The organism is Actinacidiphila sp. bgisy160 (assembly GCF_965342435.1).
In the GTDB taxonomy this organism is placed as follows: Bacteria; Actinomycetota; Actinomycetes; order Streptomycetales; family Streptomycetaceae; genus Actinacidiphila.
On record NZ_CBDRCM010000003.1, the window covers coordinates 166,398 to 223,554 of the forward strand.

General features: G+C 72.4%; 44 protein-coding genes, 1 tRNA gene and 4 pseudogenes (2 of these 49 only partly in view). 22 read left to right on the forward strand and 27 right to left on the reverse strand.

All coding sequences use genetic code 11. The annotated features are described in order from the left end of the window. The 6 genes from glmS to ACRWNP_RS05280 form a co-directional block, all read right to left on the reverse strand. A protein-coding gene (gene glmS, locus ACRWNP_RS05255) for a glutamine--fructose-6-phosphate transaminase (isomerizing) (protein ID WP_431959751.1) crosses the window boundary here: on the reverse strand, positions 1-163 show its beginning. Its footprint begins 1,652 nt before the window's first position; only the first 163 of its 1,815 coding nucleotides appear in the window; the start codon lies at positions 161-163; the stop codon falls past the left edge of the window. 43 nt (positions 164-206) lie between these two features. Continuing rightward, positions 207-482 carry a hypothetical protein gene (locus ACRWNP_RS05260; protein WP_431959752.1) on the reverse strand — a complete coding sequence of 92 codons (276 nt, stop codon included), beginning with the start codon at positions 480-482 and terminating at the stop codon, positions 207-209. A 73-nt stretch (positions 483-555) separates the two neighbouring features. After that, positions 556-1,722 carry an acyl-CoA dehydrogenase family protein gene (locus ACRWNP_RS05265; RefSeq protein ID WP_431959753.1) on the reverse strand — a complete coding sequence of 389 codons (1,167 nt, stop codon included), beginning with the start codon at positions 1,720-1,722 and terminating at the stop codon, positions 556-558. An 8-nt stretch (positions 1,723-1,730) separates the two neighbouring features. Next, entirely contained in the window at positions 1,731-2,684 is a 954-nt protein-coding gene (locus tag ACRWNP_RS05270; protein ID WP_431959754.1) for a hydroxymethylglutaryl-CoA lyase, read from the reverse strand. After that, a complete protein-coding gene (locus ACRWNP_RS05275) occupies positions 2,684-4,684 on the reverse strand; it encodes an acetyl/propionyl/methylcrotonyl-CoA carboxylase subunit alpha (RefSeq protein WP_431959835.1) in 2,001 nt (666 codons plus the stop codon). Before ACRWNP_RS05275 ends, ACRWNP_RS05270 begins: the two co-directional genes overlap by 1 nt. A gap of 22 nt (positions 4,685-4,706) precedes the next feature. Continuing rightward, entirely contained in the window at positions 4,707-6,335 is a 1,629-nt protein-coding gene (locus ACRWNP_RS05280) for a carboxyl transferase domain-containing protein (protein ID WP_431959755.1), read from the reverse strand. 140 nt (positions 6,336-6,475) lie between these two features. On the opposite strand from ACRWNP_RS05280, the gene ACRWNP_RS05285 reads away from it, so the two are divergent. Genes ACRWNP_RS05285 through ACRWNP_RS05295 form a run of 3 tightly spaced genes read left to right on the forward strand, consistent with a single transcriptional unit; the run spans position 6,476 to position 9,208 of the window. Beyond that, entirely contained in the window at positions 6,476-7,099 is a 624-nt protein-coding gene (locus ACRWNP_RS05285) for an SACE_7040 family transcriptional regulator (protein ID WP_431959756.1), read from the forward strand. Between the two features lie 38 nt (positions 7,100-7,137). After that, the gene (locus ACRWNP_RS05290) at positions 7,138-8,295 is read left to right on the forward strand and encodes an acyl-CoA dehydrogenase family protein (RefSeq protein WP_431959757.1); all 1,158 of its coding nucleotides are present in this window, start codon (positions 7,138-7,140) and stop codon (positions 8,293-8,295) included. 31 nt (positions 8,296-8,326) lie between these two features. Continuing rightward, positions 8,327-9,208, forward strand: a complete 882-nt coding sequence (locus ACRWNP_RS05295; RefSeq protein WP_431959758.1) for an acyl-CoA thioesterase — start codon at positions 8,327-8,329, stop codon at positions 9,206-9,208. A gap of 284 nt (positions 9,209-9,492) precedes the next feature. On the opposite strand, the gene ACRWNP_RS05300 is transcribed toward ACRWNP_RS05295, so the two are convergent. Together ACRWNP_RS05300 and ACRWNP_RS05305 are read right to left on the reverse strand one after the other, a co-directional pair. Next, positions 9,493-10,302, reverse strand: coding sequence for a phosphatase (locus tag ACRWNP_RS05300; protein WP_431959759.1), 810 nt, complete (start codon positions 10,300-10,302; stop codon positions 9,493-9,495). Positions 10,303-10,405: 103 nt separating this feature from the next. Further along, entirely contained in the window at positions 10,406-11,902 is a 1,497-nt protein-coding gene (locus ACRWNP_RS05305; RefSeq protein ID WP_431959760.1) for a PucR family transcriptional regulator, read from the reverse strand. Positions 11,903-12,030: 128 nt separating this feature from the next. Here ACRWNP_RS05305 and ACRWNP_RS05310 point away from each other — a divergent pair, with 128 nt between their 5' ends. From ACRWNP_RS05310 to ACRWNP_RS05330, 5 genes are all read left to right on the forward strand, one after another. Continuing rightward, complete coding sequence (locus ACRWNP_RS05310) at positions 12,031-13,503, forward strand: sodium:solute symporter (RefSeq protein ID WP_431959761.1); 1,473 nt, start codon at positions 12,031-12,033, stop codon at positions 13,501-13,503. A gap of 52 nt (positions 13,504-13,555) precedes the next feature. Further along, complete coding sequence (gene speB, locus ACRWNP_RS05315) at positions 13,556-14,518, forward strand: agmatinase (RefSeq protein WP_431959762.1); 963 nt, start codon at positions 13,556-13,558, stop codon at positions 14,516-14,518. After that, positions 14,515-16,122 (forward strand): thiamine pyrophosphate-binding protein, encoded by a 1,608-nt coding sequence (locus ACRWNP_RS05320; protein WP_431959763.1) that lies wholly within the window; start codon positions 14,515-14,517, stop codon positions 16,120-16,122. Before speB ends, ACRWNP_RS05320 begins: the two co-directional genes overlap by 4 nt. Before the next feature lie 266 nt (positions 16,123-16,388). Beyond that, positions 16,389-20,165: an ABC transporter ATP-binding protein gene (locus ACRWNP_RS05325; RefSeq protein ID WP_431959836.1), complete on the forward strand. Its 3,777-nt coding sequence runs from the start codon at positions 16,389-16,391 to the stop codon at positions 20,163-20,165. A gap of 136 nt (positions 20,166-20,301) precedes the next feature. Then, positions 20,302-21,711, forward strand: a complete 1,410-nt coding sequence (locus ACRWNP_RS05330) for a S28 family serine protease (RefSeq protein WP_431959764.1) — start codon at positions 20,302-20,304, stop codon at positions 21,709-21,711. A 328-nt stretch (positions 21,712-22,039) separates the two neighbouring features. Here ACRWNP_RS05330 and ACRWNP_RS05335 read toward each other — a convergent pair whose 3' ends face one another. From ACRWNP_RS05335 to ACRWNP_RS05345, 3 genes are all read right to left on the reverse strand, one after another. Beyond that, the gene (locus tag ACRWNP_RS05335) at positions 22,040-23,833 is read right to left on the reverse strand and encodes a glycoside hydrolase family 3 protein (RefSeq protein WP_431959765.1); all 1,794 of its coding nucleotides are present in this window, start codon (positions 23,831-23,833) and stop codon (positions 22,040-22,042) included. An 83-nt stretch (positions 23,834-23,916) separates the two neighbouring features. Beyond that, the gene (locus ACRWNP_RS05340) at positions 23,917-24,900 is read right to left on the reverse strand and encodes a hypothetical protein (RefSeq protein WP_431959766.1); all 984 of its coding nucleotides are present in this window, start codon (positions 24,898-24,900) and stop codon (positions 23,917-23,919) included. Positions 24,901-24,970: 70 nt separating this feature from the next. Further along, a complete protein-coding gene (locus ACRWNP_RS05345; protein WP_431959767.1) occupies positions 24,971-25,876 on the reverse strand; it encodes a LysR family transcriptional regulator in 906 nt (301 codons plus the stop codon). 113 nt (positions 25,877-25,989) lie between these two features. On the opposite strand from ACRWNP_RS05345, the gene ACRWNP_RS05350 reads away from it, so the two are divergent. Continuing rightward, a complete protein-coding gene (locus ACRWNP_RS05350; protein WP_431959768.1) occupies positions 25,990-26,991 on the forward strand; it encodes an EamA family transporter in 1,002 nt (333 codons plus the stop codon). On the opposite strand, the pseudogene ACRWNP_RS05355 reads toward ACRWNP_RS05350, so the two are convergent. The 10 genes and pseudogenes from ACRWNP_RS05355 to ACRWNP_RS05400 all read right to left on the reverse strand — a co-directional run. Next, positions 26,978-27,655 (reverse strand): annotated as a pseudogene (locus ACRWNP_RS05355) (sugar phosphate isomerase/epimerase family protein); the annotation flags it as partial. The gene ACRWNP_RS05350 and the pseudogene ACRWNP_RS05355 sit on opposite strands and share 14 nt — an antisense overlap. Positions 27,656-27,665: 10 nt before the next feature. After that, positions 27,666-28,577: a bifunctional helix-turn-helix transcriptional regulator/GNAT family N-acetyltransferase gene (locus ACRWNP_RS05360; RefSeq protein ID WP_431959769.1), complete on the reverse strand. Its 912-nt coding sequence runs from the start codon at positions 28,575-28,577 to the stop codon at positions 27,666-27,668. A 122-nt stretch (positions 28,578-28,699) separates the two neighbouring features. Continuing rightward, a complete protein-coding gene (locus ACRWNP_RS05365; RefSeq protein ID WP_431959770.1) occupies positions 28,700-29,806 on the reverse strand; it encodes a LacI family DNA-binding transcriptional regulator in 1,107 nt (368 codons plus the stop codon). An 878-nt stretch (positions 29,807-30,684) separates the two neighbouring features. After that, positions 30,685-31,128, reverse strand: a complete 444-nt coding sequence (locus ACRWNP_RS05370) for a DUF937 domain-containing protein (protein ID WP_431959771.1) — start codon at positions 31,126-31,128, stop codon at positions 30,685-30,687. Positions 31,129-31,192: 64 nt separating this feature from the next. Beyond that, positions 31,193-31,582, reverse strand: a complete 390-nt coding sequence (gene rbsD / locus ACRWNP_RS05375; protein WP_431959772.1) for a D-ribose pyranase — start codon at positions 31,580-31,582, stop codon at positions 31,193-31,195. Beyond that, entirely contained in the window at positions 31,579-32,481 is a 903-nt protein-coding gene (gene rbsK / locus ACRWNP_RS05380; RefSeq protein WP_431959773.1) for a ribokinase, read from the reverse strand. Before rbsK ends, rbsD begins: the two co-directional genes overlap by 4 nt. Before the next feature lie 44 nt (positions 32,482-32,525). Further along, positions 32,526-33,398: pseudogene (locus ACRWNP_RS05385) on the reverse strand (D-ribose ABC transporter substrate-binding protein); the annotation flags it as partial. A gap of 101 nt (positions 33,399-33,499) precedes the next feature. Further along, positions 33,500-34,501, reverse strand: a pseudogene (locus tag ACRWNP_RS05390) (ABC transporter permease); the annotation flags it as partial. Then, on the reverse strand, positions 34,491-36,011 hold the full coding sequence (locus tag ACRWNP_RS05395) for a sugar ABC transporter ATP-binding protein (RefSeq protein WP_431959837.1): 1,521 nt from the start codon (positions 36,009-36,011) through the stop codon (positions 34,491-34,493). The pseudogene ACRWNP_RS05390 and the gene ACRWNP_RS05395, both read right to left, overlap by 11 nt. A 26-nt stretch (positions 36,012-36,037) precedes the next feature. Then, positions 36,038-37,051 carry a LacI family DNA-binding transcriptional regulator gene (locus ACRWNP_RS05400; RefSeq protein ID WP_326575975.1) on the reverse strand — a complete coding sequence of 338 codons (1,014 nt, stop codon included), beginning with the start codon at positions 37,049-37,051 and terminating at the stop codon, positions 36,038-36,040. A gap of 192 nt (positions 37,052-37,243) precedes the next feature. On the opposite strand from ACRWNP_RS05400, the gene recD2 reads away from it, so the two are divergent. The 5 genes and pseudogenes from recD2 to ACRWNP_RS05425 all read left to right on the forward strand — a co-directional run. Further along, positions 37,244-39,463, forward strand: a complete 2,220-nt coding sequence (recD2, locus tag ACRWNP_RS05405; RefSeq protein WP_431959774.1) for an SF1B family DNA helicase RecD2 — start codon at positions 37,244-37,246, stop codon at positions 39,461-39,463. 131 nt (positions 39,464-39,594) lie between these two features. Beyond that, a complete protein-coding gene (locus ACRWNP_RS05410; protein WP_431959775.1) occupies positions 39,595-40,884 on the forward strand; it encodes a citrate synthase in 1,290 nt (429 codons plus the stop codon). A 425-nt stretch (positions 40,885-41,309) separates the two neighbouring features. Beyond that, entirely contained in the window at positions 41,310-42,056 is a 747-nt protein-coding gene (locus ACRWNP_RS05415; RefSeq protein WP_431959776.1) for an SDR family NAD(P)-dependent oxidoreductase, read from the forward strand. 218 nt (positions 42,057-42,274) lie between these two features. After that, a complete protein-coding gene (locus tag ACRWNP_RS05420; protein ID WP_431959777.1) occupies positions 42,275-43,012 on the forward strand; it encodes a DedA family protein in 738 nt (245 codons plus the stop codon). 61 nt (positions 43,013-43,073) lie between these two features. Continuing rightward, positions 43,074-43,253 (forward strand): annotated as a pseudogene (locus tag ACRWNP_RS05425) (hypothetical protein); the annotation flags it as partial. Positions 43,254-43,271: 18 nt separating this feature from the next. Here ACRWNP_RS05425 and ACRWNP_RS05430 read toward each other — a convergent pair. Together ACRWNP_RS05430 and ACRWNP_RS05435 are read right to left on the reverse strand one after the other, a co-directional pair. Continuing rightward, complete coding sequence (locus ACRWNP_RS05430) at positions 43,272-43,475, reverse strand: MarR family transcriptional regulator (RefSeq protein ID WP_431959778.1); 204 nt, start codon at positions 43,473-43,475, stop codon at positions 43,272-43,274. 194 nt (positions 43,476-43,669) lie between these two features. Further along, complete coding sequence (locus ACRWNP_RS05435; RefSeq protein WP_431959779.1) at positions 43,670-44,095, reverse strand: TetR family transcriptional regulator C-terminal domain-containing protein; 426 nt, start codon at positions 44,093-44,095, stop codon at positions 43,670-43,672. A 255-nt stretch (positions 44,096-44,350) separates the two neighbouring features. On the opposite strand from ACRWNP_RS05435, the gene ACRWNP_RS05440 reads away from it, so the two are divergent. After that, entirely contained in the window at positions 44,351-46,372 is a 2,022-nt protein-coding gene (locus ACRWNP_RS05440) for a M3 family metallopeptidase (RefSeq protein ID WP_431959780.1), read from the forward strand. A 217-nt stretch (positions 46,373-46,589) separates the two neighbouring features. Further along, positions 46,590-47,108, forward strand: a complete 519-nt coding sequence (locus tag ACRWNP_RS05445) for an FxLYD domain-containing protein (protein ID WP_431959781.1) — start codon at positions 46,590-46,592, stop codon at positions 47,106-47,108. 709 nt (positions 47,109-47,817) lie between these two features. Here ACRWNP_RS05445 and ACRWNP_RS05450 read toward each other — a convergent pair. Together ACRWNP_RS05450 and ACRWNP_RS05455 are read right to left on the reverse strand one after the other, a co-directional pair. Beyond that, positions 47,818-49,071: a hypothetical protein gene (locus tag ACRWNP_RS05450; protein WP_431959782.1), complete on the reverse strand. Its 1,254-nt coding sequence runs from the start codon at positions 49,069-49,071 to the stop codon at positions 47,818-47,820. Between the two features lie 118 nt (positions 49,072-49,189). Continuing rightward, positions 49,190-49,519 carry a hypothetical protein gene (locus ACRWNP_RS05455; RefSeq protein ID WP_431959783.1) on the reverse strand — a complete coding sequence of 110 codons (330 nt, stop codon included), beginning with the start codon at positions 49,517-49,519 and terminating at the stop codon, positions 49,190-49,192. 248 nt (positions 49,520-49,767) lie between these two features. Between ACRWNP_RS05455 and ACRWNP_RS05460 the strand changes: the two genes are divergently transcribed. Together ACRWNP_RS05460 and ACRWNP_RS05465 are read left to right on the forward strand one after the other, a co-directional pair. Continuing rightward, the gene (locus ACRWNP_RS05460; protein ID WP_431959784.1) at positions 49,768-49,902 is read left to right on the forward strand and encodes a hypothetical protein; all 135 of its coding nucleotides are present in this window, start codon (positions 49,768-49,770) and stop codon (positions 49,900-49,902) included. Beyond that, positions 49,863-50,321 carry a hypothetical protein gene (locus tag ACRWNP_RS05465; protein WP_431959785.1) on the forward strand — a complete coding sequence of 153 codons (459 nt, stop codon included), beginning with the start codon at positions 49,863-49,865 and terminating at the stop codon, positions 50,319-50,321. Before ACRWNP_RS05460 ends, ACRWNP_RS05465 begins: the two co-directional genes overlap by 40 nt. A gap of 173 nt (positions 50,322-50,494) precedes the next feature. Here the strand turns inward: ACRWNP_RS05465 and ACRWNP_RS05470 are convergent. After that, positions 50,495-50,567 (reverse strand) — tRNA-Arg (locus tag ACRWNP_RS05470). A 303-nt stretch (positions 50,568-50,870) separates the two neighbouring features. Between ACRWNP_RS05470 and ACRWNP_RS05475 the strand changes: the two genes are divergently transcribed. The 4 genes from ACRWNP_RS05475 (at position 50,871) to ACRWNP_RS05490 (ending at position 56,355) form a co-directional block, all read left to right on the forward strand. Continuing rightward, positions 50,871-52,544: a dynamin family protein gene (locus ACRWNP_RS05475; protein WP_431959786.1), complete on the forward strand. Its 1,674-nt coding sequence runs from the start codon at positions 50,871-50,873 to the stop codon at positions 52,542-52,544. Between the two features lie 4 nt (positions 52,545-52,548). Continuing rightward, a complete protein-coding gene (locus tag ACRWNP_RS05480) occupies positions 52,549-54,147 on the forward strand; it encodes a GTPase (protein WP_431959787.1) in 1,599 nt (532 codons plus the stop codon). A 115-nt stretch (positions 54,148-54,262) separates the two neighbouring features. Further along, a complete protein-coding gene (gene ssb / locus ACRWNP_RS05485) occupies positions 54,263-54,709 on the forward strand; it encodes a single-stranded DNA-binding protein (protein WP_431959788.1) in 447 nt (148 codons plus the stop codon). A 233-nt stretch (positions 54,710-54,942) separates the two neighbouring features. Then, positions 54,943-56,355 (forward strand): LAETG motif-containing sortase-dependent surface protein, encoded by a 1,413-nt coding sequence (locus ACRWNP_RS05490; protein WP_431959789.1) that lies wholly within the window; start codon positions 54,943-54,945, stop codon positions 56,353-56,355. A 229-nt stretch (positions 56,356-56,584) separates the two neighbouring features. Here ACRWNP_RS05490 and ACRWNP_RS05495 read toward each other — a convergent pair whose 3' ends face one another. Then, positions 56,585-57,157: the 3' portion of a DNA-directed RNA polymerase subunit alpha gene (locus tag ACRWNP_RS05495; protein ID WP_431959790.1), read on the reverse strand. Its footprint extends 444 nt past the window's final position; only the last 573 of its 1,017 coding nucleotides appear in the window; its start codon lies beyond the right edge, outside the window; it ends in the stop codon at positions 56,585-56,587.

Here is a 57,157-nt window from a genome sequence, read left to right on the forward strand (position 1 = left end):
GCTCACGGACCCGGCCCTTGGCCTTGACGGCCTTGAGCCCGCCGGATTTGCCGGCGACCACGACGCCCGCGGAGTCGTAACCGCGGTACTCCAGTCGCTGCAGCCCCTCCAGCAGCAGCGGGGCGACATCACGCTTCCCGATGTAGCCGACGATTCCACACATGTTTCCGTCCCTCCCGGTCGCACGCGGCGGCCCGGTCTCGCTGTCAGCCGTAGACGATGCGGCGCAGCTGCCGCAGTGAGTACTCGGGCGGGGTGACCGCCCGGCGCGGCAGCTCGGCCGTGATCCGTTCGAAGATCTCCGCGTTCTGCAGTCCCATGGCTTGCAGCTCACGGTGGCGGCGCCGTACGAAGTCCTCGGCTGTCTCGTCGAAGTACGCCAGAACGTCGAGGACCACCCGGGCGGCCTCGCCGCGTTGCAGCGGCGTGGTCCGCATCAGGTGGTCGACGAGGTCGTCATGGGCCGTCCGGCGTTCGAGCACCGGTCGATACTGAGGGAAGGAGGAGGCTGAGTGCAAGATTCCTGCCCGATATCGGGCAGAGGAGTGGCGAAAACTACGCCGGAAGGCCCAGCTCGCGTGCGATCAGCATGCGCTGCACCTCGCTGGTGCCCTCGCCGATCTCCAGGATCTTGGAGTCCCGCCACATGCGGGCGACCGGGTACTCGTTCATGAAGCCGTAGCCGCCGTGCACCTGGGTGGCCTCGCGGGCGTTGGTGACCGCGATCTCCGAGGAGTAGAGCTTGGCCATCGCCGCCTCCTTCTTGAAGGGCTCGCCGGCGAGCAGCCGGGACGCCGCGTCCCGCCAGGCGAGCCGGGCGGTGTGGGCGCGCATCTCCATGTCGGCGAGCTTGAAGGCGATCGCCTGGTTGCCGCCGATCGGGCGCCCGAAGGCCGTGCGCTCCTTGGCGTAGGCGACCGACTCGTCCACGCAGCCCTGCGCCAGTCCGGTGGCCAGCGCCGCGATGGCGATCCGGCCCTCGTCCAGGATGCGCAGGAACTGGGCGTAGCCCCGGCCCCGCTCGCCCAGCAGGTTGGCGGCCGGCACGCGGCAGTCGGCGAAGGACAGCTCCCGGGTGTCGGAGGCGTTCCAGCCGACCTTGCTGTACTTCTTCGAGACCGTGAAGCCCGGGGTGCCGGAGGGCACGATGATCGAGGAGATCTCCGGGCGGCCGTCCTCCTTCCGGCCGGTGACGGCCGTGACCGTGACCAGGGCGGTGATGTCGGTGCCCGAGTTGGTGATGAAGCTCTTGGTGCCGTTGATCACCCACTCGCCGCTCGACTCGTCCAGCCAGGCCGTGGTGCGGGTGCCGCCGGCGTCGGAACCGCAGTCCGGCTCGGTCAGCCCGAACGCGCCCAGCTGCTCGCCGGAGGTCAGCCGGGGCAGCCAGGCGCGCTTCTGCTCCTCGGTGCCGAAGCGGAAGACCGGCATGGCGCCGAGCGAGACCCCCGCCTCCAGGGTGATCGCCACGGAGGAGTCCACCCGGGCGAGCTCCTCCAGGGCGATGCACAGGGCGAAGTAGTCGCCGCCCATGCCGCCGTACTCCTCCGGGAAGGGCAGGCCGAACAGGCCCATGCGGCCCATCTCGCGGATGATCTCGTAGGGGAACTCGTCGTGCTCGTAGAACTCGCCGATCTTCGGCGCGACGACGTCATGCGCGAACTCCTCCACCGTGCGGCGGAGTTCCTCATACTCGGCGGGGAGCCGGTGGGCGGTCGTCATGGCTGTGGTCACTCCTGGTGGGAGAGGGCGCGGACGGTACGGGACGGGCTCGGTCGGCCCAATTGCTCCGCCATCCACACGCTGGTGGCGGTGAGGCGGCTGAGGTCGACCCCGGTCTCGACGCCGAGGCCGTCGAGCATCCAGACCAGGTCCTCGGTGGCGAGGTTCCCGGTGGCGCTCTTGGCGTAGGGGCAGCCGCCGAGGCCGCCGGCGGAGGCGTCGACGACGGTCACGCCCTGCCGGAGGGCGGCCAGCGTGTTGGACAGCGCCTGGCCGTAGGTGTCGTGGAAGTGGACGGCGAGCCGCTCGACGGGCACGTCCAGGCCGGTCAGGGTGTCCAGCAGCGCCACGACGTGGCCGGGGGTGGCGACGCCGATGGTGTCACCGAGGCTGAGCTCGTCGCAGCCGAGGTCGTACAGGCTGCGGGCCACCGCGGCGACCTGCGGGACGGGCACGGGGCCCTCCCAGGGGTCGCCGAAGCACATCGACAGATAGCCCCGCACCCTCGCTCCCGCCTCCTTGGCGGCGGTGACGACCGGCGCGAACATCTCCAGCGACTCGTCGATCGTGCGGTTGAGGTTGGCCTTGGCGAAGGACTCGGTCGCACTGCCGAAGACGGCGACCTCGCGCACCCCCAGGGCCAGCGCCCGCTCCAGCCCGCGCCGGTTGGGCACCAGCACGGGCAGCCGGACCGCGTCGCCCAGGTCGTCCAGCAGCGGCATCAACTGCTCGGCGTCGGCGAGCTGGGGCACCCACGCGGGGTGCACGAAGCTGGTCGCCTCGATGGTGGTCAGCCCGGCGTCGGCCAGGCGGTGCACGAACTCCGCCTTGACCTCGGTCGGCACCGTGGCCTTCTCGTTCTGCAGCCCGTCGCGGGCGCCGACCTCGTGGATGCGCACCCGCCGCGGGAGCCCGGCCAGCGGCACGGACATGGGCAGCCCGGGGATTCGCTCGACGGCCATCACTGGGCCTCCTCCTGGTGCGGGGCGACGACGGCGAGCACCTGGTCCATGGCGACCGTGCTGCCCGGGGTCACGTCGATCTCGGTGACGGTGCCGTCGTGCGGGGCGGTGATGACGTGCTCCATCTTCATCGCCTCCACCACGAGCAGGCTCTGACCCGCGACGACCTCGTCGCCCTTGGCGACCTTGACCACGGTCACCGTGCCCGGCATGGGCGCGGCCAGGGTGTCCACCCCGCCCGCGCCGGTTCCGCCGCGCAGCGCCGCCTCGACCGGGTCGTACGGCTGCAGGTGCCAGCCGTCACCGTCCCTGCCCAGCCAGTCGCCGGCGTGGTCGAAGGCGTGCGTGACGCCGTCCCACTCGACGGTGATCCGCTGCCCGGCGCCGGGGAGCAGCCGGGCCCGCACCGGCGCGGCGTCGTCCACACGCACCTCCGCGTCTTCGGCACGGCCGCGGACGCGGACCAGCACGGCCTGGCACCCGGACACGCGCAGCCAGTGGCCGGTCCAGGCGGGCTCCCCGCCGAGCCGCCACCCGCTCGGCACGGAGAACGGGTCCTGCCAGCCTCCGCCGGCCGCCGCCGGCTCAAGGGCCGCGTGGCGCAGCAGTGCGCTCGCCGCGTACACCTCGACAGGCACCTCGGACGGCACCAGAGCGGCCAGCTCCCGGTCGATGAGCCCGGTGTCCATCTCGCCGGAGACGACGTCGGGGTGGGCCAGGAGACGGCGCAGGAAGCCGGTGTTGGTCTCCAGGCCCAGCACCGTCGTCCCGGCGAGGGCGGCCCGCAGCCGGCGCAGCGCGGTCGGGCGGTCGGGGCCGTGGGCGATGACCTTGGCGAGCATCGGGTCGTAGGACGTGCCGATCTCGCTGCCGGTGCGGAGCCCGGAGTCGACGCGCACGCCTTCGCCGGCGGGCTCGTCCAGCGCCAGCACGGTGCCCGCCGACGGCAGGAAGTTGCGGGAGGGCACTTCGGCGCAGATCCGGGCCTCGACGGCGTGCCCGGTCAGGGCGACCTCGTCCTGGCCGAAGGACAGCCGCTCGCCTGCGGCGATCCGCAGCTGCCACTCCACCAGGTCCAGCCCGGTGACCAGTTCGGTGACGGGGTGCTCGACCTGGAGGCGGGTGTTCATCTCCATGAAGCAGTAGGCGGACGGGTCGGCGCCCGGGACGATGAACTCCACGGTGCCTGCGCCGACGTAACCGCAGGACAGCGCGGCCTGGACGGCGGCGGCGCCCATGGCGGCCCGGGTGGTCTCGTCCAGCAGGACCGAGGGGGCCTCCTCGATCACCTTCTGGTGGCGGCGCTGCAGCGAGCACTCGCGCTCCCCGAGGTGCACCACGTTGCCGTGGCCGTCGGCCAGCACCTGGATCTCGATGTGCCGGGGCCGGTCGATCCATCGCTCGACGAGCAGGGTGTCGTCCCCGAAGGAGCCGCGTGCCTCGCGGCGGGCCGCCGCGATCTCCTCCGCGAGCAGGGCGTCGTCGCGCACCAGGCGCATGCCCTTGCCGCCGCCGCCCGCCGACGGCTTCAGAAGCACGGGGGTGCCGATCTCCAGGGCGGCCGCCGTCAGCTGCTCGTCCGTCAGACCGCTGCCACTGCTGCCCGGCACCACCGGCACGCCGGCCTCGCGGACGGTCTCCTTGGCGCGGATCTTGTCGCCCATGAGCTCGATGGCCCGGGCGGGCGGGCCGATGAAGGCGAGCCCCGCGTCCGCGCAGGCGCGGGCGAAGGCGGCGTTCTCGGCGAGGAACCCGTAACCGGGGTGGACCGCCTGGGCGCCGGTGCGCGCGGCCGCCTCCAGCATCCGCTCGATCGACAGGTAGCTCTCGGCGGCCGCCGCGGGGCCGATGCGCACGGCGGTGTCGGCCTCGCGCACGTGGCGGGCCCCGGCGTCGGCGTCGCTGAAGACGGCGACCGAACGGATCCCGAGCCGTCGCAGGGTGCGGATGACGCGGACGGCGATCTCGCCGCGGTTGGCCACCAGGACGGTGTCGAACATCGCTGACATCACTGTGCTCCCCCTACATCCGGAAGACGCCGAAGCCCGGCGCCTGCGGATCGCGTTGCGGAATCGGCGCGTTGGCGCACGCGGTCAGGGCCAGTCCCAGTGCCTGACGGGTCTGCAGGGGGTCGATGACCCCGTCGTCCCACAGCCGGGCGGTCGCGTAGTAGGCGTTGCCCTGCTCCTCGTACTGGGCGCGGATCGGAGCCTTGAAGCCCTCCTCGTCCTCCGCGGCCCAGGTGTCGCCGGCCGCCTCGATCTGGTCGCGCTTGACGGTGGCCAGCACGGAGGCGGCCTGCTCGCCGCCCATGACGGAGATCTTGGCGTTGGGCCACATCCACAGGAAGCGCGGCGAATAGGCGCGGCCGCACATCGAGTAGTTGCCCGCGCCGTAGGAGCCCCCGATGACCACGGTCAGCTTGGGCACCCGGGTCGTGGCCACCGCGGTGACCATCTTGGCGCCGTGCTTGGCGATGCCGCCCGCCTCGTACTGACGGCCCACCATGAAGCCCGAGATGTTCTGCAGGAAGAGCAGCGGGATGCCGCGCTGGTCGCACAGCTCGATGAAGTGCGCGCCCTTCTGGGCCGATTCGGAGAACAGGATTCCGTTGTTGGCGACGATCCCCACCGGGTGGCCGTGGATCCGGGCGAAGCCGGTGACCAGCGTCGTGCCGTACTCGGCCTTGAACTCCGCGAAGCGGCTGCCGTCGACGAGGCGCGCGATGACCTCGCGGACGTCGTAGGGGGTGCGTGGATCGACCGGGACCGCGCCGTAGAGCCCGGCCGGGTCGACGGCGGGCTCCTCGACGGGCGCGACCGTCCACGGCAGGTCGGCGCGGGCGGGCAGGGTGGCCACGATGTTCCGCACGATGCGCAGGGCGTGCGCGTCGTCCTCGGCCAGGTGGTCGGTGACGCCGGAGGTGCGGGAGTGCACCTCTCCGCCGCCGAGCTCCTCGGCCGTGACCACCTCGCCGGTGGCGGCCTTCACCAGCGGCGGGCCGCCGAGGAAGATCGTGCCCTGGCCGCGGACGATCACCGCCTCGTCGCTCATCGCGGGGACGTAGGCGCCGCCCGCCGTGCAGGAGCCGAGGACGGCGGCGATCTGCGGGATGCCGCGCGCGGACATGGTCGCCTGGTTGAAGAAGATCCGCCCGAAGTGGTCGCGGTCGGGGAAGACCTCGTCCTGCCGGGGCAGGAAGGCGCCGCCGGAGTCGACCAGGTAGACGCACGGCAGCCGGTTGTCCAGGGCGATCTCCTGGGCGCGCAGGTGCTTCTTGACCGTCATCGGGTAGTACGTGCCGCCCTTGACGGTGGCGTCGTTGGCGACGATCACGACCTCGCGGCCGGAGACCCGGCCGATCCCCGCGACGACGCCGGCGGCCGGGGCCTGGCCGTCGTACATGCCGTCGGCGGCCAGCGGGGCGAGCTCCAGGAAGGGCGATCCGGGGTCGAGCAGCCCGTCCACCCGGTCGCGGGGGAGCAGCTTGCCGCGCGCGGTGTGCCGGGCGCGGGCCTTCTCGCCGCCGCCGAGTGCGGCCGCGGCGAGCTTCTCGCGCAGTCGCGCGGACAGCTCGGCGTGCGCCTTCTCGTTGGCGCGGTAGGCCTCGCTCGCCGGATCCGCGGCGCTGGCGAGGACGGGTGCTTCCATGTCACGGGCCCCCGGAGGAGTTAGCGGTCGTTAACGTGTTGTCGACCACGTTAGCGGTCGTTAACACGGCTGTCTAGAATGGTAGGACGATGAGACGGCGGGGGCATCCGCGGACCGGAGGCCTCGCGGAAAGGTGCGGTGTGGAGCCCACGAGGACTGCGGCCAGGGCGGCCGGCGGCAGGCGCGACCAGATCCTGAGGGAGGCCGCGCGGCTTTTCGCCGAGCGCGGGTTCCACGGGGTCGGCGTGGACGAGATAGGGGCGGCCGTCGGCATCAGCGGCCCGGGGCTGTACCGGCACTTCGCCGGCAAGGACGCGATGCTCGCCGAGCTGCTCGTCGGGATCAGTGGCCGGCTGCACGCGGCGGGCCGCATGCGCGTGGCCGAGGCGGACGGCGCCGCCGCCGCGCTGGACGCCCTGGTCCGCGGGCACATCGACTTCGCCCTGGACGACCGGGCGCTGATCATTCTCCACGACCGTGAGCTGGACCGGCTGCGCGACTCCGACCGCAAGCTGGTGCGCCAGCTGCAGCGGCAGTACGTCGAGCAGTGGGTCACGGTCGTCCGCGAGGTCCACCCGGGGGCGGCCGAGTCCGAGGTCCGCGCGGCCGTGCACGCCGTCTTCGGCCTGCTCAACTCCACCCCGCACCTCGGCCCGCACGGGGGGCTGCCCGGCCGCGCGGCGACCGCCGTGCTGCTGCACCGGCTGGCCCTGGGCGCCTTCGCCGCTCTGGACAGCGCGCACAACCGGGAAGTAACTTACTGAGCGCTTGCTTATCGCTCGGTGTGCAGAGGAGGCGCCACGTGCGTCGCACGGTATTCAACGAGGACCACGAGGCCTTCCGGGAGACGATCCGGGACTTCATCGCCAACGAGGTCGTACCCGTCTACCCCGAGTGGGAGGAGGCGGGGTACCCGCCCCGTGACTTCTACCGGCGCCTGGGCGAGCTGGGCATCTTCGGCATCGAGGTGCCCGAGGAGTACGGCGGGGCGGGCATCACGGGCTGGAAGTTCAGCGCCGTGGTGACCGAGGAGTGCGCCCGCGCCGGCGTCAGCTTCGGCAGCAGCGGCGTGCACACCGGCCTGGTGCTCCCGTACCTCCTCGAGTTCGCCAACGAGGAGCAGAAGAAGCGCTGGCTGCCCGACTTCATCAGCGGTGACATGATGACCGCCATCGCCATGACCGAGCCCGGCACCGGCTCGGACCTGGCCGGCATGACCACCAGCGCGAAGCTCTCCGAGGACGGCACCCACTACGTCCTCAACGGCGCCAAGACCTTCATCACCGGCGGCGTGGTCGCCGACCGCGTGCTGGTCGTCTGCCGCACCTCGCCCGCCACCCCGGAGGACCGTCGCCGCGGCCTGTCGATCCTCGCGGTCGACACCACGAGCGAGGGCTACGCCGTCGGCCGCAAGCTGGAGAAGATCGGGCTGCGCACCTCCGACACCGCCGAGCTGTCCTTCACCGACGTCAAGGTCCCGGTCGAGGACCTGCTCGGCGAGGAGGGCAAGGCCTTCTCCTACCTCGCCCACAACCTGCCGGTCGAGCGCCTCGCGATCGCCGTGGGCTCCTACGCCCAGGCCGACGCCGCCGTCCGCTTCGCGACCCAGTACGTGCGCGACCGCAAGGTCTTCGGCAAGGCCGTCGCCGAGTTCCAGAACACCAAGTTCGTGCTCGCCGAGTGCGCCTCCGACGTGGACGCCATGCAGGCCGTCGTCGACCGGGCGCTCGAGGCGCACGAGCACGGAGACCTCACCGCCGCCGACGCCGCCCGCGCCAAGCTCTTCTGCACCGAGACCGCGGCCAAGGTCATCGACCGCTGCCTCCAGCTGCACGGTGGCTACGGCTACATGCTGGAGTACCCGATCGCCCGCTTGTACGCGGACAACCGCGTGCACCGTATCTACGGCGGCACCAGCGAGGTCATGAAGTCGATCATCGCCAAGTCGATGGGGCTGTGACCGCACGGTCCGCCGACCCCGAGAGACACACGTGACCAACCACGCACTGCAGTCGCTGCTCGATCTGCTCGACCTCGAGCGGATCGAGCAGGACATCTTCCGCGGCGCCAGCCGCCCCGCCGTCGTCCCCCGCGTCTTCGGGGGCCAGGTCGCCGCACAGGCGCTGGTCGCGGCGGGGCGCACGGTCCCGGAAGGACGCGACGCCCATTCCCTGCACGCCTACTTCCTGCGCATGGGCGACCCGGGCGCGCCGATCGTCTACCAGGTCGACCGCATCCGGGACGGCCGCTCCTTCACCACCCGCCGGGTGGTCGCGGTACAGCACGGGCAGCCGATCTTCCACCTGTCCGCGTCCTTCCAGACGTACGAGGACGGGCTGGAGCACCAGGAACCGATGCCGCCGGCGCCGGAACCGGAGACCCTGCCCACCGGCGAGGAGCTGCTGCTCCCGCACCGGAACCGGTTCCCCGACCCCTCGGTCGTGGACCGTCTCCTGGAGGCGCGTGCCGCCGTCGACCTGCGCTACGTCGACGCCCCGCCCTTCCTCGCCGCCGGCGCGGGCCCGCGCGAGCCCCGTTCCCAGGTGTGGTTCCGCGCCAACGGCAAGGTCGCCGACGACCCGCTGCTTCACGTCTGCCTCGCCACCTATGTGTCGGACATGACGTTGCTGGACTCCGTGCTGCTGGCCCATGGGCGCGGCGGCTGGGCGGTCGGGGACGTTGTCGGCGCCAGCCTGGACCACGCCATGTGGTTCCACCGGCCGTTCCGCGCCGACGAGTGGCTGCTGTACGACCAGCAGAGCCCCTCCGCCTCCGGCGGGCGCGGGCTCGGCACGGCGCGCATCTACACCCAGGACGGGCGGCTGGCCGTCTCCGTCATCCAGGAGGGCGTGGTCCGCGTACCGCGGGGCTGAGTCACCGCGTCACCGGTCCACCTCCAGCGGCAGTGCCGCCCGCACCAGGAAGCCGCCGTCCGGCTCGGGGCCCGCGTTCAGGGTGCCGCCCAGGCCTCGGTCGCCGCGACGGTGACCAGGCAACCGTCGACGGTGGCCGGGGCAGCCGCACGCGGCGTCCCCGGCGCGAGCCCGGCCCGGTGCGCCAGGATCGCCGGCGACACCCGGTCGGGACGCCGCAAGGACGGCGGCCCGGGGCCCGTCCGGGAAACAGCCGGCCACGCCCGAGGGGGCGTGGCCCGCTGTCAGGCGGGACTGGTCAGGCCCGCCGCGTCCAGGAGGTAGGCCGTCATCGGGTCGTAGTGGCGCGGGTCGGTTACGTGGTCGTCGAGCGGGACGGTCACCGAGACGGTGCCCTCCGCCTCCGCGAGGAAGAGCGCCGGGTCGTTGCAGTCCGCGAAGCCGACGGCGTCGATGCCGCGCTGCCCGGCGCACCCCGCCCAGCCGTGGTCGGCGACGACCAGGCCGGGCAGCGGCCGGCCCTGCGCGGCCAGCGCGTCCAGGACCGCCGCCATCGGGCCGGGGGAGTGGGTGTGCCACAGCGTTGCGCCACGCTCCAGCATGGCCACGTCGCAGAACTGGAAGACGCCGCCCTCGTCGGTGGACAGCCCGTCAGGGATCGCGACGACCTCGGCCCCGGCGGCCCGGCTGGCCGCGGCCAGGGTGCGGTGGACGTCCAGTAGACCGCCGGGGTGGCCGGTGGCGAAGAGCACCCGCTGCCCGCCCTCCACGGCCTTGCAGAGCATCCGGGCGGCCCGGTCCAGGGCACTGATCGTCAGTTCGGGATCGATGGTGTCCTGCCCGCGGAGGTGGCCGGGGTCGGCGACGACCCCGCAGCGCTCGGCCATGACCGCCAGCACCGCCTCCTCGTCCGTCCAGCGGTCGCCGAACTCCAGACCGAACCAGTAGTGGCGGTCGCCCTCGGCGAGTCTGCGGTAGTGGGAGCGGTTGTTCTCGCGGGGGGTGGCGACGTCGCCCGCGATGCGCGTGCGTACGAGGTGGTCGGCGAGGGCCTTGCGGGACGGCACGGTGACATGGGGCAGCATGCCCCCCATTGTCGCCTGCTGTCGGACGTGCGTGCGGGGGGCCGCCGATCGACGCCGGTCCGTTACCTCCTGCCGGGGCGTCAGACAGCACGCCGCGGCGGGGCGGACGGGCTCACAGCCAGCGCAGCGCGAACCACAGCTCCATGCGTACGTCCGGGTCGTCCAGGTCCGCCTCCAGCAGGGCCGCCGCCCGCCCGACGCGCTGGCGCACGGTGTTGCGGTGCACCTCCAGCGCGACGGCCGTCCGGTCCCAGCTGCCGTGCAGACCGATCCAGGTGCGCAGTGTCTCCACCAGGGCGGGCGAGTCCGCCACCGGCGCCAGCAGTTCCCGCGCCCTGGACCTGGCGTCGTCCGGGGTGACCAGTCCGCTCATGCCGGGACCGGCCCCGCGGTGGGTCACCAGGGGCACCCGGGTGGCGACCGCCCGGCGCAGCGCGCCCGCGGCCTGGCCGTCCCCGGTGACGAGGGCGGCCACCGCCACCGGGCCGCTCACCCCGAGGGTCCACCCCGGCTGGGCGGTCACCTCGCGGCCGGCCGGCAGCAGCAGGCGTACGACGGCGTCGCCCGGCTCGATCAGCGCTGTGCCCAGGGCCGCGCCGAGGGCCGCGGCCGCCAGCGGTCCGGCCGGGCCGCCGCGCCTGTGGGCGTGCACGACGGCCCAGCGGGTCTCCGGCCCCAGCAAGGGGGCCGCCTCCTGCGGGTCCGCGCCCAGCAGCAGCCGTACCAGCGCCGCGGACCGGCCCGCCTCCGCGCTGCCCAGGTGCGGCCCGGTGAGCAGCGAGAGGAGCACCGCGGCGACGTTGGCGACCGCGTGGTCGCCCGGATCGGGGTGGCCAGTGGCCAGGACGAGCGCCGGCCGCTCGCTCGGGGCGCCGCCGGCGAGGGCGTACGCCGAAAGGCGCGTCCCGGCGTGGGTGTCGGTCGCCGAGGAGGGCGCGTGCGCGTCCGGCGCCGGGCGCACCACCCGGGCGAGCCGGGCCGCCGCCGCACGCGCTCCCGGGTCCGGGGCGGTTCCCGCGGCGTACACCTCGGCCCCGTCCGGAGCGATCAGCGCGGCCCATGCGCCCAGGCGGCCGGCGAGCCTGCGCAGGACCGAGGGCACGGGGTCGGGGCGCGCGGCGGCCGCGGCGAGGGCCTGCTGCGCCTCGGTGACGTGCCTCAGCTCACGCACGCGGGCCTCGCCCATGGCCTGCCAGACCGCCCGCGCGACCGCGGTGAAGGGGGTCCGCGGCGGCACCTCCACCAGCGGCAGGCCGTGCCGGTCGCAGGCGGCGACCAGCGCCGCCGGGGTCTCGTCGTGCACCGGGGCGAGGCCGAAGCCGAGCGCCGCCGCCCCCGCCTCGCGCGTGCGGGCCACGTAGCGGTCCAGGTAGGCGTCGGCACCCGCCGCCGACGCGAAGTGCACCCCCGCGGTCAGCAGCAGCTCCCCACCGAGCAGGTAGGGGAAGGGGTCCTCCATCTCACTGGTGTGCACCCACTGGACGCGGATGTCCCTGTCGGCCGCGGACGGGCCCGCGACCTGGCGCAGCCCGAGGTCGGGCAGGGCGAGCAGAGTGGCGAGCGGGATCGGCGGGGTGGGCGGCGCCAGGTCCTGACGCGGGGGAGCCATGTGTGTTTCCTCCATGCGGACCGGTTGCGGTGGATGAAACGTACACTTCAGCGCTTCTTCCCGGCCACCTATCGTCACCGCAGAGGAAAGCCCGCGGCTCCGCCCGCGCAACCGATGGAGGAGGGCTCATGGCCGTCGACTACGCCGTGATCATCGGCTATCTGGCCGGCATGCTCGCCGTGGGCTGGTGGGGCATGCGCCGCGCCAGGTCCAAGAGCGAGTTCCTGGTCGCCGGCCGCCGGCTGGGCCCGTCGATGTACTCCGGCACCATGGCCGCGATCGTCCTCGGCGGCGCCTCCACCATCGGTGGCGTCGGCCTCGGGTACCAGTACGGCCTGTCCGGCGCCTGGATGGTCTTCACCATCGGCCTCGGCCTGCTGGCGCTGAGCGTCTTCTTCTCCGCCCGCATCGCCCGCCTGAGGGTGTACACCGTCTCCGAGATGCTCGACCTGCGCTACGGCGGCTCGGCCGGCGTCATCTCCGGTGTCGTCATGTGGGCGTACACGCTGATGCTCGCGGTGACCTCGACCATCGCGTACGCGACGATCTTCGACGTCCTGTTCGGCCTGGACCGCACCCTGGCGATCATCCTGGGCGGTGCGGTCGTGGTCGCCTACTCCACGCTGGGCGGCATGTGGTCGATCACGCTCACCGACATGGTGCAGTTCGTGGTCAAGACCCTCGGCGTGCTGGTCCTGCTCCTGCCCATCGCGGTGGTCAAGGCGGGCGGCTTCGCGCAGATGAAGGCACAGCTTCCGACCGAGTACTTCGCGCCCCTGGGCATCGGCGGACAGACGATCTTCACCTATGTGCTGATCTACACCTTCGGCATGCTCATCGGCCAGGACATCTGGCAGCGGGTGTTCACCGCCCGCAGCGACAGGATCGCCAAGCTCGGCGGCACCGCCGCCGGTGTCTACTGCCTGGTCTACGCGATCGCCGGCGCCGTCATCGGCACCGCCGCCAAGGTGCTGTACCCGAACCTGGCGGCGCCCGACGACGCCTTCGCCACCATCGTGAAGGACGCGCTGCCGGTGGGCGTGCGCGGCCTGGTGCTGGCCGCGGCGCTGTCCGCGGTGATGTCCACCTCCTCCGGCGCGCTGATCGCCTGTGCCACCGTTGCCAACAACGACATCTGGTCGCGGCTGCGCGGCGTCGTCTCCCGCGGGCGGGACGACGAAGAGGGCGCGCACGACGAGGTCTCGGGCAACCGCGCCTTCATTCTGATCATGGGCGTGGCCGTCATCGTCACCGCCATCGCGCTGAACAATGTCGTCGAGGCGCTGACCGTGGCCTACAACCTCCTCGTGGGCGGCCTGCTGGTGCCGATCCTCGGCGGTCTGCTGTGGAAGCGCGGCACCGCGGCGGGCGCCCTCGCCTCGGTGGCCGTCGGCGGCCTGGCCGTCGTGGGATTGATGGCCTGGAAGGGCATCCTGGCCAACGAGCCCGTCTACTACGGCCTGCTCGCCTCCCTCGTCGTCCACATCGCGGTGAGCCTCGCCACCAAGCCGACCGACGCCGCCGTGCTGGCGGCCTGGCGGGAGCGGCTGGCCGGACGGACCCCCGTCCCGGCCGCCGAGGGAACCGTTCCAGTCGGATAAAGTCACAAAGCGAGCAGAGCGCAACGAAGCGTATGAAAGAAGGCAGTCACCCATGAGCAGCACCGAACCGCGCGGCCCCATCGACTCCTCCCGCACCCCGCGGTACGCCGGGCCCGCCACGTTCGCGCGGCTCCCGCGCCTGGACGAGGTCGGCGCCACCGACGTCGCCGTGGTCGGCGTGCCCTTCGACGCGGGTGTCTCCTACCGACCCGGTGCCCGCTTCGGCGGCAACGCGATCCGTGAGGCCTCCCGCCTGCTGCGCCCGTACAACCCCGCACAGGACGCCTCGCCCTTCGCGCTCGCCCAGGTCGCGGACGCCGGTGACATCGCCGCCAACCCGTTCGACATCCACGAGGCCGTCGAGACCATCCAGGCCGCCGCCGACGACCTGCTCGGCACCGGCGCCCGCCTGATGACCCTCGGCGGCGACCACACCATCTCGCTGCCCCTGCTGCGTGCCATGGCCCGCAAGCACGGTCCGGTCGCGCTGCTCCACTTCGACGCCCACCTCGACACCTGGGACACCTACTTCGGGGCCGAGTACACCCACGGCACCCCGTTCCGCCGGGCCGTCGAGGAGGGCGTCCTCGACACCTCCGCGCTCTCCCACGTCGGCACCCGCGGCCCGCTGTACGGCAAGCAGGACCTCACCGACGACGAGAAGATGGGCTTCGGCATCGTCACCTCCGCCGACGTCTACCGGCGCGGCGCCGACGAGGTCGCCCAGCAACTGCGCGAGCGCATCGGCGACCGCCCGCTGTACATCTCCATCGACATCGACGTCCTCGACCCGGCCCACGCCCCCGGCACGGGCACCCCCGAGGCCGGCGGCATCACCTCCCGTGAGCTGCTGGAGATCCTGCGCGGCCTGGCCTCCTGCCACCTGATCTCCGCCGACGTCGTCGAGGTCGCCCCTGCCTACGACCACGCCGAGATCACCAGCGTCGCGGCCTCCCACACCGCCTACGAGCTGACCACGATCATGACCCGGCAGATCGCGGCGAGCCGCGCATGAGCGAGCGGAACGGCGGAGACCTGGTCGTCGAATCCCTGGCGGCGTTGGGCGCGACGACCGTCTTCGGGCTGCCCGGGCAGCACGCCCTCGGCGCCTTCGACGCGCTGCGGCGCTCGAAGCTGGAGTACGTGGGGCTGCGCGTCGAGAACAACGCGGGCTTCGCCGCGGACGCGTACGCCAGGGTCACCGGCGGGGCCGCACCCCTGCTGGTCTCCACCGGCCCCGGCGCGCTGATGACGCTCGCCGCACTGCAGGAGTCGGCCGCCGCCTCGGCGCCGGTCGTCGCCATCGGCAGCCAGGTCCCGGTCGCCGGCCTCGGCGGTGGCCGCCACGGCTACCTGCACGAACTCGTCGACCAGAAGGCGTCGTTCCGCGACATCGTCAAGTCGGTGCACACCGTCCGCGCCGCCTCCCAGATCCCCTCGGCCCTCGCCGCCGCCTGGGAGTCGGCCCTGACCGCGCCGTACGGGCCGGTCTGGGTGGAGATCCCGCAGGACGTGCTGCTCGCCCCCGTGACCGTCCCGCCGGTCGGGGAGCTGGCCGCCGAGCCCCGGCCGCTGCACCCGCGCGCCGAGCTGATCGCCGAGGCCGCGGCGCTGCTGTCCCGCGCCGAGCGGCCGGTCGTGCTGGCCGGCGGCGGGGTGGTGCGCGCGGGGGCCGAGGCCGCGCTGCGCGCCCTCGCCGAGCGGCTCGACGCCCCCGTCGCCTGCACCTTCGGCGGCAAGGGGGCCTTCCCGTGGGAGCACCCGCTGTCGCTGCGGAGCTGGCTGGAGGACCGGCACACCACCGACTTCCTGGAGGACGCCGACGTCCTGCTGGTCGTCGGCTCCGGACTGGGCGAGCTCTCCTCGAACTACCACACCTTCCGCCCGCGCGGCAGGGTGATCCAGGTCGAGGCGGACCTCGGCAAGCTGGAGTCCAACCACCCGGCGCTCGGCATCCACGCCGACGCCCGGCTCGCCCTCGGCGCGCTCGCCTCCGCCGTCGGCGAGCGCCGCGACGCGGGTGCGCGCGAGGTGGTGGCGGCGCTGCTGGAGCGGGTCCGGGAGCGCATCGACGGCCAGGACCTCGGCCTGGAACGGCGCGTCCTCGCCGCCGTGCGGGACGCCCTCCCCGAGGACGCCCCCAGCTTCTGGGACATGACGATCCTCGCCTACTGGGCATGGTCCGCCTGGCCCGGCCCGATGCACTCCGCCCAGGGCGCCGGCGGCCTCGGCTACGGCTTCCCCGCCGCGCTCGGCGCGGCCGCCGCGGACCGCACCCGGCCCGTGCTGGCCGTCTCGGGCGACGGCGGCGCGATGTACTCGATCGCGGAGCTCGCCACGGCCAGGCAGTACGGCCTGCCCGTCACCTGGCTGATCGTCGACGACGGCGGCTACGGCATCCTGCGCGAATACATGACGGACGCCTTCGGCGAGGCCACCGGCACCGAGCTGGCCCGGCCGGACTTCGTCGCCCTCGCCGCATCCTTCGGCGTCCCGGCGGTCCGCACCAGCCCCGAGCGGCTCCGGGACGACCTCGCGGAGGCCCTCGCGGCGCCCGGCCCCTCCGTGGTCGTGCTCCCCGCCCGCTTGCGGATGTTCGCGCCGACGCACCTGGGGTGACCCGAGGGCCCGGAGGCCGGGACCCGGGCACAGGAACCCGGTCCCGGCCACAGGCGAAACGTTTCGGATCGCTTGGTCCCAGGACCTCCGCCCGGGCACTGTCGGACCTTCGCCGTAGTTTTGTTGCAGGAGGATGAAATCCGCACTCCAGGGCGTTGTGATCCTCCGGCGAGAAGGACGGGACAGGAGGACACCGGGTGGCGGCGAAGGACGACCAAGCGAAGGCCGGGAAGGCCGTGGCGGCCGAGGGCTGGCTGCGGCGGCTGATGCGTTACTGCTGGCGCTACCGGTGGAACGTGGGCCTCGCGCTCGGTTCCTCGCTCGCGGGCATGGCCGTGATGGCGCTCGTGCCGCTCGTCCCCAAGCTGATCATCGACGACGTCATCGTCAAGCACGACAAGCCGCTGGCCCCCTGGGCCGGTGTGCTGATCGGCGCCGCGATCGTGGTCTATCTCATGACGTTCCTGCGGCGCTTCTACGGCGGCAGGCTCGCCCTCGACGTGCAGCACGACCTGCGCACGGACATGTTCCACTCGCTCACCCGGCTGGACGGCGCGCGCCAGGACGAGCTCAACACCGGTCAGGTCGTCGGCCGGGCCACCAGTGACCTGCAGCTCATCCAGGGCCTGCTCTTCATGGCGCCCATGATGATCGGCAACGTCCTGCTGTTCGTCCTGTCGATCGTCGTGATGTTCGTGCTCTCGCCGCTGCTGACCGTGATCGCCCTCGCCGTCGCGCCCGCCCTGTGGTTCCTGGCCGACCGCAGCCGCAAGCGGCTCTTCCCCGCCACCTGGTACGCGCAGGGCCAGGCCGCCGCCGTCGCCGGGATCGTGGACGGCTCGGTGACCGGCGTCCGCGTCGTGAAGGGCTTCGGCCAGGAGCAGCAGGAGATGTCCAAGCTGCGCTCGGTCAGCGAGCGGCTCTTCGCCGGGCGCCTGCGCACCATCAGGCTCAACGCGCGCTACAGCCCCGCCCTGCAGGCCGTGCCCTCGCTCGGGCAGGTCGGCATGCTGGCGCTCGGTGGCTGGATGGCCGTACGGGGCCAGATCACCCTGGGCACCTTCGTCGCGTTCTCGACCTACCTCGCGCAGCTGACCGGACCGGTGCGCATGCTCACCATGATGCTCACGGTCGGCCAGCAGGCCAGGGCCGGGGTCGAGCGCGTCACCGAACTGATCGACACCCGGCCCAGCCTGGAGGAAGGCACCGGGCAGCTGCCCCGCGAGGCCGCGGCCACCGTCGAGTTCGACCACGTCAGCTTCGGCTACGACCGCACGCGCCCCGTGCTGGACGACTTCTCGCTCACCGTCGAGCCCGGCGAGACCGTCGCCGTCGTCGGGGCTTCCGGCAGCGGCAAGTCGACCGTCTCGTTGCTGCTGCCGCGCTTCTACGACGTGACGGGCGGCGCCGTCCGCGTCGGCGGCCGGGACGTGCGCGACCTCACCTTCGGCTCCCTGCGCGACGCCATAGGGCTCGTGCCGGAGGACAGCTTCCTGTTCTCCGACACCATCCGCGCCAACATCGCCTACGGCCACCCCGACGCCACCGACGAGCAGATCCTGACCGCGACCCGGCACGCCCAGGCGGACGCGTTCATCAGTGCCCTGCCCGAGGGGTACGACACCGTCGTCGGCGAGCAGGGGCTGACCCTCTCCGGCGGCCAGCGTCAGCGCGTCGCCCTGGCTCGTGCCATCCTCACCGATCCGCGGCTGCTCATCCTCGACGACGCGACCTCCGCCGTCGACGCCCGCGTCGAGGCGGAGATCCACGACGCGCTGCGCGAGGTGATGGCGGGCCGTACGACCCTGCTCATCGCCCACCGGCGGTCCACCCTCGCCCTCGCCGACCGGATCGCCGTGCTGGAGGCCGGCCGGCTGGTCGACGTGGGCACCCACGAGGAGTTGGAGGCGCGCTGCCCGCTGTACCGGCGGCTGCTCACCGACCCCGACGAGCTCGGTTCGGACGTCGTCACGCACGACCCCGCGGGCGAGGTCGTGCCCCTCACCCAGTGGCCCGGTGAGGCCGCGGCCGCGGACCCGGCCGCAGGTCCGGCCGCCGCGGCTCCCGCGCAGGGCGGTGTGACCGCGGCCCTGTGGCCGCAGGACCGCCGGCGCCGCGACGAGGACACCGGGCCGCTGCAGGCGGCGCCCTCCCCCGTCGTCGCGCGCGGCGGCCCCGGCGGCATGGCCTCGGCCATGGCCGGGATGCCCGCCACCCCCGAACTGCTCGCGCAGGTGGCAGCGCTGCCCCCGGCCCTGGACACCCCGGACGTCGACGAGGCCGGGGCGGCCTCGGTCGAGAAGGACTTCGGACTGCGCAGTCTGCTGCGCGGTTTCCGCGGCCCCCTGCTGCTGAGCCTGCTGTTCGTCGCCGTGGACGCGCTGGCCGGGCTGCTGCTGCCGGTCCTGATCCGGCACGGCATCGACTCCGGCGTGCGGCAGGCCGCGCTCGGCGCCGTCTGGACCGCCTCACTGCTCGGTGTCGCCGTCGTCGCCGCGCAGTGGATCGCGCAGTGGGGTTCCACGCGCCTGACCGGCCGCACGGGAGAGCGAGTGCTCTACACGCTCCGGGTGAAGATCTTCTCCCACCTGCACCGGCTCGGGCTCGACTACTACGAGCGCGAGCTGAGTGGCCGCATCATGACCCGGATGACCACCGACGTCGACGCGCTGTCGACGTTCCTGCAGACCGGTCTGGTCACCGCGCTGGTCAGCGTGCTCACCTTCCTCGGCATCCTGGTCGCGCTGCTGGTGATCGACGTCCAGCTGGCGCTGATCGTCTTCGCCACCCTGCCGGTGCTCTTCCTGGCCACCTGGGTCTTCCGCCGCAAGTCCGTGAAGGCCTACGAGCTGGCCCGGGAACGGGTCAGCGTCGTCAACGCCGACCTGCAGGAGCATGTCGCCGGGCTCCGCGTCGTGCAGGCATTCCGCGGCGAGCGCGGGGGCGCCGAGCGCTTCGCCGACCGCAGCGACGCCTACCGGCAGGCGCGCGTGCGCGGCCAGTGGCTGATCTCGGTCTACTTCCCCTTCGTGCAGCTGCTGTCCAGCGTCGCCGCCGCCCTGGTGCTGATCGTCGGCGCCCACCGGATCGGCGCGGGCACGCTCACCGCCGGCGCCCTGGTGGCGTACCTGCTCTACATCGACTTGTTCTTCTCGCCCGTGCAGCAGCTCTCGCAGGTCTTCGACGGCTACCAGCAGGCGTCGGTGTCCCTGGGCCGCATCCGCGAGCTGCTGCGGACTCCGACCGCGACGCCGCCCGCCGAGTCCCCGCGCGAGGTCGGCAGGCTGCGCGGCGAGATCGCCTTCCGCGACGTGCGCTTCCGCTACACCGAGGAGGGCGCCGAGGCGCTGTCCGGGATCGACCTGCGGATCCCCGCGGGGCAGACGGTGGCCTTCGTCGGCGAGACGGGAGCGGGCAAGTCGACCCTGGTCAAGATGGTCGCCCGGTTCTACGACCCCACCTCGGGCGCCGTCCTGGTCGACGGCCAGGACATCCGCGAGCTCGACCTGACCGCCTACCGGCAGCGGCTCGGCGTCGTCCCGCAGGAGGCGTACCTCTTCGAGGGGACGGTCCGCGACGCCATCGCCTACGGGCGGATGGACGCCACCGACGCCGAGGTGGAGGCCGCGGCCCGCGCCGTCGGCGCCCACGACATGATCGCCACGCTGGACGGCGGCTACCTGCACCCGGTCTCCGAGCGCGGCCGCAACCTCTCCGCCGGACAGCGGCAGTTGATCGCCCTGGCCCGCGCCGAACTGGTCGACCCCGACATCCTGCTGCTCGACGAGGCGACGGCCGCCCTGGACCTGGCCACCGAGGCGCTGGTCAACCAGGCCGCCGACCGGCTCGCCGTACGCCGCACCACCCTGGTCGTCGCCCACCGGCTGACCACCGCCGCCCGCGCGGACCGGGTCGTCGTCCTCGACCGCGGCCGGGTCGTCGAGGACGGCACGCACGAGCAACTCCTCGCCGCCGACGGCCGGTACGCCGATCTGTGGCGCACCTTCATCGGAGAGGACGAGAGCAGCGAGGCCGTCGCCTGAGGCGGCCGCCCCCGCGCGCCCGTGGCCCGGACCCGGTGGTCCGGGCCGCGGCTCTTTGCCCAACGCCCCCTGGCGGCAGGCCACTTCCTCCTCATAGGTTCACGGGCGACGCCCGTCGAACCCCGAAGGAGGGGGCATGCGCAACGCGCTCAGATGGCTGCTGGCGCTGGTGTTGCTCATCGGCACCGCCGGCGGTGGAGTCGCCACCGCGACCGCTGACGAGCCGGACATCAAGGACCGCATCCTGGCGATACCCGGGATGAGCCTGATCGAGGAGAAGCCGGTCACCGGCTACCGCTTCTTCGTCCTTAACTACACGCAGCCGGTGGACCACCGGCACCCGTCCAAGGGAACGTTCCAGCAGCGGATCACCGTGCTGCACAAGGGGACCGGCCGGCCCACCGTCTTCTACACCTCCGGCTACGGCCTGTCCACGACCCCCTCCCGCCGTGAGCCGACGCAGATCGTCGACGGCAACCAGGTCTCCATGGAGTACCGCTTCTTCACCCCGTCCCGCCCGGCCCCCGCCGACTGGTCGAAGCTCGACATCTGGCAGGCCGCCAGTGACCAGCACCGCATCTTCCGGGCGCTGAGCCGGATCTACGCCGGGAACTGGCTCGCCACCGGCGCCAGCAAGGGCGGCATGACGGCCACGTACTACCGCCGCTTCTACCCGCGCGACATGGCCGGCACGGTCGCCTACGTCGCCCCCAACGACGTGGTGAACAACGAGGACTCCGCCTACACCCGCTTCTTCCGCACCGTCGGTACCGCCGACTGCCGGGCGCGACTCGACGCCGTGCAGCGCGAGGCCCTCGTCCGCCGGGACGAGATCGTCGCCCGCTACCAGAAGTACGCCTCCGACAACGGCCTGACCTTCACCACCGTCGGCAGCGCGGACAAGGCGTACGAGAACGTGGTGCTGGACCTGGTGTGGGCCTTCTGGCAGTACCACCAGCAGGCGGAGTGCGCCGACGTGCCCGCGGCGACCGCGACCACGGACGCCATCTACTCCTTCGTCGACTCCGTCTCCGGCTTCGACTTCTACACCGACCAGGGCCTGGAGTACTACACGCCGTACTACTACCAGGCGGGCACCCAGCTCGGCGCCCCGACGTTCGCCACCCCGCACCTGAAGGGTCTGCTGCGCTACCCCGGGATCTACCAGCCGCGCTCCTACGTGCCGCGCTCCATCCCGATGCGCTTCCAGCCGCACGCGATGCACGACGTCGACTCCTGGGTGCGCCACCACGCCGAGCGCATGCTCTTCGTGTACGGGACCAACGACCCGTGGGGAGCCGAGCCGTTCCGCCTCTCGCGGGGCGCGCACGACTCGTACGTGATGTGGGCGCCCGGTGCCAACCACGGCGCGGTGATCGGCGCGCTGGGCGCGGCCGACCGCGCGAAGGCCACCGCTGAGGTGCTGGAGTGGGCCGGGGTCGCCCCCGCGGCCGTGCGTGCCGACCCAGAGGCCGCTCGGCCCCTGGCGGCGTACGACGCCAGGCTCGACCGGAGCACCGAGGCCGCCGGACGCCTTCCCTTCTGATCGGGCCCCAGAGCCGGCGGCCGCTCCCACGCCCGCCGGCGCGCCGCCCACACCGACGTACAGCGCCGTCCCCGCGGGGCAGGAGCGGCGGCCGCGGGCCACCTCCATGACCCGGAACCGTGGGGCGTGCGGCCCCGAACCGTCGCAGGGCGTCTCCTTCATCTGTCCCTTCCGGGACGGGTGGACGCAGTCGCCCGCGATCGTGCGGGGCCCGCCGCCCCCGCCCGGGTCTCCCGGGTGCGGGGCCGCCGGCTCGCGCGAGGCCCGTTCTCGGCGGGATAGGTGGCGTGGCCCGTTTCCGGGAGGGGCCGCCCCGCGCGCGGCGTGCTCAGTACCGCAGGCCCCAGCCGACGGGGTAGAGCGTTTGCGCCGGGTCGTCCGCCGCCGGCACGGCCACCGGCAGCTTCCCGGTGGGCCGTACCGCGCCCGCCAGCACTCGTGCCGCCGCCCGCATCGACACGTCCGTCCAGCCGTAGGTGGCCAGCGCGGCGGCCACCCCGTCCAGCCGGGCGATGTCGTACGGGTTGCGGATCGCGATCTGTACCACCGGCACACCCGTCGCGACCAGCGCGTTCACCAGCGCGACCTGGCCCGTCGACGCCCCGGTGACGTTGTACGTGGCGACCACCACGGCGTCCTTGTCGCCCGCGGCGGCCACCGCCCGGTCGATCGTCGCCTGCCCCGGCGCGGTCCCGGTCGACAGGACCTGCGCGGTGTGCCCGAGTCCGGCCAGGGCCGCGCCGAGCACTGCGGTGGGCGGGCCTCCGGTGCCCGAGGGCGCGGCCGGGTCGGCGCCGACGACCAGCAGCCGCCGGTGGGCGGGCAGCGGCAGCGCCCCGCCGTTCGCCAGCAGAGTGACGGTGTGTTCGGTGATCCGGTCGGCCTCGGCCAGGTGGCCGGGGGTGCCGACCACCCGGTCGACGCCGCGGTGCGTGACGTACGGGTCGTCGAGCAGCCCGCGTCGCGCCTTGAGCATCAGGACCCGGGTGAGCGACTCGTCGAGGCGTTCCTCGGTGAGCTCGCCGGACTTCACGGCGGCCAGGACGCCCTGCCACGCGGTCTCCAGGACCGGCGGGTTGAGCAGCTGGTCGGCCCCGGCCTTCAGGGCGAGCACCGGGACCCGGTCGTCGCCGTACTTCTGGCGCACGCCCTCCATGCCGAGGGAGTCGGTGACGACCACGCCGTCGTAGCCGAGTTCCTCGCGGAGGATGCCGGTGAGGATCGGCCGGGAGAGCGTCGCGGGGTCGCCGGAGTCGTCGAGGGCGGGGACCAGGATGTGCGCGGTCATGATCGAGTCGATGCCGGCGGCGATCGCCGCGCGGAACGGCGGGGCGTCCAGGCGCCGCCACTCCTGCGCCGAGTGCGTGATGACCGGCAGTTCGAAGTGGCTGTCGGTGCCGGTGTCGCCGTGGCCGGGGAAGTGCTTGGCGGTGGCGGCGATCCCGGCCCGCTGGTAGCCCTCCACCTGGGCGGCGACGAGCGCGGCGACGGCCCCCGGGTCGGCGCCGAAGGATCGCACCCCGATGACGGGGTTGGCCGGGTTGACGTTCACGTCGGCGACCGGCGCGTAGTTCTGGGTGATGCCCATTGCCGCCAGCTCGGCCCCGGCGACGGCCGCGGCCCGCCGGGCGTCCCTGGTGCTGCCGCCCGCGCCGAGCGCCATCCCGCCGGGGAAGAGCGTGGCGGGGGAACCGACGCGGGCGACGGCGCCGTGCTCCTGGTCGGTGGAGATCAGCAGCGGGATCCGGGAGGCCCGCTGTATGCCGTTGGACAGGTCGGCGATCTGGTGCGGATCACGGGTGTTGTGGGCCCACGCGAAGTAGATGATGCCGCCGACGTGGTACTTGGCGATCAGCTCGGCCGCGTTGGCGACCCCGATCTCCGCCTGGTTCGCGGCCACGTCGGCCGGATCGGGGGCGGTGGCCGAATGACCGTACACGCGCATCACGAAGAGCTGGCCGATCTTCTCCTCGACGCTCATGCGGTCGATGATCGCGCGGACGCGTCTGCGGTCCGCCGCGGCCGCGTTCGCGGTGCCCGGGACGCCGAGGGCGAGGGCGGTGGAGGCGGCCGCGGTGGCACCGAGCACCGTGCGGCGGGACGGGTGAGGACGGCTGTGCATTTGACGGACTCCTTCCGGCAGGAGGAGACGGGAAGCACCTGAAAGAAACTTTCAAGCAGATACGCTTAGCCGGAAAGTAATTGTCAGTCAATGAGTCGGGCGTGCGCGGGCACGAGACGGGACGGGACCGAGAGCACCGCCACGTAGTACTGCGCCTGGATGCAGCGAATGTGCTCGTCCCCGATCGGCGCCGCCGACAGCTCCCGGCGGCCGATCGTCAGAACGGCGCCGGTGGGCCGGCAGCCCGACAGCACGAAGCCGAAGCGCCGTTCGTCGCCGCGCCGCGGCTGGCCGGCCAGCTGCTTGCGCACCGTGTCAGCGTCCCTGCGGGGCAGGTTCGCGAGGAAGGCGTCGAGCTGACGGTCCGTGGTGACCTCGGCGCTGCGGCGGCCCCTCGGCGCCTCCGAGCCGTTGAGGCTGTTGAACGCCACCGTGCGCCCCGGGGCGGGCGGATCGGCCCGCGGATTCTGCTCCTGGGTGAAGCGCGGCTCCTTCGGCATGCGGTCGCGCGGCACCTCGAAGAGGACGATCACCTGATTGGCGACCAGGCACCGGCCCATCGGGGTCTGGGCGAGGCCCAGCAGCAGCCGGCTGCCGTTCCGGAAGAGGACGGCGTCCTTCGTGCTGTTGCAGCCGGTGGTGCGGCTCCAGGCGACCAGGACCGAGCGTGAGAAGTCGGTACGGGCGGCGCGCGAGGCGATCGCGTCGGCGATCCGGGGGTCGGACTTCATGAAGTAGCCCGGGAACCGGGCCAGGTCGCGCTCGTTGTCGAGGACCGTGTGCACCGCGGGCACGCCGCGCGTGGTCTGCTCGAAGTACATGCGGCGGGTGGAGACCGCTCCGCCGGCCGGCGGGGACCCGGCGGTGGACGGGGCCGGGGCCGCCGGGGCGGAGGCCGTCGGCGTCGGAGGCGGCGTGACGACGGCGGAGGGGGCGGGGCCGCCACCGGCGTTGTCGAAGGGGGGCGCACCGGTGGCGGACTGCTGCCGGCCGCAGGCGGCGGAGAGGGTTGCCAGCGACGCAGCCAACAGCGTGACCGACACCGCTTTGCGGAGACTCAGACTCACCGGCAGCACATCGGTTGGACGGGAGCGGGACCGATACGGTTCCCTGCGCGTGGGCGACATCCGCCCATGGTCAGGCAACGACCCGGGGGTAGTGCGCCCGCAACGCCCGAACGGTCTCGGTGATCGCCGGACGTCGCGACGCCCCCGTCCGCCACAAGGCGTAAAGCCGCCGCACGGGCGCCGGTTCCAGCGGCACCACGACCACCCCGTCCGGCACCGGCCCGCGCCCCAGCCGCGGCACGAGCGCGATCCCCAGTCCGGCCGCCACCAGCGCCAACTGTGTCTGGTACTCGGCGACCTGGAACGCCAGGTCCGGCTCGGTGCCCGCCTCCCGCAGGGTCCGCACCAGCCAGTCGTGGCACACGTGCCCGGGCGGCTGGCAGATCCACCGCTGGTCGACGATGTCCTCGCGGACGAGCGCTCCGCGCGCCGCCAGCGAGTGCCCGGCCGGGACCAGCACGTCGCAGTGGTCCTCGCCGATCACCACCCGCTCCAGGCCCTCGGGCGCGGGCAGCGGGGCGATGTCCCAGTCGTGCACCACGGCCAGGTCGACGACACCGCGCGAGACCAGGTCGACCGAGAGGTGGGCGCCCTCCTCCACCAGCCGCAGTTCCAGCGACGGGTGGTCGGCCGTCAGCCCGGCCAGCACTTCCGGGAGCAGCCCGCGTGCGGCGGTCGGGAAGGCGGCCATGGTCAGCCGTCCGGTGGGCCGGCCGCGCCGCTCCTCCAGCGCCACCTCGGCCCGCTCGACGATCGCCATCAGCTCCTGCGCGGTCTCCGCCAGCAGCTGGGCGGCCTCGGTCAGCGCCACGCCGCGGCCCTGCCGCTCCAGGAGCGTCGTCCGGGTCTCCCGCTCCAGCTTCGCGATCTGCTGGGAGACGGCGGACGCGGTGTAGCCGAGGGCGGTGGCCGCGGCGCCCACCGATCCGTGCACATGCACGGCGTGCAGCGCCCGCAGCCGGGCCAGGTCCAGCATCCGTTCACCTCGTCATCCCGGGTGCGCCAATGACGCACTGTTCAGCAAAACTGAAGTTGACAGTGCAGCGATAGTCGCTGGTGCTTAAGAGTATGGTGCCCGATGCTGGAGCGATGCGACCGGTACACCTCGCCCTCGCGGTCCTCGTCGCCGCGGTCTGGGGCGTCAACTTCGTGGTCATCGAGGTCGGGCTGGGCCACTTCCCGCCACTGCTCTTCTGCGCCCTGCGCTTCCTGGTAGCCGCCGTGCCCGCGGTCTTCTTCGTGCGCCGTCCCGGCGTCGCGCTGCGCTGGATCCTCGCCGTCGGACTCGTCCTCGGCGTCGCCAAGTTCGGCCTGCTGTTCATCGGCATGAACCAGGGCATGCCCGCCGGGCTCTCCTCGCTGGTGCTCCAGGTCCAGGCGGTCTTCACCGCCCTCCTCGCGGTCGTCCTGCTGGGCGAGCGGCCCGGCCGGCTGCGGATCGCGGGCATGGGCGTCGCGTTCGCGGGAATCGGCGTCGCCGCGTACGACGAGGGCACCTCCGGGCCGCTCGGCGCGTTCGTGCTGGTCGTCGCGGCCGCCGCCTTCTGGGGGCTGTCCAACGTCCTCACCCGCCGCGCCGCCCCGCCGGACGCGCTGAGCTGGATGGTCTGGGTCAGCCTCGTCCCGCCACTGCCGCTGCTCGCCCTCTCGCTGGTCTTCGAGGGCCCCGCCGCGGACGCCGCCGCGCTGCGCGGCCTCGACTGGAGCGGCGCCGGAGCGATCGTCTACGTCGCCTGGATCACCACCGTCTTCGGCTTCGGTGCCTGGGGCTTCCTGCTGCGGACGTACGACGCCTCCACGGTGGCCCCGTTCTCCCTGCTGGTCCCGGTGTTCGGCATGACGTCGGCGGCCCTGTTGCTGGACGAGGGAGTCGGCCCGCTGCGCTGGACGGCCGCCGTGCTGCTGGTGGGGGGCGTCGCCGTGACGTCGCTGGGCTCGATCCGGCCGGGCGCCGGCCTCAGGCCGACTCGCCGAGCAGCCGCAGCAGATGTGAACGTCCCCGCGACAGCAGTTCCGGCAGCGCCCGCACCTGCGGGTACCAGCGCTTCTCGTACTCCCAGCACAGCCAGCCGTCCCAGCCCGCGCGGCTGAGCAACTCCACCGTGCCGGCCAGCGGCAGTGCCCCGTGCCCGAGCGGCAGCGGGGTGGTGTCCTGCGCGGAGGAGACGTCCTTGACCTGCACATAGCCCAGGTAGGGCGCGAGTACCGGGTAGGTGTGCTCGGGCTGTTCGCCGCCCAGCCAGGGGTGCAGCACGTCCCACAACGCGCCCACGTGGTGATGACCCACCAGCCCCAGGATCCGTGCGACGTCCGCGCCGGTCCGGTGCGAGTCGTGGGTCTCCACCAGCACCCGCACGCCCGCGTCCGCCGCCTGCGGGGCCACCGCTGCCAGCCGGCGGGCCGCCCGGGTGTCGGCGGCGTCGCCGTCGTCGTCACCGGCGCCGGGGAACACCCGTACGTAGGAGGCGCCGAGGTCGGCGGCGAGGCGCACGTGGTCGCGCAGCCCGCGCAGCGCGGGGGCGTCCTCACCGGGCGCGGCCACCTGCACGTAGGAGGCGACCGCCAGAACCGCGACTCCGGAGCCGCGGAACTCCCGGGCCACGTCGGCACGCTGCCGTTCCGTCAGGCCGCTGTGCACCGGCTCCTCGTGGCCCGCCCGCAGCTCCACGCCGTGGTAACCGTGCTCCGCGGCAAGCCGGACCACGTCCGGCACGGGGAGCCCCGGCACGCCGAGGGTCGAGAACGCGAGCTTCACTTCTCGGACGTTACAGCACCAGTCGCCAATCCTGCCCGACGAGATCGCGGCCGAAACTATGGTGCGGCTTCTCCCCGACGAGCTCGAAACCGGCCGCCTCGTAGATCCGCCGGGCGGAGACCAGCACGTCGTTGGTCCACAGCACCAGCTCGTGGTGGCCGGCCGCGCGCGCGTGCCCGACGCAGGCCTGCACCAGCCGCCGGCCGATGCCGTGGCCCCGGGCGGCCGGCTCCACCAGCAGCAGGCGCAGCCGTGCCGTGCCGGGCGCCTCGTCGCGGACGCAGAAGACGCAGCCGGCGCGCTCGCCGTCCAGTTCGGCGATCCACGCCCGCTCGTGGCCGGCGGCGACGATCCGGGCGACGAGGGTCTCGTACTCGGCGTTCCAGCCGTACTCCTCGGCGTAGACCTCGGCGTTGCGCTGGACCACCCAGCCGAGGTCCCCTGGGCGCGGCTCGCGCAGCCGGACCCGCGGCACGCGCGGGGCCCTGCGCGCGGCCGGCCCACCGAGGACGTCGCGGACCGTACGCATGGCCTGCGTCAGGCGTTCGCGCTCGCGCGGGGCGAGCCCGCCGACCATGGACGCGACCGCCTCCCGCGACCGGTCCTCCAGGAGCCGGGCCGCCTCTTTGCCTTCGGGTGTCGGCTCCACGCGCTGCCGCCGGGCGTCCCGCGGCGAGGGCGCGCGGGTCACCAGTCCCCGGTCCTCGAAGGCTGCCAGCAGCCGGCTGAGCTGCCCGGCGTCCACGGACAGGGTCGTGCGCAGGTCGGCGGCGTCCAGCCCACCGTCGGCGGCGTGGGCGAGCTCGTAGAGGACGCGGGCCTCGGTGAGGGTGTACGGGGTGTGCAGATGGCGGCTGTAGTCGAGCGCGCCGATCAGGTTGGTGTAGAAGCGGTTGAACGCCCGGATCTCCTGGACGGTCATGGGCGGCCCCCTCGAAATTCTTTGACTGCGTCAAAGGTATCCCCGCCGGGGCGGTTCCGCACGGGCACCGGTGCGCCTGGCGCGCCTCCCGCCGTTCCGCCGTTCCGCCGTTTCGCGCGTTCCTACGCGCCGCTTCGCGGTGCCGCCGTCGAGGCCCGCACCATCAGCTCCGTCCGTACGGTTGCGAGCCCGCCGGGAGGCGGCGTCTGACGCCCCATGACCAGCCGCCCGGCGCGGGCGCCCGCCCCCTGCAGCGGTATGCGCACCGTCGTGAGCGCGGGCACGGCGTCCACGCTGAAGGGCAGGTCGTCGAAGCCGGCGACCGATACGTCCTCGGGGATGCGCAGTCCGCGCTCGCGCAGCGCGGCGCAGACGCCGAGTGCCACCGTGTCGTTGGCGGCGACGACCGCGGTGATCCCCGGCTCGCGGCGCAGCAGCTCCAGTGCCGCGTCGTACCCGGAGGAGCGGTCGTAGTAGCCGTGCACGGTGAGGCGTTCGAGCTCGGCGGAGGAGCCCGCGAGCCCCGCCTCGGCCAGGGCGGCGCGGTGGCCCTCCAGGCGGTGCCGGGTGGTGCTGCGCCCCTCGGGGCCCGCGACGTAGCCGATGGTGCGGTGGCCGAGGGCCAGCAGGTGCTCGGTGAGGCGTTGCGCGCCGCCCCGGTTGTCGAAGGCGACGGTCATCACGGCGTCCGCGGCGGGGCCGGCCAGGCCGACGAGTTCCGGTACGGGCGGGCGGCCGCACAGCACGATCCGGGTGCCCGAGGCGGCGAGCCGGGCGAGGCGGCCGGCGACGGCGGCGCTGTGCCCGGTGCCCTCCACGGCGCCCCCGGTGAGCACCACGCCCGCGGCGCGCTGCCGCTCCAGCAGGGTCAGGTAGTTGAGCTCGGCCTCGGGGGAACCCCCGGTGTTGCAGACCACAGCGAGCTTCCCGGCGCCCGCGGGCGCACCGGACGGTTGCTCGGCGCCGCCGCTGATCTCGCTCTGCACGGCGCTGGCGATGAGCCCGAAGAAGGGGTCGGCGACGTCGTTGACCAGGACCCCGACCAGGTCGGAGGTGGCGGCGGCCAGGGCGCGGGCGTGCCCGTTCACGACGTAGTCGAGGTCGTCGACGGCCCGCAGGACCCGCTCGCGCGTACTGCCCGCGACCGGGTAGTTGCCGTTCAGGACACGCGAGACGGTCGCGGCCGACACTCCGGCGCGCGCCGCCACGTCGGCGAGGGTCACTGCCATCTCGTCTGTTTCCTCCGGGTCGGTCCTCCCCGGGCCCTCCGCCCGTAGCGGCACATGTTCTCACCTCGGGGGCCGCCGGGGGAGCGGAGTCGCGCAGTACCTTTCCGGGGGCCTTCCGCCGCTCTGGGGTCATTCTGCGAGAAAGGGCTTTCTGTCGTCATTTCAAGGGTCGCGAGGTGCCGTCGGCGCCGACGGGCGGACCCGCTTGTGAACCTTGCTCCCACCCTGCCGTCGCCGGCGTCGCCGGCAGCGGTTCCGCCGGGCCCGCCTGCCCGTGCTGGAGACCCCCCGGAGGTGCGGTCAACGGCTGTGCCGACTCGGCCGCGTGCGACGCGGGAGGCGAACCGGCGCCGGAAGGCGGACGGCCGCGCACGAGGCACCGGCCCGGCTCACGGCCGCCCGCACCTCGTCCCACTCGCCCCGCGGGAGGCAGGGCGTTCCGCGTCACCCCGCTCCCCGAGGCCGCGCTCCTGGGCCGTGGCCGGCCCGGCGACGGCTGCGTGGACCTGCGCGGGTTCCGCGAGCGGGCGGACGCGGCCGGCCACGCGGTAGCCGTCGAGGCGAGATCTCCGACCCGCGTCGTGGGTGCGCGACGGAGCCGAGGTGCCGGCCGAGACGGCCGTCCGGTACCGCCGGCACGTGCTCTGAGAAATCCCTGAGAATTTCTTCCGGAAGCCGTACAACCCTCCCCGGGGCCGGTGTGTCTACCTAGCGTCAAGACCCGGAGGGGGGCCTCACATGGGTCTTGAGTGGGGGAGAGCGCGACACCTGGAGGGGGCTCGGGGTTTCGCGCAGAGGGAGGGAACGCCAAAGGGGTCCGGCCGAGCCGGACCCCTTTCGCCATGCCTGCTCCGTCCGTTCCGCCCGGCCGCCGCGGTTCAGCGCTTCTCGCGGGCCCGCCGGGCCAGCACGGCCGCCATCACGGGGATCAGCGTCTCCAGCGCCGCCGTGACCGCCTCGACCGGAAGCCCGGTCCGCTTGGCCACTGCCCGTGCCGCCGGGGTGGCGACCTTGGTCAGTACGGCCGCCAGGACCCCACGGCCCGGTTCCTGCCCCGTACCGCCCTGCATCCCGGCGAAGCCCGCGGCGGCAGCGGGCAGCGGCTCGGGCTCGTTCGCGGCCTGCTCCATGGCCTGGCACAGCTCCGCGGTGCCGCCGGGTGTCACCACGTCGTCGGTCAGCACCCCCGTGATCGAGGCCACCGCGCTCCCCACGACCCGCTGCGCCTGTGCGGCGTCGGTCCCGAGCAGCTCGGTGATCTCCCGGAGCCGGTCGTCCCCCAGCTCCTCCAGCACCTCGTCCTTCAGCGGTCGGTCGCTCATGGTCGGGACGCTACGCGGGATCCGCCCGCCCGGCCCGCCGACCGCAGCCGGAAGGATGTACGCCTTAGAAGGGCACGCCGCAGCGCAGGATGACGTTGGCGTACGGCCGCGACTCGCCTGTGCGGACGACGAGGCGGGCCTGCCGGGTGCGGGCCTTGAACTCCTCGTGCGGCACCAGCTCCAGGTCCGGGAAGGCCCCGTCGAGCTGGGCGGTCACCTCGGGATTGTGCTCGCGGACCTCCCTGGCCGCGATCGCCCCCTCCACCACCAGCTCCTCCAACAGACCGTCGAGGACCTCGGAGAACGACGGCGTGCCGGCCCGGAACGCGAGGTCGACGACGATCGGCCCGGGAGGGATCGGCAGCCCGGCGTCGCAGACCACGACCAGGTCGGTGTGGCCCAGCACGGCCAGGGCGCCCGCGAGATGGCGGTTGAGGATTCCGGACTTCTTCACAGCTGACCCACTTCTTCGAGGGTGGGGAAGGATTCCTGCGCACCCGGCTTCGTGACGGCGGCGGCGCCCACCCGCACCGCGAACCGCACGGCGGTCACCAGGTCGTCGCCCGCGCCGAGACGCCAGGCCAGTGCTCCCGTGAAGGAGTCGCCGGCACCGGTGGTGTCGACGGCCGCCACACGCGGGCTGGGTATGCGCACGGTGCCGTCCGGCGTCGCGGCGAGGGCTCCCGCCGCGCCGAGCGTGACGACCACCGAGCGCGGCCCGAGGGCGAGCAGCCCCGCCGCCCACGCCTCGGGGGTGTCCCCGGCCTCCGGGCCGAGCAGGACGCGCGCCTCGTGCTCGTTGACGACGATGGGGTCGCAGCCGGCGAGCACCTCCCGCGGCAGCGCGGCGGGGGGCGAGGGGTTCAGCACGACCCGCGTGCCGGACTCCGTGGCCGTCGCCACCGCGGCGGCCACGGACTCCAGGGGGATCTCCAGTTGCAGGGAGACCACCCGGGCGCCGGCCAGCAGCTCGCGCGCGCCGGTCACGTCCGCCGCGGTGAGCCGGGCGTTGGCGCCCGGCGACACCACGATGCTGTTGTCGCCCGAGGGGTCCACCGTGATCAGCGCGACCCCTGTGGGGGTGCCGCCGTTCAGGACACCGGTGGTGTCGACGCCGGCCGATCTCAGCGAGCCGGTGAGCAGCCGCCCGTGGGCGTCGTCGCCGACCCGCGCCAGGAGCGCCGTACGCGCGCCCAGACGGGCCGCGGCGACGGCCTGGTTGGCCCCCTTGCCACCCGGGTGGGTGGCAAGGTCCGAGCCGAGGACCGTCTCACCGGCCGCCGGGCGGCGGTCGACGTGGATCACCAGGTCGGCGTTGGCCGACCCTACGACCAGCAGGTCGTAGCCGTGCATCTGCGTGTTCCCTTCGGGGTCCGGCCGTACCGGGGTGCGGACTGTCAGGAGGAGAAGTCGGCGACGTTCTGCTCGGTGACGACCTTGACCGGAACCTTCACCAGGCTGCCGAGCTTCTCGCCCTTGGCGGCCTTCACCGCGTTCTGCACGGCCAGCTTGCCGAGTTCCTTCGGCTGCTGCGCCACGGACGCGAAAAGGGTGCCGCCCTTGACCGCGTTGAGGCCGTCGGGGGTGCCGTCGAAGCCGACGACCTTGACCGACTTGCCCGCCTTGTCGCCGAGCGCCTTGATGGCGCCGAGGGCCATCTCGTCGTTCTGGGCGAAGACGCCGGTGACGTCGGAGTGGGCCTGCAGCAGGTTGGTCATGACGTCCAGGCCCTTGGTGCGGTCGAAGTCGGCGGCCTGCTGGGCCACGACCTTGATGCCCGGGTAGGCCTTGATGCCCTCGTTGAAGCCCTGGCCGCGCTCGTTGGCCGCGGAGGTGCCCGCGGTGCCCTGGAGGACGACCACGGTGCCCTTGCCGCCCAGCGACTCGGCCAAGGTCTTGGCGGCGAGCCGGCCGCCCTCGACGTTGTCGGAGGCGACGGTGGTCGCGAGCTCGGCCTTGTTGACGCCGCGGTCGGCCGCGACGACGGGGATGCCGGCCTTGTTGGCGGCCTTGACCGAGGGGCCGGCCGCGTCGGAGTCCACCGGGTTGACGATGATCGACTTCACGTTCTGGCTGGTGAAGTTCTGCAGCTGGTTGGCCTGCTGCGACGCGTCGTTCTGCGCGTCGGTGACGGTCAGGTCGACGCCCTCCTTCTTCGCCTCGGCCTGCGCGCCCGCCTTCAGCTGCACGAAGAACGGGTTGTTGAGGGTGGAGACCGACAGGCCCACCTTGACGTCCGAGGAGGAGCCGGAGCCGGAGCCGGAGTTGCAGGCGGTCGCGGTGAGCGCCAGGGCGGCGACGGCGACGGTGGTGGCGGAGATGAGCTTGGTGCGCATGGGGGCTTCCTTGCTGGTGCGGTGCGGAGAAGAGGAGGGGGTCTGTGGTGCGCGGCGCGCGGTCAGGCGCGGCGGCGCAGGGTGTCGAGCAGGACGGCCAGCGCGATGACCGCGCCGATGACGACCTGCTGCCAGAAGGCGGAGACCGACAGCAGGTTGAGGCCGTTGCGGAGGACGGCGAGGATCAGCGCGCCGATCAGGGTGCCGGACGCCTTGCCGACACCGCCGGAGAGGCTGGCGCCGCCGATGACGACCGCCGCGATGGCGTCCAGTTCGTAGCCGTAGGCGGCCTGCGGCTGCGCGGAGGCCAGACGTGAGGCGAGCACGATGCCCGCGACCGCCGCGAAGAGGCCGGACAGCGCGTAGATGATGATCTTCTGGCGCTTGACGCGGATGCCGGAGAGGCGGGCCGCCTCCTCGTTGCCGCCGATCGCGTACATGGCGCGGCCTATGTACGTGCGGCCGAGGATGATCGCCGTGGCGGCGCCGGCGACGATCATGACCAGGACCGGGACGGGCAGCCAGCCACCGATGGTGTCGCCCAGGTGGGAGACGGAGTCGGGGAAGGCGATGGGGCTGCCCTGGGAGATGACCAGGGTGAGGCCGCGGCCGATCGACAGCATCGCGAGGGTCGCGATGAACGGCGGCAACTTGCCGAAGGAGATCAGCAGGCCGCTCAGCAGACCGCTGGCGACACCGGTGGCGACGGACAGCACGACCGCCAGCCACACCGGCAGGCCCGCCGAACTCGCGCTCCAGGCCAGCACCGTCGCGGACAGCGCCGCGACCGAGCCCACCGACAGGTCGATGCCCGCCGCGACGATCACAAAGGTGGAGCCGAAGGCGAGGATGGCGACGACGGCGGCCTGGACGCCGACATTGAGCAGGTTCTGTGTGGACAGGAAGTCGCCCGAGAGGAACGACAGGGCCACGAGCAGGACCACCAGGGCGCTGAGCGCGCCGTTGTTGAGGAGCACACGGCGTGCCGCGGCGACGCCGCCCGTGTCCGTACTGCTTTTGAGCGTGTCAGTGGCCACGGGAGCCCTCCACATCCTTCGTTGCTGTTGCGTTGCCGCCCTCGGCGGGCGCTGTGCCGACGGCCAGGGCCATGACGGAGTCCTGGGTGGCCTCGTGCGCGGGGAGTTCACCGGCGAGCCGGCCCTGGGACATCACCAGGACGCGGTCGCTCATGCCCAGCACCTCGGGGAGGTCGCTGGAGATCATCAGCACCGCGTGACCGGAGGCCGTGAGTTGGTTGATGAGCTGGTAGATCTCGACCTTGGCGCCGACGTCGATGCCCCGGGTCGGTTCGTCGAGGATGAGCACCTTGGTGTCGGCCAGCAGCCACTTGCCGATGACGATCTTCTGCTGGTTGCCGCCCGAAAGGGTGCGCACGTGCTGGTGGAGCCCGGCCATGCGCACCTTGAGCTGCCCCGAGATGCGGTCGGCGGCCTTGCGCTGCCCGGCCCGGTCGACGAACCCGGCGCGGGTGGCCCGGCCGAGGGTGACCAGACCCAGGTTCTCCTGGATGGTGGCGTCCAGCACCAGACCCTGGCCCTTGCGGTCCTCCGGCACCAGGCCGATGCCCGCGTCCATGGCGGCGTTGACGTCGTGGCGGCGCAGCCGCTTGCCCAGCACCTCGACCGTGCCGGAGTCGTACGGGTCGGCGCCGAAGACCGCGCGGACGACCTCGGTACGCCCGGCGCCGACGAGCCCGGCCAGGCCGACGACCTCGCCGGCCCGCACCTCGAAGCTCACGTCGTGGAAGACGCCGCCCCGGGTGAGGCCCTCGACCCGCAGCAGGGGCGCGCCCGCTTCCGCGCGCTCGCGCGGGTACTGCTGCTCGATGCTGCGGCCCACCATCAGCCGGACCAGCTCGTCCTCGGGGGTGCTCGCGGGCACCTGGGAGACACTGCGGCCGTCGCGCAGGACGGTGACGCGGTCGCCGAGGGCGGCGATCTCCTCCAGGTGGTGGGTGATGAAGACGATGCCGACGCCGTCCTCGCGCAGCTTGCGCACGATCCGGAAGAGCTTGTCGACCTCCTCGCTGGTGAGCACCGCGGTCGGCTCGTCCATGATCAGGACGCGCGTTTCCAGGCTGAGCGCCTTGGCGATCTCCACCATCTGCAGGCGGGCGATGCCCAGCTCCGAGACCGGGGTGCGCGGGTCGACGTCGACGCCGACCCGGGCCAGCAGGGCGGCGGCGTCCGCGTTCATCTGCTTGCGGTTCACCAGGCCGAGGCGGCGCGGCTGGCGGCCCAGGAAGATGTTCTCGGCGACGCTCAGCGCCGGGACGAGGTTGAACTCCTGGTAGATGGTGGCGATACCCAGCTTCTCGGCGTCCTGCGCGCCGTGGATGCGCACCTCCTGGCCGTCGACGAGGATCCGGCCCCCGTCGGGGCGGTTGGCGCCGGAGAGCATCTTGATCAGGGTGCTCTTGCCCGCGCCGTTCTCGCCGAGCAGGACGTGCACCTCGCCCGCGCGCAGATCGAAGTCGACGCCGTCGAGGGCCACCACACCGGGGAAGACCTTGCGGACACCCTCCATGCGGAGGAGCTCGGGGCTGCTCGTGCTCAACGGGGACTCCCTTCGGACGCGCCGCAGGAGCGGCGGACAACGAGGCGGGCGGACACGGTGACCGACGGCGCCGGCCTGCCCTCCACCCGGTCGATCAGCGACCGCACGGCCGCGCGGCCGAGCTCGCCCGTGGGCTGGGCGATCGCGGTGATCGGCGGATCGGTATGGAGGAACCACGGGATGTCGTCGAAGGCGGCGAGCGCGATGTCGTCGGGCACGCGCAGGCCGCGGGCACGGATCTCGTCCATGGCGCCGAGCGCCATCAGATTGTCCGCGGCGAAGACGACGTCCGGCGGGACCGGCAGGTCCAGGAAGCGGGCGGTGGCCCGGCGGCCGCTGTCCGCCTGGAAGTCGCCCTGGCCGATGTACTCGTCGGGCAGCGGCAGGCCGAAGGCCGCCAGCGCCTCGCGGAAGGCCCGCACGCGCTCGCGGCCGGTGGTGGTCGCGGCGGGGCCGGCGATGATCGCCAGCCGGCGGTGGCCCAGGCCGTGAAGGTGGGCGACCAGGTCGCGCACCGCGTCGCAGCCGTCGGTGCGGACCACCGGGACGTCGTTGCCGATACCGGGGATCCAGCGGTCGACGAAGACCATCGGCGTGCCGGAGCGCACCGCGTCCAGTATCAGCGGGGAACCGCCGTCGGTGGGGCTGACCAGCAGTCCGTCGATGCGGCGGTCCAGCAGCGTGCGGATGTGGTGGTCCTGCTGCTCCGGCCGCTCGTCGGCGTTGCCGATGATCACGCTGTAGCCCAGCGCCCTGGCCTCGTCCTCCACGGAGCGGGCGAGCTCGGTGAAGAAGGGGTTCAGCACGTCGCTGATGACCAGGCCCAGCGTCCGGGTCTGGTCAGTGCGCAGCGAGCGCGCCACCGCGTTGGGCCGGTAGCCGAGTTCGGCCACCGCCTCCAGCACCCGGGTGCGGGTGTCGGGGCGGACCGCGGGGTGGTCGTTGAGCACGCGGGAGACCGTCGCGACGGAGACACCGGCGCGTGATGCCACGTCCTTGATGCTCGCCACCCGTCCCACCTCCTCGTGGAATCGATTACAAGGAGGATTGGAATCGATTACATGCTCCAGGGCAAGAGCACGAAACCGGATTGTTATATTCCAGGGCCCGGCCGGACGGAGTTGTCCACAGCCCCCGGCGGCCTGTCGGGGCCGGGCGGTACGGTCGGATCACATCGCAGATCCGGGGAGGTGGCCCGCGCCGTGGGGGAGTTGAGACTGGCCGTCGTCGAGGGCGTCCTGGAGCGGATCACGTACGCCAATGAGGAGAACGGGTACACGGTCGCCCGGGTCGACACCGGCCGGGGCGGCGGCGACCTGCTGACCGTGGTCGGCTCGCTGCTGGGCGCCCAGCCGGGCGAGTCGCTGCGCATGGAGGGCCGTTGGGGTTCCCACCCGCAGTACGGCAAGCAGTTCACCGTGGAGAACTACACCACCGTCCTCCCGGCCACGATCCAGGGCATACGGCGCTACCTCGGCTCCGGGCTGATCAAGGGAATCGGCCCGCGGATCGCCGAGCGGATCGTCGAGCACTTCGGCACCGACACCCTGGAGGTCATCGAGCGGGAGCCGGCCCGGCTGGTGGAGGTCCCGGGCCTGGGTCCCAAGCGCACCAAGCTGATCGGCGCCGCCTGGGAGGAGCAGAAGGCCATCAAGGAGGTCATGGTCTTCCTCCAGGGTGTGGGCGTGTCCACCTCGATCGCGGTGCGGATCTACAAGGAGTACGGGGACTCCTCGATCTCCGTGGTGAAGAACCAGCCCTACCGGCTGGCGGCCGACGTCTGGGGCATCGGCTTCCTCACCGCGGACCGCATCGCGCGGGCTGTCGGCATCCCGCACGACAGCCCCGAGCGCGTCAAGGCAGGCCTGCAGTACGCCCTGTCGCAGGCGACCGACAGCGGCAACTGCTTCCTGCCCGAGGAGCGGTTGCTGTCCGACGCGGTGAAGCTTCTCCAGGTGGACACCGGCCTGGTGATCGACTGCCTCGCGGAGCTGGCCGGCGAGGAGGGCGTGGTCGTCGAGCCCGTGCCCGCCCCCGACGGCGGTGAGGACCCGGTGCGCGCGGTGTATCTGGTGCCCTTCCACCGGGCGGAGATCTCCCTGGCCGGCTCGCTGCTGCGGCTGTTGCGCGGTACGGAGGACCGGATGCCCGCCTTCCGCGATGTCGACTGGGACAAGGCGCTGACCTGGCTCGCCGGACGGACGGGTGCGGACCTCGCCCCCGAGCAGCAGCAGGCGGTGCGGCTGGCGCTCACCGAGAAGGTCGCCGTGCTGACCGGCGGCCCGGGCTGCGGCAAGTCCTTCACGGTCAGGTCCGTGGTGGCGCTGGCGCAGGCGAAGAAGGCCAAGGTCGTGCTGGCCGCGCCCACCGGCAGGGCGGCCAAGCGGCTGGCCGAGCTGACCGGGGCCGAGGCCTCGACGGTCCACCGGCTGCTGGAGCTCAAGCCGGGCGGCGACGCCGCCTACGACCGGGACCGGCCCCTCGACGCCGATCTGGTCGTCGTCGACGAGGCCTCGATGCTCGACCTGCTGCTGGCGAACAAGCTGGTCAAGGCCGTGCCGCCGGGGGCTCACCTGCTCTTCGTCGGCGATGTGGACCAGCTGCCCAGCGTCGGCGCCGGTGAGGTGCTGCGCGATCTGCTGGCCGAGGGCGGCCCCGTCCCGTCGGTCCGGCTGACCCGTATCTTCCGGCAGGCCCAGGAGTCCGGCGTGGTGACCAACGCGCACCGGATCAACTCCGGAGCCCACCCGGTCACCCAGGGGCTGGACGACTTCTTCCTCTTCGTGGAGGAGGACGGTGAGGAGACGGCCCGGCTCACGGTGGACGTGGCGGCCCGCCGCATCCCGCGCCGGTTCGGCCTCGACCCACGCCGCGACGTCCAGGTGCTCGCCCCCATGCACCGGGGCCCCGCGGGCGCCGGCGTGCTGAACGGGCTGCTGCAGCAGGCCGTCACCCCGGCCCGCCCCGACCTGCCGGAGCGGCGGTTCGGCGGCCGCACCTTCCGCGTCGGCGACAAGGTGACGCAGATCAGGAACAACTATGAAAAAGGCGCCAACGGCGTCTTCAATGGAACGGTGGGGGTCGTCACCTCCCTGGACACCGTGGAGCAGCGGCTCACCGTACTGACCGACGAGGACGAGGAGATTCCTTACGACTTCGACGAGCTGGACGAGCTGGCGCACGCCTACGCGGTGACGATCCACCGGTCACAGGGCAGCGAGTATCCCGCCGTGGTGATCCCTGTCACCACCGGGGCGTGGATGATGCTCCAGCGGAACCTGCTCTATACCGCTGTTACCCGGGCAAAGAGGCTGGTCGTGCTCGTGGGTTCCCGCAGGGCGATCGGCCAGGCGGTCCGCACGGTCTCCGCAGGCAGGCGCTTCACGGCGCTCGACCACCGGCTGGCGCGGGCGGCAAAATAGGCACTGGGTGCCACCATTCGGCTCCTCGGCCGACCCCGAGTGCACGTGGTCACGCCAAATGGGGGACAGTAGGGGTAGTCAGGGCACCTACAAACCTCGAAGAAGAGGCACGACGTCGGTGAGGGAATGACGTGAGCGACAACTCTGTAGTACTGCGGTACGGGGACAGCGAACACAGCTACCCGTTGATCGAGGGCACCGTTGGTGACAACGGCTTCGACATCGGCAAGCTGCGAGCCGACACCGGCCTGGTCACCCTGGACAGCGGCTACGGCAACACCGCGGCCTACAAGTCCGCGATCACCTACCTCGACGGCGAGCAGGGAATCCTCCGCTACCGCGGTTACCCCATCGAGCAGATCGCCGAGCGCGGCACCTTCCTGGAGACCGCGTACCTTCTCATCAACGGTGAGCTCCCCACCGTCGACGAGCTCGCCGCCTTCCGCGGCGACATCACCCAGCACACGCTCCTCCACGAGGACGTCAAACGGTTCTTCCAGGGCTTCCCGCGGGACGCCCACCCGATGGCGATGCTGTCCTCCGTGGTCAGCGCGCTGTCGACCTTCTACCAGGACAGCCACAACCCGTTCGACGAGAAGCAGCGCTACCTGTCGACGATCCGGCTCATCGCCAAGCTGCCGACGATCGCCGCGTACGCCTACAAGAAGTCGATCGGACACCCCTTCGTCTACCCGCGCAACGACCTCGGCTACGTCGAGAACTTCCTGCGGATGACCTTCGCCGTGCCCGCCGAGGAGTACGAGCTCAACCCGGTCGTCGTCGACGCCCTGGACAAGCTCCTCATCCTGCACGCGGACCACGAGCAGAACTGCTCCACCTCCACCGTCCGCCTGGTCGGCTCCTCGCAGGCCAACCTGTTCGCGTCGATCTCCGCGGGCATCAACGCCCTGTGGGGCCCGCTGCACGGCGGCGCCAACCAGAGCGTCCTGGAGATGCTGGAGGCCATCCAGGCCGACGGCGGCGACGTGGACGCCTTCATCCGCAAGGTGAAGAACAAGGAGGACGGCGTCCGGCTGATGGGCTTCGGCCACCGGGTCTACAAGAGCTTCGACCCCCGGGCGAAGATCATCAAGGCCGCCGCCCACGACGTGCTCTCCGCCCTCGGCAAGTCCGACCAGCTGCTGGACATCGCGCTGAAGCTCGAGGAGCACGCCCTCAGCGACGACTACTTCGTCTCGCGCAACCTGTACCCGAACGTCGACTTCTACACCGGCCTGATCTACCGGGCCATGGGCTTCCCGACCACGATGTTCACGGTGCTCTTCGCGCTCGGCCGGCTCCCCGGCTGGATCGCCCAGTGGCACGAGATGATCACCGAGCCGGGTTCCCGGATCGGTCGTCCGCGCCAGGTCTACACGGGCATCGTCGAGCGGGACTACGTCCCGGTCGAGGCCCGCTGACGCCCCGCGCCCCGCGCACAGAGAAACGCCCCGCGCCGAATCCCCCCACGGGTTCGGCACGGGGCGCTCCCGTTTCCCGGAGCGGATCCCCCCACGGGTCCGTACCGGGCGTTCTTTGGGTGCGCTCGCCCAGCCGGGCCAAGCCACCCGGGAGGGCCGCTCAAAGCTCTCCGGGCAGTTCGCCCCGGCATGGCGACCGGGCTGTCCCCCAAAGACAACCCGCTCATCATCTCACCGAGTCCGCCGGGAGCCCGGTGTCTTCGCTGGGATAGACCCCCTCGTAAACCAAAAGGTTACGTTCCAGCCAGTGTGACCTCAGTCTCGGCTACGCATCTCCTACGTCATCCGCATCATGACAGACCCCCGTGTCGGTCGCGTGGCCCCCGTCCCGTAACGTGCTGTCCCTCCTCGAGGGGCGGAGCGTGATGTCGCAGAACGCAAGTGTGGGCCGGCACGTCGTGGTGACCGGCGGGGGAACGGGCATCGGCCGGTCGGTGGCCACCCTCTTCGCCGAGGCCGGCGACCACGTGACCATCGTCGGCCGGCGGCGCGAGGTGCTGCGCGCCACCGCCGATGAGCTGCGCTCCCTGCACGGCTACGACGTCACCCCGGTCGTCTGCGACCTCGCCGACCCCGACGACGTGGAGGCGACCCTGGAGCGGCTCCCCCGCCGTATCGACGTCCTGGTCAACAACGCGGGCAGCCGGGAGCTCGCGATCGGGGCCGGCCCGCACGGGGTGCTGGCCCGCTGGCGCGGCGACTTCGAGCGCAACGTCCTCACCGCCGTCCTGGTGACCGAATCCGTACGTGACCGGCTCCCCGAGGGCGGCCGGGTCATCACCGTCACGTCCGTGGCCGCGCTGCGCGGCGGCGGCTCCTACGGGGCCTCCAAGGCCGCCCTGCACGCCTGGAACCACTCCCTGGCAGCCCAGCTCGGCCCGCGCGGCGTGACCTGCAACATCGTCGCCCCCGGCACGGTCGCGGGCACCGAGTTCTTCGGCGCCCGGCTCGACGCCGCCGAGCTGACGCGCAGGGCCGGCCGGACCCTGGTGGGGCGGGTGGGACGGCCCGAGGACGTCGCCTCCGCGGTGGTCTTCCTCGCCTCCCCCGAGGCCGGCTTCATCACCGGCGAGATCCTGCAGTGCAACGGCGGCGAACTGCTCGGCCGCTGAGCCGCGGGACCGCGGCCCCGGGGAGTACGCCGGGCGTACTCCCCGGGCCACAGCCGGCCCTTCCGGCCCCGTACCTGAGGATGAGGTGCCCCAGGGAAAACCCTGGGAATGCCCCGATCCCGGCGAAACCGCCTTGCCCCCTGCGTCGCGGCCCTGCGAGCGTTGAGGCCTGGGACGGGACGCGGGGGACGGGCCGGGGCGGGAAGAGGGGCGGCCGCATGGACGTTGGACGGATCGTGTCGGCCCTCGACTTCACCGCGGGCCTCGAGGGGTATCTGCGGGACGGCCACGTCCTCTGGGCGTACGCGGTGCTCGCTGCCACCACCGCGCCGCCTCTGGTGCCCAACGCGGCGCTCCTGGTCGCCGGAGGTGTGCTCGCCGCCCAGGGGCGGCTGGACATCGCCCTCGTCCTGCTGGTCGTCGCCGGCAGCGCCCTCGCGGGCGACCTGCTGATCCACCGCACCGGCCGCGCCGTCAGCGGCCGAGTGCTGACCCGGCTCTACCGGCGGCCGCGGCGCCGGGCGCTGCTGGAGTGGGCCAGCGTGCGGATACAGCGGCACGGCGTGCCCTTCGTGATCGCCGTCCGCTTCCTGCCCAGCGGGAGGGTCGTCGGCGGCCTCTCGGCGGGCATCGTGCGCTACCCGGCCCGCCGCTATCTGATCGGCGCGGGTGTGGCCGAGGGGGTCTGGGCGACGTACTCGGTGGGCCTGGGCTACTTCGGCGGTCTCGCCATGTCCGACTCGCTCTACGCCGTCGCGCTGGGCCTGGGCGTCTCGCTGGCCGTGGCCGGAATCGGCGGTGTGGCGCAGAGGTTCTCCGGGCGCCGCTCGGCCCGGGCGGGTACGGCGTCCCCCGGACGTGTGGTGGCCACCGGCGGCCCCGCGGGCCCGGAGGGGGACGCGCCGGAGGCGGACGCCCCGCAGGGGGAGCCGGCGGACCGGGCGCTGCGGGGCTGAGGCCGGCCGCCGCGGGAGCGGGCCGTGCCGGCCTTCGTCTCAGGGCGAACGCGATGGTGGGCGGACCCTGCTCGTGCCCGCCGTGATGCGGCTGACCGGGTGGGCCACCTGGTGGGCGCCGCGGCCGCTGAAGGCGCTGCACGACCGGTTCGGGCTGAGCGAGGGCGAGGACCCGGGCCGGGCCCCCGCGCGGGAGGAGCCCGTACCGCACCCGCACCCGGAGCCGGCCCGCCCGGGCTGATCGGCGGCGGGGCCGACGTCAGCCGAACTCCCGGCGTCCGCGGTTCCCGGGGCGCCGGGAGTTCCACAGACGGACCGTGTCCGCGTACCAGAACGGCTTCCCGCCCTCCACGACATCGGGGGGCGGCAAGTGGCCGTGCTTGCGGTACGAGCGCACGGTGTCGACCTGCACCCGGATGTGAGCGGCGATCTCGGCGTACGACCAGAGGGTCCGGTCCGTCATCTTCCACGCACCTCCCATGCGCCGGCCTCGGGGACGGCCGGCCTCGCCGGGACAACGACATGCGATCAGGCGCGGAAGGGGCTGTTGATCGTCTGTGACGCGAAGCCCGTGTAACGGTGACAAACGTGGCGGACGCGTGACCGGCCTCCCCGATTGTCGGAGAAGCCGTCCGCGTGCGGAATGCCCAGCCCCCCTCAGCCCTCGAACCGAGCCGGCAGCGAGGGGACTTCCGCGTCGGCCGACCTCCCGTCGGCCAGGGCCCTGAGGCGGTTGATGGTGGCGGTGCCCGCCCGGGCGTGGGCCGTGGCGTCGTCGAAGAGCCCCGACTGCAGGGTGCCGGTGTCCCTCAGCGCGATCAGCTCGAAGGCCAGCAGCGGGATGTCGGCGTCCGCGCGCAGCCGGTCCGCCCGCCGGGCCTGGGCGGCCACATCGTGCACCGGCCCGGTACGCGCGTCGAACTCCGCCGACACCGCGAGCAGGAAGCAGCCACCCGGGAAGACCCGCCGCCGCGAGCGGTCCAGCCACGACTCGCACAGCCGCCGCACCCGCGTCAGCCCCGCGGGCAGCTCCCGCGCCGGCTCCACCACCTGCCGGATGTGCCCCTCGCGGGCCGCCCGCACGGTGGCGAGCTGCAGCTCCTCCTTCGAACCGACAGGGCGAACCCCCGCTCCTGCAGAGCCCGAGCTCGGTCGCCGGCCGGCCCAGCGACAGCCCCTCCAGACCCTCGACCGAGGCGATCGCCATGGTGCGGTCGAGCACCAGCCGACGGGTCCGGTTGCCGCGCTCGACCCGGCCGTCCGTAAGCGTGGCCGCCATCCGGGCATCCTAGGGAAGGGCACGTCCGGGCGGCAGGCACCGGGCGTAAGGTCGGTGGCGTGACCTCGACGAATCCCTTCCTCAGTCCGAGCACCCTTCCGTACGAGCTCCCGCCGTTCGCGGACATCCGCGAGGAGCACTACCTTCCCGCCTTCGAACAGGGGATGGCCGAGCAGCTCGCCGAGACCGAGGCCATCGCGGCGAACCCCGAACCGCCCAGCTTCGAGAACACGATCGTCGCCCTGGAGCGTTCCGGAGACCTGCTGGACCGCGTGTCGAAGGTCTTCTTCAACCGCGCGAGTGCCGACACCGGCCCGGGCATCCAGGAGATCGAGGCCAGGATCAACCCCGCCCTCGCCGCCCACGCCGACGCCATCCACCTCGACCCCGCCCTGTACGCCCGCGTCAAGGCGCTGTACGAGGGGCGGCAGGAACTCGGTCTGGAGGCCGAGGGGCTGAGGCTGCTGGAGCGCTACCACACCCGCTTCGTCCGCGCGGGCGCCGAACTCACCGAGGAGGGCCGCGAGCGGCTGAGGGCGCTCAACGCGGAGATCGCGGAGGCCTCCACCGCCTTCGAGCAGAACCTTTTCGCCGACACCAAGGCCGCCGCCCTCGTCCTCGGCAGTGCCGACGAGCTGGCCGGTCTGTCCGCCGACGCCGTTGCCGCCGCGGCCGCCAACGCCACTGCCCTCGGCCACGACGGCAAGTACGTCATCAGCCTGAAGAACTTCTCCAACCAGTCCGAGCTCGCCGCCCTCGACGACCGGGCCCTGCGCCGGCGCCTGCTGGAGGCCTCGCTCGGCCGCGGCCTGACCTCCAACCGCGAACTCACCGTCAGGCTCGCCCGGCTGCGCGCCGAGCGCGCCGCCCTGCTCGGCTACGAGAACCACGCCGCGTACGTCGTCGCCGACCAGACCGCCGGCACGCCCGAGGCCGTGACCTCCCTGCTCGCCCGTCTGATCCCGCCCGCCGTCGCCAACGCCGAGCGCGAGGCCGCCGCCCTGGCCGCCGCCTCCGGGCTGGAGGATTTCGCGGCCTGGGACTGGACGTATTGGTCGGAGAAGGTCCGCAAGGCGGAGTACGACATCGACACCGCCGCCATGCGCCCCTACTTCGAGCTGGACCGGGTGCTGCGGGACGGCGTCTTCCACGCCGCCGGCCAGGTCTACGGACTGAGCTTCACCGAGCGCCCCGACCTCGCCGCCTACCACCCCGACGTCCGGGTCTTCGAGGTCTTCAACGCCGACGGCTCGCCCCTCGGCCTCTACCTGGGCGACTACTTCGCCCGCGCCTCCAAGCGCGGCGGCGCCTGGATGAACAGCCTGGTCGACCAGTCCGCGCTCTTCGGCCGCAAGCCGGTCGTGGTCAACAACCTCAACGTCGCCAAGCCCGCCGACGGCGAGCCCGCGCTGCTCACCTACGACGAGGTCAACACTCTCTTCCACGAGTTCGGCCACGCCCTGCACGGTCTGTTCTCCGACGTCCGTCACCCCTTCTTCTCCGGTACGGCCGTCCCGCGCGACTTCGTCGAGTACCCCTCCCAGGTCAACGAGATGTGGGTGACCTGGCCGCAGGTGCTGGCGCACTACGCACGCCACCACGAGACCGGCGAGCCCATGCCCGCCGACCTGGTGGCCCGGATGGAGGCCGCGGAGCGCTTCGGGCAGGGCTTCCGCACCGTGGAGTACCTGGCGGCCGCCGTCCTCGACTGGGCCTGGCACACCATCCCCGCCGGTCACGACCCCGGCGACACGGAGGAGTTCGAGGCCGCCGCCCTGAAGGAGGCCGGGCTCGCGCTCCCCGCGATCCCGCCGCGCTACCGCAGCACCTACTTCGCGCACATCTTCGCCCACGGCTACAGCGCCGGGTACTACTCGTACATCTGGAGTGAGGTGCTCGACGCCGACACCGTGGAGTGGTTCAAGGAGAACGGCGGCATGCGGCGTGAGAGCGGCGACATCTTCCGCCGTGAGCTGCTCTCCCGCGGCGGCAGCGTCGAGCCGATGGCCGCGTTCGAGGGCTTCCGGGGCCGTGCGCCGCGGATCGAGCCGCTGCTGACGCGTCGCGGCCTGACCGGCTGACCTTTCCCGGGCCGGTGGCCGGCGAGGCACGGCGTCTCGTCGGCCATCCGGTGAGCCATGGCCCGTTCCGGACGGCACGATCAGACCCTCGGCACAGACTTATCAGGAATGATCTATACCGGATCGGTCACGAGCACGTTACAGACAGCTCTTGTCTCTGCGCGCATGGTGAAGCTCTGCCACGGTGTCTTCACATCCGAGCCTCAGGGGGTTCACCATGTCTCAGTCGTCGCACGCCTCGCCACCGGGCCACTACCCGCCGCCCCAGGATCCGGACTGGAGCCGGCCACCGAAGAAGTCGGGCGCGGGGAAGATACTCGGCTTCGGGATCGCCGCCATCGTCGTCGTGGTCGGCGGCAGCGTCGCCTTCGCCCTCAACACCGGGGACGACAAGGGTGGTTCGGGGGACGACTCCACCGCGGTCAGCGCGTCACCGGCCGAGGCCGACGGCCGCACATCGGCCCCGGGTGACGCGAAGGTCACCTCGTGCGGTCTCGCCGGCTTCAGCAAGTGGCCCAGCGCCGAGGTGACCATCACCAACCACAGCTCGGAGACCTCCGACTACCAGGTGCAGATCGAGTTCGTGGACGCCGGCGGAGCGCGCATCGCCCAGGCCGTCGCGACCGCGACCGGCGTGGCCGCGGGGAGCCAGGAGACGACGAGCGCCCAGGGGTCCCAGCCCGCCGCCGGCGATATCGACTGCAAGATCACCGAGGTCCTGCGCAAGGCGAACTGACCTCTCGCCGCGCTGCCGCCGAGGGGGAGCGCGCGGCATGTTCCGCCGTCTCCTTCGGCACCGGTGACTCCGGTTCGCACTCCGACCCCGCGGTACGGGACCGCGGGGTCCGGCCGCCGGGGCGGCTGATGGCGCCCGGGAGGTTGGGCCGGACCCACGCCACCCGGTGACGAGGCCCCCCGCGGACCGGCGGGGAGCGGCGGGCCCGGGGGCGGTTCGCACGGGGTTCACCGCCCCGAGGGCGGGAGCGGGATTCCGTGAGGGTTCCGCATACGGTCCCGACCCCTTCCACGCCGTGCCGAAATGGCGGAGAAGCGTCACATTCCGACAGCCCGTCAGGCGGCCGTCATCAAACAATCAGGACTCCCGTTCGACGGACTCGTTCGAACACCAAGAAGTCAACAACTTCTCCAGCCGTAGCTGCCATTCGAAACTTCCGAATGGTTTTGTCAAAGTGCTGGCAGGCAAGGGTGCCCCCGACAGGACTCGAACCTGCGGCCAAGCGCTTCATGCTCGCCCCCCCCGGAACCTTCGGGCACGACAGAGCCCCGCCGTGGCGAAGCGACGGGGCTCGTCTCGTTCCCTGAACCGAGACGGGCTTTCCATGGAAGGGGAGTCACTGGCCCCATGCCCACATCAAACCCAGACAGCGAGTAGTCACATGACCGGCCGAACAAGTCCTAGCGTGAGGCCGGACAGCCGACGCGCTTCAAACGTCGACATCACGGCCTCGCCCCAATGGCTCGGAGACAACGACGTCGAGGAAGTTTGCGTCCCGGAACGCCCTCAGCGCCCTCCCCCGGGTACCGCCCAACTTCTGCAGAACCTCGTCCTTAGTCAGACCCGTGCCGCGAAGCCCGGCACACTGCCGGGCCAGTGCCAGCCGCTCCGGATGGTCTTCCGGGGCTTCGTAGAAGACCGCGTCCTGCAGCAGCTCCTTGACGGACTCGAGGGACCGTCCCATGACGCGTCCGATCTCCGCCCTCGCCAGGCCCGCTCTCTTGTGCCTCAGAGCCTCCGCCGCCGCAAGGCGCCGCTCCTTCTGCAGGTCCTCATTGCGTCGGAGCGTGATCCCCGCGGCCTTGCGGACACGGTAGAGGAGACCCTCGACCTGTTGAGGAGACAGGCCGAGCCGCGCGGCGATGTCACGATTCGCCACACCCTCCCCGTGCAGCCGCAGCGCCTGCTCCTCGCGATCCAGACGAAGCAGCCGTTCCTGCTCCCGCTCCTGCTTCCTGCGTCGCCCGATCTCGTCCTTGAACGCACGCCGCAGGGAGGCCTTCACCGATCGGGCCCAGCGGAGCTGTTCGTGCTCCTCCCGCATCTGCTCCCGGACGAAATAGCCGTACCAGAACGGCATCCGTTCGCCCAGACCACCATCGGCACTCCCGCCCCAGCGGAACATGGGGTACTGCTCGCGCCTTCTCAGCAACACTTTCAGGACCGACTCGTCCGGGGTGTAGCCGCCGTCCTGCCGCATCAGGAGCCGCTGCTTGTCGGTGAGTCCCTCCATGACACGGGTCCAGGCCGTCCGGAGTCCGGCGGCCTCCGCCAAGGTCACGAGCGTCTCCCAGTCCCACTTGGGCACGGTGAGCCCAAACTGGGTACCGTCATCGGTTTCCCAGCGGTTTACCTCCGCCGCGACGTACACGGCGAAGTCGGCAGCGTTCCACGCCCGTATGACGTCCTGCCATATCTTCGCGGCCGTCGCGGGCAGGTAGGCAACCCGCTGACCCCCCACGTCGAATGCCACCGCCCGCGCGTCCCACCGATTGGACGGTTCGGGCACAAGCTCGGCTTCGACGCTCTGGCCGACGGAGAACCTGCTCAGCGATTCCTGGAAGTAGTACGCCCCAGACGCGTAGTACTGTCCGGCCGGGCGGCCGTAGTCGTTGAGCAGAATGCGGCCGGCAGGCCTGATGTACTCCCCGGGCTGACGCATATGGATTCCCACAGCGCTCATCCCCCCTCGCATCGCGCGTACCCTTCTGTGAACCGGTCCGGCCGGCCCCTGAAGGTGTCTTCCGTTCGGTCGGTTCACTCTGGCGAGACGGCCTCCGACCTGCACTATCGCGGCGATCCTATGCCCGGTCTGGGTCCCACCGGCAGGCCGGACCCGGCGTCGGCGACTGCGGGCCCTGCTCATCAAGGCCGGCCGTCAACGCGAGATCACCCCCGAAGTCGAACGCCTCCACCGCCTGCTGCGCGAACCCCAGATGCAGCAACCGCCACTGGTCGAACAGGCCATGGGCGCCAAAACCCAAGCCTTGCTCCGACAGTTCAACGCGGCCTGCGCCAGAGCCGATGAACTCGAAGCCGCCACCATCGCGGCGTTCGAGGCCCACCCGGATGCCGAGATCATCACCAGCTTCCCCGGCCTCGGACCCTGCCTCGATGTCATGTACCTTCATCGCCACGCCGTACCCGAGAGTCATCGACTCCAGGTGTTGGAGGGAACTTCCCCGCACCACATCCCCGGGCGCAGCCGTACCTCGTCGAGGAAGTCGTAGACATCGGTCAGCTCTGTCAGATGCCTGGGGGTTACGCCACGAGTCTCCTGGGCTGGATCTGGCGCCGTCCCCGCGGTGGCCGGCGGGTGCACGCCTTCTTCTCCACGCTCTAGTAGTACGCGGGGCCCCGGCCGGAGGAAGCAGTGGCCATGCGTGTTCTGGACGCCCGGCTGCCCGTGGAGGACGACGAAGACCAGTGGGGCGAGCTGCTGCTCCACACCGCTCGGCCGGAGGTGGGGAAGCAGTGGACGGATACGGCAAGGTCCATGAGGTGCGCGGGCTGAAGGGCAGGGCCAAGGACGACACCCGCGTCGTACCGTGTCGTCCGGCGCTGACGCGCATCCTGCGGGAGCACGTGAAGGCCGAGGGCCTGAAGCCCGGGGATCTGCTCTTCCCGGGGGAGCACGGGGACACTCTCGCGGGGTCGGTTTTTCGCCGCGCCTGGCGCACCGCTCGGCAGCAGGTGCTCGCGCCGGCAGAGTTCGCCTCGCCGCTCGGCAAGCGCGTCTATGACCTGCGGCATACCTGCCTGACGTCGTGGCTCAACGCGGGCGTCCCGCCGACGCAGGTCGCCGAGTGGGCGGGCAACAGCGTCCCCGTCCTGCCTGCCACCTACGCGCGTTGTATCTCCGGTCAGCTAAGGGATCACCAGAGGCGGATCGAGGCCGGGGGAGACCTCCCCGAGCCGGACGAAGATCGCTGAACCGGTTCCGGAACTTCGACACGTATTCGACAGAGCCACCCGCGCAAACCCGGCGACAGCCGGACGGCGCCGGAGGGTTCTCGTGATCACCCGCGTGGTCAGGCGCAGCTGCGTACCGCGTGGCAAGGTTCTGACCGGCAAAAAAGCCCCTCCATGTGGAGGGGCGCAGTGGGTGCCCCCGGCAGGACTCGAACCTGCGGCCAAGCGCTTAGAAGGCGCCTGCTCTATCCACTGAGCTACGGGGGCCGGACGTTGGCCGCGACCGAACCCGCCCCTTGTGTCGACGGTTGCGTGACCTTGCCGGGGACAAGGATAGGGCGCGGCTGATGTGCGGCCGGTTGCTTCGCCTTCATGACACGTTGTGTAGGTTCGGTGAAGCGGTCTGATAATCGCAGGCAGGTGCGAATGTCGCACCAGTTTTGACGCCTCAGCCGACGGCTGTTGTGCACTCGTTATGCCGGTGACTCTTCCGACCCTTCCGTCCCGTTCGGCCCTCTTGCGGGCCGAAAGGCGTGAACTAGGTGGAATACGCTTCAAAAACCCATCAAAATGGGGCATTCTGCCACTGTGGCGATCTTGGATGTACGGCCCGAACTCCTCGACGCGCTGTCGGCGCTGCGCGACCGCGTCGCGAACGCGCGCTTTCCCCTCCCCCTTCCCGGAGCCGAGAGGGCCCGCCGCACACGCCAGGAACTGCTCGCGCAACTCGACGACTATCTGGTGCCCCGGTTGAAGGCGCCCGAAGCGCCGCTGCTGGCGGTGGTGGGCGGTTCGACCGGAGCGGGCAAGTCCACGCTCGTGAACTCGCTGATCGGCCGGCGTGTGAGTGACGCGGGTGTGCTGCGCCCCACGACGCGCACACCGGTGCTGGTGTGCCATCCCCAGGACCGTGCCTGGTTCGCCGATCCGCGGGTGCTGCCGGGCCTGGCCCGCGCCTGGGCGCCGCGGCCCCGGACCGCGGCCGACGCCGAGGGGGAGGAGGAGACGGAAGGGAACGACGAGGACCGCGAGGCGGAGGAGGCCAGGCTGTGGCTGCGCCTGGAGACCGACGACACGCTGCCGCGTGGACTCGCCCTGCTGGACGCGCCCGACATCGACTCCCTCGTCTCCCGCAACCGCGAACTCGCCGCCGAACTGCTCTGCGCGGCAGACATCTGGATCCTGGTGACCACCGCGGCGCGCTACGCCGACGCTGTGCCGTGGCACCTCCTGCGCACGGCCAAGGAGTACGACGTCACCCTGGCCACCGTCCTGGACCGGGTGCCGCACCAGATCGCCGAGGACGTCTCGCAGCACTACGCGGCCCTGCTGACCCGGGCCGGTCTCGGGGACGTGCCGCGGTTCACCGTCCCCGAGCTGCCCGAGTCGGCGGGGGCCGGCGGGCTGCTGCCGCACACCGCAGTGGCGGCGCTCGGCAGCTGGCTGGCGCACTGTGCCGAGGACCCGGCCGCGCGGCACCAGGCGGCTCAGCGCACCGTCTCCGGGGTCCTGGGCTCGCTCGGCAACCGGCTCCCGGAGCTGGCCGGCGCCTCCGCCGCGCAGCATGCCGCGGCCGTGCGCCTGACCCGCCACGTGGACGACGCCTACGACGAGGCCGAGTCGCGCGTGCGGGAGGCCGTCGACGGCGGGGCGCTGCTCGCCGGGGACGCCCTGGCCAGCTGGCGCGGCTATCCGGACTGCGGCCCGGCGGCCCTGCTGTCCGCCCTCGCCGAGAGCCTTGCGGTCCTGCTGCGGACCGAGGTCGCGGCGGCCGACGAGCGGACCCTCGACGCCTGGCGCGCTGACCGCGCCGGCACCGTCCTGGCGGAGGACGCCGACTCGGAGTCGGCGTCGGCGTCCGGCGACGCCGCCGAGCGGATCGAGGAGGCTGTCGACACCTGGGGGTTCACGGTGAACCGCCTCGCGCACCAATCGGTGCGCGGGAACACGGAGGGCGTCGACCCCCAGAACGCGGCGGCTCTGATCGCGGTCGCCGTGCTCGGTGGCCGCAAGGGCACGGTCGCGGGCGAGCGGCTCGCCTCCCTCGTCGGCGCGCACGCGGCGCTGCGGGCCGGCGACCGGGCGCGCGAGGAGCTGGACCGGCTCGTCGCCGACGTGCTCGACGCCGAGCGGGAACTGCGGGTGCTCCCCGTGGAGGCGCTGGATGTGACGGCGGGCCAGCAGGCGTCGCTGATCGCGGAGCTTTCCGTGGTGCAGAGGTCGTACGGACTCCAGGAGAGGTGATCAGGTGCTCACGCAGCGGGTGGACGCGCTGTCGGAACTGCTCGGGCTGTCGCGCACCCGCGTGAGCCACGAGGCGCTCGACGGGGCCGGGGAGCTGCTGGAACGGGTCGGCGACCGGCGCCGGCTCTCCGCGGACCACACGGTGGTTGCGCTGGCCGGGGCGACGGGCAGTGGGAAGTCGTCCCTGTTCAACGCGTTGACCGAACTGGACTTGTCGCGGATCGGCGTTCGCCGGCCGACCACCTCGGCCCCGGTCGCCTGTGCCTGGGACCCCCGGGGCGCCTCCGGGCTCCTGGACCGGCTCGGCATCGCACCCAAGGCGCGGTTCGCCCGGCACAGCGTCCTGGACGAAGGGGCGGAACGGACGGACGACGGGCCCGCCGGCCTGGTCCTGCTCGACCTGCCGGACCACGACTCGGCGGCGACCGCCCACCGCGACCAGGTGGACCGGGTGCTGAAGCTCGTCGACGTGATCGTGTGGGTGCTCGACCCGGAGAAGTACGCGGACGCCGCGCTGCACGAGCGCTACCTGCGGCCGCTGGCCGGGCACGCCGACGTGACCGTCGTCGTCCTCAATCAGATCGACCGGCTCCCCGAGGAGGCCGTCGAACAGGTCCTGGACGACCTGCGCCGGCTGCTCGACGACGACGGGCTCGCCGTCGGCGAGCACGGCGAGGACGGCGCCATGGTGCTGGCCACCTCGGCACTGAACGGTGACGGAGTGCCGGAGCTGAGGTCGGCCATCGGCCAGGTCGTGGCCGAGCGCGCGGCCGCGAGCCGGCGGCTGTCCGCGGACGTGGACGGGCTCGCCGAGCGGCTGCGCCCGCTGTACGTCTCCGAGGGGGTGACGGGGCTCACCGACCGGGCCCGCGAGGACTTCACGGCGAGCCTCGCGCACGCCGTGGGCGCCGCGGCGGCGGGCCGGGCGGCGGAACGCGCTTGGGCCAGGGCCGCCGACGAGGCCTGCGGCACCCCGTGGCGGCGGCTGCGCCGGGGACGCGGCGCGCAGTCGTGCGACGGCACCCTGGACGGACGGCGCCCGGCTTTGTCGGCGTCCCGGGCGTCCGTCGACGAGGCGGTGCGCGCGGTCGCGGCGGAGGCCGTGGCGGGGCTGCCCGCTCCGTGGGCGCAGGCGGTGCGTGAGGCCGCGCGCCGCGGTGGCCGCACGCTCCCGGAGGCGCTCGACGCGGCGGTGGAGCGGGCGGCGCCGGACGAGCCGCTGCGTCCCCGGTGGTGGTCGGTGGTCGGCACGGCGCAGTGGCTGCTGGCGCTGCTCGCGACGGCGGCGCTGGCGTCAGGCATCGTGACGGCGGCGGACGCGCTGCGGCTGCCGTGGTGGCTGCCGCCCGCGCTGCTGGCCGTCGGCGGCCTGGGCGGTCCGCTGCTCACCCGGGTGAGCCGGTTCGCGGCCCGCGGCCCGGCCCGGCGGTACGGCCAGGCCGCGGAGCGGCGGATGGCCGACGCGGCGGCCGACTGCGGGCGGGCGCGGGTGCTGGAACCGCTGGCGGCGGAATTGCTGCGTTACCGGGAAGTGCGGGAACAGTACGGCGTGCTCGCCGGAAACCACTTCCGGATGGCGGAGTTGTCCACAACAGGCCAGTAATCCACAGGTTGAATCCGGTTTCTCCACGGCGGGCGCGGCAGGGGCACCATGGAGCCATCGCGGGGCCGGCGGCAGGGGGCTGCCGGCCGGCGACGACAACGGGGGAGCATCGGCAATGAACGACACACTGGTCACCGTCGTGGGGAATGTGGCCACCAGGCCGGAATTCCGGAAGACGCCCACGGGCGTCCCGGTCGCCAGGTTCCGGCTGGCGACGACCGCGCGCCGCTGGGACCGGGAGCGCGGCGGCTGGTCCGACGGGCACACCAGCTTCTACACGGTGTGGGCCTGGCGGCAGCTGGGGGAGAACGTGGTGGCCTCGGTCGGGGTCGGCGAACCGCTGCTCGTGCAGGGGCGCCTGAGAGTGCGTGAGGAGGAGCGCGACGGTCAGCGCTGGATCTCGGCCGACGTCGACGCGATCGCCTGCGGGCACGATCTGACACGCGGCACCTCGGCGTTCCGGCGGCTGTCCGCGGCCCATCCGGAACTCTCGGTTCCGAATTCCGCCGCGGCCGCCGGTGAACCGTTCACCGGCGATCCGCTGGCCGCGCTGTCCGGATAAACCGGACAGCCGGGCGTTCGGCCGGCGGTAAAACGTCGATGATTTATCGACAATTTCGCGTTCATGCCTACGCGTGGGTAACGATTGAGATTCGGATTCCCGGGCGGCCGTGAATCCTGGTGGCTTTGGTGCGGTTGGTTCCTAGGATTCAGCGGTACCCCGGCTTTCCGCGGGGATCCACAGCTGTCGGCGAGGCCTGCCCCCACGACCAGCCTCGCCCGGAGGGGAAATTCATGTTCACTGTACGGAGGCGGGGGACTGCCCGTCTTGCCGTAGCGATGGTGGCCTCCGGCCTCCTCGCCGCGGGTTCCATAGCCGTAGCCGGGTCCGCCATCGCGGACGACGCGACCCCCACCGCGCCCGGTGCGACGGCCACGCTCGGCGGTCTGAAGACCTTCGACGCCGCTGTCATCAACGACGGCGGCAAGAAGGAGGACGTCAGCGCCGGACTCTTCGAGATGTCCGTCGACGGCGGCGGCACGATCCAGACGTACTGCATCGACCTGCACAACCCGACCCAGGGCAAGGCCGCTTACAAGGAGGTCTCCTGGGACGAGTCGAGCCTCCATGACAACCCGGACGCCGGCAAGATCAACTGGATCCTGCAGAACTCCTACCCGCAGGTGAACGACCTCGCGGCGCTGCAGAAGACCGCGGCCCTGTCCGGCCCGCTCACCGAGAAGCTCGCCGCCGCCGGCACCCAGGTGGCCATCTGGCGCTTCTCCGACAAGGCCGACGTGACCGCCGTCGACCCGGTCGCCGAGGAGCTCGCGGACTGGCTGCAGGATCACGCAAAGGACCTCAAGGAGCCCGCGGCGTCGCTGACCCTCGACCCGCCGGCGGTCTCCGGCAAGGCCGGTGACCTGCTCGGTCCGATCAAGGTCCACACCAACGCCTCCACCGTCCAGGTGAGCCCCGCGCCCGGCAACCCCTCCGGCGTCAAGGTCACCGACAAGAACGGCACCGCGGTCACCTCCGCGAAGGACGGCGACGAGCTCTACTTCGACGTCGCCGCCGGTACCGCCGACGGCACGACCTCGCTGACGGCCACCGCGAACACCAAGCTTCCGGTCGGCCGCGCCTTCACCGGGGTCGACAGCACCACGCAGGTCCAGATCCTCGCCGGCTCCAGCGACAGCTCGGTCTCCGCGACCGCGACCGGCACCTGGGCCGCCAAGGGCCCGATCCCGGCGGTCTCCGCCGAGGTCAACTGCGCCAAGAACGGCCTGGACGTGACGGCCGCCAACGAGGGTGACCAGCCGTTCACCTTCAACCTGGCCGACAAGGAGTACACGGTCGAGGCCGGCAAGTCCGAGACCATCACCGTGCCGGTGGCCGAGGACCAGCACTACAAGGTCACCATCACCGGCCCCGAGGGCTTCGAGAAGACCTTCGAGGGCGTCCTCGACTGCCAGACCGCCGGCAACGGCGGCGACACCCCGTCCTCCTCGCCGAGCCCGGCCACGGCCGGCGGCTCCTCGGAGGGCACGGGTGACACCGGTTCCACCACCGGCGGCAACCTCGCCGAGACCGGTTCGAGCAGCGCCACCCCGGTGATCGCCGGCATCGCGATCGCCCTGGTCGTCGTCGGTGGCGGCGCGGTCTTCTTCCTCCGTAAGAAGAAGTCGGCCCCCTCCGCCGAGTGAACTGACCCCACAGGCCGCTCCTGAGTGAAGGGGGCGGAGGTCGACAGACCTCCGCCCCCTTCACCGTTCGTTCCGCGGGTGCGCGCCGCGGACTAGACGGCCGGCCAGGCGGCGCCAGGCAGCGAACGGCCCCCTCGGAGCGATCTCCGAGGGGGCCGTCACATGCTCAGGCCCGGGCGTCCGCGTCCCGGCCGGTGCGGCCCGGGCCCCCGGCGACCTGGCGCGGGGTTCAGTACTGGTCGGTCTCCACGAACCCCGCATCCGCGCGGTCGTCCGCGCCGAAGGCGGCGGCGGTCGGGTCGAATCCGGGCGGGCTGTCCTTGAGGGCCAGGCCAAGGCCGGCCAGCTTCGCCTTGACCTCGTCGATCGACTTCGCACCGAAGTTGCGGATGTCGAGCAGGTCCGCCTCGGAGCGCGCCAGGAGCTCACCCACCGAGTGAACACCCTCGCGCTTGAGGCAGTTGTAGGAACGGACGGTGAGCTCGAGCTCCTCGATCGGCAGCGCCATGTCGGCGGCGAGGGCGGCGTCCGTCGGGGACGGGCCCATGTCGATGCCCTCGGCGTCGACGTTCAGCTCGCGGGCGAGACCGAACAGCTCGACGAGGGTCTTGCCGGCCGAGGCCACGGCGTCACGGGGACGCATCGCGGGCTTGGTCTCGACGTCGACGATCAGCTTGTCGAAGTCGGTGCGCTGCTCGACACGGGTCGCCTCGACCTTGTAGCTGACCTTGAGCACCGGGCTGTAGATGGAGTCGACCGGGATACGGCCGATCTCCTGCCCCTGCTGCTTGTTCTGGACGGC

What these genes read in the sequence shown, in the direction of transcription:
- ssb (WP_431959788.1), top strand. Translation starts at nt 54,263, where the DNA reads ATGAACGACACACTGGTCACCGTCGTGGGGAATGTGGCCACCAGGCCG.
- ACRWNP_RS05395 (WP_431959837.1), bottom strand. Translation starts at nt 36,011, where the DNA reads ATGGAGGGTGTCCGCAAGGTCTTCCCCGGTGTGGTGGCCCTCGACGGC.
- ACRWNP_RS05270 (WP_431959754.1), bottom strand. Translation starts at nt 2,684, where the DNA reads ATGGCCGTCGAGCGAATCCCCGGGCTGCCCATGTCCGTGCCGCTGGCC.
- ACRWNP_RS05310 (WP_431959761.1), top strand. Translation starts at nt 12,031, where the DNA reads ATGGCCGTCGACTACGCCGTGATCATCGGCTATCTGGCCGGCATGCTC.
- ACRWNP_RS05335 (WP_431959765.1), bottom strand. Translation starts at nt 23,833, where the DNA reads ATGCACAGCCGTCCTCACCCGTCCCGCCGCACGGTGCTCGGTGCCACC.
- speB (WP_431959762.1), top strand. Translation starts at nt 13,556, where the DNA reads ATGAGCAGCACCGAACCGCGCGGCCCCATCGACTCCTCCCGCACCCCG.
- ACRWNP_RS05325 (WP_431959836.1), top strand. Translation starts at nt 16,389, where the DNA reads ATGCGTTACTGCTGGCGCTACCGGTGGAACGTGGGCCTCGCGCTCGGT.
- ACRWNP_RS05265 (WP_431959753.1), bottom strand. Translation starts at nt 1,722, where the DNA reads ATGACGACCGCCCACCGGCTCCCCGCCGAGTATGAGGAACTCCGCCGC.
- ACRWNP_RS05275 (WP_431959835.1), bottom strand. Translation starts at nt 4,684, where the DNA reads ATGTTCGACACCGTCCTGGTGGCCAACCGCGGCGAGATCGCCGTCCGC.
- ACRWNP_RS05300 (WP_431959759.1), bottom strand. Translation starts at nt 10,302, where the DNA reads ATGGGGGGCATGCTGCCCCATGTCACCGTGCCGTCCCGCAAGGCCCTC.
- ACRWNP_RS05420 (WP_431959777.1), top strand. Translation starts at nt 42,275, where the DNA reads ATGGACGTTGGACGGATCGTGTCGGCCCTCGACTTCACCGCGGGCCTC.
- ACRWNP_RS05490 (WP_431959789.1), top strand. Translation starts at nt 54,943, where the DNA reads ATGTTCACTGTACGGAGGCGGGGGACTGCCCGTCTTGCCGTAGCGATG.
- ACRWNP_RS05415 (WP_431959776.1), top strand. Translation starts at nt 41,310, where the DNA reads ATGTCGCAGAACGCAAGTGTGGGCCGGCACGTCGTGGTGACCGGCGGG.
- ACRWNP_RS05365 (WP_431959770.1), bottom strand. Translation starts at nt 29,806, where the DNA reads ATGGCAGTGACCCTCGCCGACGTGGCGGCGCGCGCCGGAGTGTCGGCC.
- ACRWNP_RS05475 (WP_431959786.1), top strand. Translation starts at nt 50,871, where the DNA reads ATGGGGCATTCTGCCACTGTGGCGATCTTGGATGTACGGCCCGAACTC.
- ACRWNP_RS05350 (WP_431959768.1), top strand. Translation starts at nt 25,990, where the DNA reads ATGCGACCGGTACACCTCGCCCTCGCGGTCCTCGTCGCCGCGGTCTGG.
- ACRWNP_RS05320 (WP_431959763.1), top strand. Translation starts at nt 14,515, where the DNA reads ATGAGCGAGCGGAACGGCGGAGACCTGGTCGTCGAATCCCTGGCGGCG.
- ACRWNP_RS05450 (WP_431959782.1), bottom strand. Translation starts at nt 49,071, where the DNA reads ATGAGCGCTGTGGGAATCCATATGCGTCAGCCCGGGGAGTACATCAGG.
- ACRWNP_RS05445 (WP_431959781.1), top strand. Translation starts at nt 46,590, where the DNA reads ATGTCTCAGTCGTCGCACGCCTCGCCACCGGGCCACTACCCGCCGCCC.
- rbsK (WP_431959773.1), bottom strand. Translation starts at nt 32,481, where the DNA reads ATGCACGGCTACGACCTGCTGGTCGTAGGGTCGGCCAACGCCGACCTG.
- ACRWNP_RS05370 (WP_431959771.1), bottom strand. Translation starts at nt 31,128, where the DNA reads ATGAGCGACCGACCGCTGAAGGACGAGGTGCTGGAGGAGCTGGGGGAC.
- ACRWNP_RS05305 (WP_431959760.1), bottom strand. Translation starts at nt 11,902, where the DNA reads ATGGCTCCCCCGCGTCAGGACCTGGCGCCGCCCACCCCGCCGATCCCG.
- ACRWNP_RS05455 (WP_431959783.1), bottom strand. Translation starts at nt 49,519, where the DNA reads ATGAAGGTACATGACATCGAGGCAGGGTCCGAGGCCGGGGAAGCTGGT.
- ACRWNP_RS05430 (WP_431959778.1), bottom strand. Translation starts at nt 43,475, where the DNA reads ATGACGGACCGGACCCTCTGGTCGTACGCCGAGATCGCCGCTCACATC.
- ACRWNP_RS05360 (WP_431959769.1), bottom strand. Translation starts at nt 28,577, where the DNA reads ATGACCGTCCAGGAGATCCGGGCGTTCAACCGCTTCTACACCAACCTG.
- ACRWNP_RS05280 (WP_431959755.1), bottom strand. Translation starts at nt 6,335, where the DNA reads ATGGAAGCACCCGTCCTCGCCAGCGCCGCGGATCCGGCGAGCGAGGCC.
- ACRWNP_RS05460 (WP_431959784.1), top strand. Translation starts at nt 49,768, where the DNA reads ATGCGTGTTCTGGACGCCCGGCTGCCCGTGGAGGACGACGAAGACCAG.
- ACRWNP_RS05345 (WP_431959767.1), bottom strand. Translation starts at nt 25,876, where the DNA reads ATGCTGGACCTGGCCCGGCTGCGGGCGCTGCACGCCGTGCATGTGCAC.
- ACRWNP_RS05330 (WP_431959764.1), top strand. Translation starts at nt 20,302, where the DNA reads ATGCGCAACGCGCTCAGATGGCTGCTGGCGCTGGTGTTGCTCATCGGC.